This window comes from Bradyrhizobium sp. UFLA05-112, from assembly GCF_053572325.1.
This window is the reverse complement of the sequence record NZ_JBANBK010000059.1, coordinates 1-56,163: the sequence shown is the minus strand read 5'-3', so window position 1 is coordinate 56,163 and position 56,163 is coordinate 1. Positions and strand designations below refer to the sequence as shown.

At 61.5% G+C, this 56,163-nt stretch carries 49 protein-coding genes and 1 pseudogene; 29 read left to right on the top strand and 21 right to left on the bottom strand.

The window, feature by feature from the left end:
• The 3 genes and pseudogenes from SO180_RS29010 to SO180_RS29000 all read left to right on the top strand — a co-directional run.
• Positions 1-245 (top strand): annotated as a pseudogene (locus SO180_RS29010) (GTP 3',8-cyclase MoaA); the annotation flags it as partial.
• A gap of 301 nt (positions 246-546) precedes the next feature.
• Positions 547-1,086: a TRAP transporter small permease subunit gene (locus SO180_RS29005; protein ID WP_027523609.1), complete on the top strand. Its 540-nt coding sequence runs from the start codon at positions 547-549 to the stop codon at positions 1,084-1,086.
• Positions 1,083-2,687, top strand: a complete 1,605-nt coding sequence (locus SO180_RS29000) for a TRAP transporter large permease (protein WP_449382249.1) — start codon at positions 1,083-1,085, stop codon at positions 2,685-2,687. Before SO180_RS29005 ends, SO180_RS29000 begins: the two co-directional genes overlap by 4 nt.
• Positions 2,688-2,799: 112 nt before the next feature.
• On the opposite strand, the gene SO180_RS28995 is transcribed toward SO180_RS29000, so the two are convergent.
• The 3 genes from SO180_RS28995 to SO180_RS28985 all read right to left on the bottom strand — a co-directional run bounded on the left by SO180_RS28995 (position 2,800) and on the right by SO180_RS28985 (position 5,108).
• The gene (locus tag SO180_RS28995; RefSeq protein WP_449382248.1) at positions 2,800-4,185 is read right to left on the bottom strand and encodes a sensor histidine kinase; all 1,386 of its coding nucleotides are present in this window, start codon (positions 4,183-4,185) and stop codon (positions 2,800-2,802) included.
• 1 nt (position 4,186) lies between these two features.
• Positions 4,187-4,861: a response regulator transcription factor gene (locus tag SO180_RS28990; protein ID WP_449382247.1), complete on the bottom strand. Its 675-nt coding sequence runs from the start codon at positions 4,859-4,861 to the stop codon at positions 4,187-4,189.
• Between the two features lie 61 nt (positions 4,862-4,922).
• Positions 4,923-5,108, bottom strand: coding sequence for a hypothetical protein (locus SO180_RS28985; RefSeq protein ID WP_449382246.1), 186 nt, complete (start codon positions 5,106-5,108; stop codon positions 4,923-4,925).
• 5 nt (positions 5,109-5,113) lie between these two features.
• Here SO180_RS28985 and SO180_RS28980 point away from each other — a divergent pair, with 5 nt between their 5' ends.
• The 5 genes from SO180_RS28980 (at position 5,114) to SO180_RS28960 (ending at position 13,523) form a co-directional block, all read left to right on the top strand.
• Positions 5,114-6,316, top strand: coding sequence for an efflux RND transporter periplasmic adaptor subunit (locus SO180_RS28980; protein ID WP_449382245.1), 1,203 nt, complete (start codon positions 5,114-5,116; stop codon positions 6,314-6,316).
• Positions 6,317-6,361: 45 nt separating this feature from the next.
• Positions 6,362-9,613, top strand: a complete 3,252-nt coding sequence (locus SO180_RS28975; RefSeq protein ID WP_449382244.1) for an efflux RND transporter permease subunit — start codon at positions 6,362-6,364, stop codon at positions 9,611-9,613.
• A 10-nt stretch (positions 9,614-9,623) separates the two neighbouring features.
• Positions 9,624-11,186, top strand: coding sequence for an efflux transporter outer membrane subunit (locus tag SO180_RS28970; RefSeq protein WP_449382243.1), 1,563 nt, complete (start codon positions 9,624-9,626; stop codon positions 11,184-11,186).
• A 99-nt stretch (positions 11,187-11,285) separates the two neighbouring features.
• A complete protein-coding gene (locus tag SO180_RS28965) occupies positions 11,286-12,287 on the top strand; it encodes an alpha/beta hydrolase family protein (RefSeq protein ID WP_449382242.1) in 1,002 nt (333 codons plus the stop codon).
• Between the two features lie 258 nt (positions 12,288-12,545).
• A complete protein-coding gene (locus tag SO180_RS28960; protein ID WP_449382241.1) occupies positions 12,546-13,523 on the top strand; it encodes an ABC transporter substrate-binding protein in 978 nt (325 codons plus the stop codon).
• Positions 13,524-13,858: 335 nt separating this feature from the next.
• On the opposite strand, the gene SO180_RS28955 is transcribed toward SO180_RS28960, so the two are convergent.
• Positions 13,859-14,272, bottom strand: coding sequence for a hypothetical protein (locus SO180_RS28955; protein WP_449382240.1), 414 nt, complete (start codon positions 14,270-14,272; stop codon positions 13,859-13,861).
• Between the two features lie 347 nt (positions 14,273-14,619).
• On the opposite strand from SO180_RS28955, the gene SO180_RS28950 reads away from it, so the two are divergent.
• Complete coding sequence (locus tag SO180_RS28950) at positions 14,620-15,498, top strand: alpha/beta hydrolase family protein (RefSeq protein WP_449382239.1); 879 nt, start codon at positions 14,620-14,622, stop codon at positions 15,496-15,498.
• Between the two features lie 58 nt (positions 15,499-15,556).
• Here the strand turns inward: SO180_RS28950 and SO180_RS28945 are convergent, their stop codons facing one another.
• The 6 genes from SO180_RS28945 to SO180_RS28920 all read right to left on the bottom strand — a co-directional run bounded on the left by SO180_RS28945 (position 15,557) and on the right by SO180_RS28920 (position 21,682).
• Entirely contained in the window at positions 15,557-16,468 is a 912-nt protein-coding gene (locus SO180_RS28945) for a TorF family putative porin (RefSeq protein ID WP_449382238.1), read from the bottom strand.
• A 39-nt stretch (positions 16,469-16,507) separates the two neighbouring features.
• Positions 16,508-17,170: a VIT1/CCC1 transporter family protein gene (locus SO180_RS28940; protein ID WP_449382237.1), complete on the bottom strand. Its 663-nt coding sequence runs from the start codon at positions 17,168-17,170 to the stop codon at positions 16,508-16,510.
• A gap of 346 nt (positions 17,171-17,516) precedes the next feature.
• Positions 17,517-18,605, bottom strand: a complete 1,089-nt coding sequence (locus tag SO180_RS28935; RefSeq protein WP_449382236.1) for a TRAP transporter substrate-binding protein — start codon at positions 18,603-18,605, stop codon at positions 17,517-17,519.
• Between the two features lie 175 nt (positions 18,606-18,780).
• Entirely contained in the window at positions 18,781-19,869 is a 1,089-nt protein-coding gene (locus SO180_RS28930; RefSeq protein ID WP_449382235.1) for a TRAP transporter substrate-binding protein, read from the bottom strand.
• A gap of 193 nt (positions 19,870-20,062) precedes the next feature.
• Positions 20,063-21,190 (bottom strand): Mrp/NBP35 family ATP-binding protein, encoded by a 1,128-nt coding sequence (locus SO180_RS28925; protein ID WP_449382234.1) that lies wholly within the window; start codon positions 21,188-21,190, stop codon positions 20,063-20,065.
• A gap of 54 nt (positions 21,191-21,244) precedes the next feature.
• Entirely contained in the window at positions 21,245-21,682 is a 438-nt protein-coding gene (locus SO180_RS28920) for a VOC family protein (RefSeq protein ID WP_449382233.1), read from the bottom strand.
• Between the two features lie 208 nt (positions 21,683-21,890).
• Between SO180_RS28920 and SO180_RS28915 the strand changes: the two genes are divergently transcribed.
• From SO180_RS28915 to SO180_RS28890, 6 genes are all read left to right on the top strand, one after another.
• Entirely contained in the window at positions 21,891-22,760 is an 870-nt protein-coding gene (locus SO180_RS28915) for an NAD(P)-dependent oxidoreductase (protein WP_449382232.1), read from the top strand.
• Between the two features lie 24 nt (positions 22,761-22,784).
• Positions 22,785-24,062, top strand: a complete 1,278-nt coding sequence (gene nhaD / locus SO180_RS28910; protein ID WP_449382231.1) for a sodium:proton antiporter NhaD — start codon at positions 22,785-22,787, stop codon at positions 24,060-24,062.
• A gap of 148 nt (positions 24,063-24,210) precedes the next feature.
• A complete protein-coding gene (locus SO180_RS28905) occupies positions 24,211-25,806 on the top strand; it encodes a sensor histidine kinase (protein ID WP_449382230.1) in 1,596 nt (531 codons plus the stop codon).
• Positions 25,807-25,849: 43 nt separating this feature from the next.
• A complete protein-coding gene (locus SO180_RS28900; protein WP_449382229.1) occupies positions 25,850-26,053 on the top strand; it encodes a DUF1289 domain-containing protein in 204 nt (67 codons plus the stop codon).
• A 22-nt stretch (positions 26,054-26,075) separates the two neighbouring features.
• Positions 26,076-26,588: a TIGR02281 family clan AA aspartic protease gene (locus SO180_RS28895; RefSeq protein WP_449382228.1), complete on the top strand. Its 513-nt coding sequence runs from the start codon at positions 26,076-26,078 to the stop codon at positions 26,586-26,588.
• Between the two features lie 153 nt (positions 26,589-26,741).
• Positions 26,742-27,410: an outer membrane protein gene (locus tag SO180_RS28890; protein ID WP_449382227.1), complete on the top strand. Its 669-nt coding sequence runs from the start codon at positions 26,742-26,744 to the stop codon at positions 27,408-27,410.
• A 66-nt stretch (positions 27,411-27,476) separates the two neighbouring features.
• Here the strand turns inward: SO180_RS28890 and dusA are convergent, their stop codons facing one another.
• Positions 27,477-28,466, bottom strand: coding sequence for a tRNA dihydrouridine(20/20a) synthase DusA (gene dusA / locus SO180_RS28885; protein ID WP_449382226.1), 990 nt, complete (start codon positions 28,464-28,466; stop codon positions 27,477-27,479).
• A 219-nt stretch (positions 28,467-28,685) separates the two neighbouring features.
• Positions 28,686-28,928, bottom strand: coding sequence for a DEAD/DEAH box helicase family protein (locus SO180_RS28880; protein WP_449382225.1), 243 nt, complete (start codon positions 28,926-28,928; stop codon positions 28,686-28,688).
• A 1,025-nt stretch (positions 28,929-29,953) separates the two neighbouring features.
• Between SO180_RS28880 and SO180_RS28875 the strand changes: the two genes are divergently transcribed.
• From SO180_RS28875 to SO180_RS28865, 3 genes are all read left to right on the top strand, one after another.
• Entirely contained in the window at positions 29,954-30,121 is a 168-nt protein-coding gene (locus tag SO180_RS28875) for a hypothetical protein (protein WP_449382224.1), read from the top strand.
• A 1,427-nt stretch (positions 30,122-31,548) separates the two neighbouring features.
• Positions 31,549-32,286 carry a lysozyme family protein gene (locus tag SO180_RS28870; protein WP_449382223.1) on the top strand — a complete coding sequence of 246 codons (738 nt, stop codon included), beginning with the start codon at positions 31,549-31,551 and terminating at the stop codon, positions 32,284-32,286.
• 157 nt (positions 32,287-32,443) lie between these two features.
• Positions 32,444-32,983, top strand: a complete 540-nt coding sequence (locus tag SO180_RS28865; protein ID WP_449382222.1) for a hypothetical protein — start codon at positions 32,444-32,446, stop codon at positions 32,981-32,983.
• A gap of 118 nt (positions 32,984-33,101) precedes the next feature.
• Here the strand turns inward: SO180_RS28865 and SO180_RS28860 are convergent, their stop codons facing one another.
• On the bottom strand, positions 33,102-33,275 hold the full coding sequence (locus SO180_RS28860; RefSeq protein ID WP_449382221.1) for a hypothetical protein: 174 nt from the start codon (positions 33,273-33,275) through the stop codon (positions 33,102-33,104).
• Positions 33,276-33,583: 308 nt separating this feature from the next.
• Between SO180_RS28860 and SO180_RS28855 the strand changes: the two genes are divergently transcribed.
• Positions 33,584-34,048 carry a hypothetical protein gene (locus tag SO180_RS28855; RefSeq protein ID WP_449382220.1) on the top strand — a complete coding sequence of 155 codons (465 nt, stop codon included), beginning with the start codon at positions 33,584-33,586 and terminating at the stop codon, positions 34,046-34,048.
• A 281-nt stretch (positions 34,049-34,329) separates the two neighbouring features.
• A complete protein-coding gene (locus tag SO180_RS28850) occupies positions 34,330-35,022 on the top strand; it encodes a C13 family peptidase (protein ID WP_449382219.1) in 693 nt (230 codons plus the stop codon).
• Positions 35,023-35,074: 52 nt separating this feature from the next.
• Here the strand turns inward: SO180_RS28850 and SO180_RS28845 are convergent, their stop codons facing one another.
• From SO180_RS28845 to SO180_RS28835, 3 genes are all read right to left on the bottom strand, one after another.
• Positions 35,075-36,571 (bottom strand): FGGY-family carbohydrate kinase, encoded by a 1,497-nt coding sequence (locus SO180_RS28845; protein ID WP_449382218.1) that lies wholly within the window; start codon positions 36,569-36,571, stop codon positions 35,075-35,077.
• Entirely contained in the window at positions 36,556-37,689 is a 1,134-nt protein-coding gene (locus SO180_RS28840; RefSeq protein ID WP_449382217.1) for a M42 family metallopeptidase, read from the bottom strand. The genes SO180_RS28845 and SO180_RS28840 overlap by 16 nt, the downstream gene beginning before the upstream one ends.
• A gap of 91 nt (positions 37,690-37,780) precedes the next feature.
• Positions 37,781-38,602 (bottom strand): BtpA family protein, encoded by an 822-nt coding sequence (locus SO180_RS28835; protein ID WP_449382216.1) that lies wholly within the window; start codon positions 38,600-38,602, stop codon positions 37,781-37,783.
• Positions 38,603-38,790: 188 nt separating this feature from the next.
• On the opposite strand from SO180_RS28835, the gene nanR reads away from it, so the two are divergent.
• From nanR to SO180_RS28795, 8 genes are all read left to right on the top strand, one after another.
• Positions 38,791-39,501 carry a transcriptional regulator NanR gene (gene nanR, locus SO180_RS28830; protein ID WP_449382215.1) on the top strand — a complete coding sequence of 237 codons (711 nt, stop codon included), beginning with the start codon at positions 38,791-38,793 and terminating at the stop codon, positions 39,499-39,501.
• 108 nt (positions 39,502-39,609) lie between these two features.
• Complete coding sequence (locus tag SO180_RS28825) at positions 39,610-40,389, top strand: HpcH/HpaI aldolase family protein (RefSeq protein ID WP_449382214.1); 780 nt, start codon at positions 39,610-39,612, stop codon at positions 40,387-40,389.
• Positions 40,386-41,435: an NAD(P)-dependent oxidoreductase gene (locus tag SO180_RS28820; RefSeq protein WP_449382213.1), complete on the top strand. Its 1,050-nt coding sequence runs from the start codon at positions 40,386-40,388 to the stop codon at positions 41,433-41,435. The genes SO180_RS28825 and SO180_RS28820 overlap by 4 nt, the downstream gene beginning before the upstream one ends.
• A gap of 63 nt (positions 41,436-41,498) precedes the next feature.
• Complete coding sequence (locus SO180_RS28815; RefSeq protein WP_449382212.1) at positions 41,499-42,947, top strand: extracellular solute-binding protein; 1,449 nt, start codon at positions 41,499-41,501, stop codon at positions 42,945-42,947.
• A gap of 101 nt (positions 42,948-43,048) precedes the next feature.
• The gene (locus SO180_RS28810) at positions 43,049-43,927 is read left to right on the top strand and encodes a carbohydrate ABC transporter permease (RefSeq protein WP_449382211.1); all 879 of its coding nucleotides are present in this window, start codon (positions 43,049-43,051) and stop codon (positions 43,925-43,927) included.
• On the top strand, positions 43,924-44,763 hold the full coding sequence (locus tag SO180_RS28805) for a carbohydrate ABC transporter permease (RefSeq protein WP_449382210.1): 840 nt from the start codon (positions 43,924-43,926) through the stop codon (positions 44,761-44,763). The genes SO180_RS28810 and SO180_RS28805 overlap by 4 nt, the downstream gene beginning before the upstream one ends.
• A 3-nt stretch (positions 44,764-44,766) precedes the next feature.
• A complete protein-coding gene (locus tag SO180_RS28800; RefSeq protein ID WP_449382209.1) occupies positions 44,767-45,837 on the top strand; it encodes an ABC transporter ATP-binding protein in 1,071 nt (356 codons plus the stop codon).
• Positions 45,838-45,847: 10 nt separating this feature from the next.
• Positions 45,848-47,812 (top strand): D-apionate lactonase family protein, encoded by a 1,965-nt coding sequence (locus SO180_RS28795; RefSeq protein WP_449382208.1) that lies wholly within the window; start codon positions 45,848-45,850, stop codon positions 47,810-47,812.
• A 347-nt stretch (positions 47,813-48,159) separates the two neighbouring features.
• Here SO180_RS28795 and rbsK read toward each other — a convergent pair whose 3' ends face one another.
• The 3 genes from rbsK to deoC all read right to left on the bottom strand — a co-directional run bounded on the left by rbsK (position 48,160) and on the right by deoC (position 52,463).
• Positions 48,160-49,083 carry a ribokinase gene (gene rbsK, locus SO180_RS28790; RefSeq protein WP_449382207.1) on the bottom strand — a complete coding sequence of 308 codons (924 nt, stop codon included), beginning with the start codon at positions 49,081-49,083 and terminating at the stop codon, positions 48,160-48,162.
• 65 nt (positions 49,084-49,148) lie between these two features.
• Positions 49,149-51,536: an aldehyde dehydrogenase family protein gene (locus tag SO180_RS28785; RefSeq protein WP_449382206.1), complete on the bottom strand. Its 2,388-nt coding sequence runs from the start codon at positions 51,534-51,536 to the stop codon at positions 49,149-49,151.
• Positions 51,537-51,545: 9 nt separating this feature from the next.
• Positions 51,546-52,463, bottom strand: coding sequence for a deoxyribose-phosphate aldolase (gene deoC / locus SO180_RS28780; RefSeq protein WP_449382250.1), 918 nt, complete (start codon positions 52,461-52,463; stop codon positions 51,546-51,548).
• Positions 52,464-52,819: 356 nt separating this feature from the next.
• On the opposite strand from deoC, the gene SO180_RS28775 reads away from it, so the two are divergent.
• The gene (locus tag SO180_RS28775; protein WP_449382205.1) at positions 52,820-53,614 is read left to right on the top strand and encodes a DeoR/GlpR family DNA-binding transcription regulator; all 795 of its coding nucleotides are present in this window, start codon (positions 52,820-52,822) and stop codon (positions 53,612-53,614) included.
• Positions 53,615-53,691: 77 nt separating this feature from the next.
• Here the strand turns inward: SO180_RS28775 and SO180_RS28770 are convergent, their stop codons facing one another.
• Positions 53,692-54,843: a substrate-binding domain-containing protein gene (locus SO180_RS28770; protein ID WP_449382204.1), complete on the bottom strand. Its 1,152-nt coding sequence runs from the start codon at positions 54,841-54,843 to the stop codon at positions 53,692-53,694.
• 203 nt (positions 54,844-55,046) lie between these two features.
• A complete protein-coding gene (locus SO180_RS28765; RefSeq protein WP_449382203.1) occupies positions 55,047-56,039 on the bottom strand; it encodes an ABC transporter permease in 993 nt (330 codons plus the stop codon).
• Positions 56,040-56,163: the final 124 nt, after the last annotated feature.

Genomic DNA, 56,163 nt, shown 5'->3' with positions numbered 1-56,163 from the left:
CCCACAACTTCTGCGAATCCTGCAACCGGGTGCGCATCACCTGCACTGGTACCCTGCACACCTGCCTCGGTCACGAGGATGCCTCCGACTTGCGCAAGCCTCTGCGAGAGTCCACTGAGGATGCGCTGCTTGCGGCCGCGATCGACCGTGCGATTGGCCTCAAACCCAAAGGGCACGATTTCATCATCGACCGCCGGCACAACCGCCCGAGCGTCAGCCGGCACATGAGCGTTACTGGCGGCTAGGAGAATTACGGGGGCCGCCGATAACCTAACCCCCTGAGCAAGCGTCAATTTGCCCATTTTCCGATTGACGGCGCGCGAGCCCGCTGAAATGGTGCCTGCGCCTTGGCTGTCCGGCAGCATAAGCCGGCGCGCTGCCTAGAAGGCGAGCGCGATCAAGATGGCGAGGCACGAGGGAGGACTGTCGCTGCAATCGCTCCGGATGACGAGCCGTCAAGGTCGCGTGTATTTCGCGCGCCGGCCGAGCAATGCATGCACATGCACCCCCCAATGAATAATAAAGGCCGCGGCGGAGAAAAGTAAGATGCGTCCATTGTTGGCGGTGAGCAACGCCATCGACCTCCTCAATGAAAAGATCGGCAACATCTGTAACCTGCTGGTGCTGCTGGCGTGCCTCGTCAGCGCTGCCAATGCCATGATCCGCTACGCCTTCAGCTACTCGTCGAACGGCTGGCTGGAATTGCAATGGTACATGTTCGCCGTGCTCGTGATGTTCGGCGCGTCCTATACCTTCAAGCGCAACGAGCACGTCCGCGTCGAGATCTTCTATCTGATGCTGTCCGAGCGCGGCCAGCTCTGGCTCGATCTGATCGGCACGCTCTTCTTCCTGATCCCCTCCTGCCTCCTGCTCGCAAAACTCTCCTGGCCGTTCTTCATGCAGGCCTATGACGTCGGCGAGATGTCCGGCAATGCCGGCGGCCTGATCCGCTGGCCGATCAAGTTCGTGATCCCCGCAGGTTTCGTGATGCTGGCGCTGCAGGGTGTATCCGAAGTCATCAAGCGTATCGCGGCTCTCCAGGGCTATGTGACGATCGACGCCAAGTACGAGAGACCGACCCAATGACCATTACGCTGGAGATGATGCCGCCGATGATGTTCGGCGGCCTGGTGGTGGCGATGCTGATCGGCTACCCCGTCGCGTTCACGCTGGCGGCGCTCGGCCTCTCCTTCGGCTTCCTCGCGATCCATCTCGGCTTCTTCGACCTGAACTTCCTTCAGGCGATTCCGGGCCGCGTGTTCGGCAGCGTGCTCGCCAACGAGCTGTTGCTCGCGATCCCGTTCTTCACCTTCATGGGCGCGGTGCTGGAGCGGTGCGGGCTAGCCGAGGACATGCTGGATTCCATGGGCCAGCTCTTCGGCCCGATCCGCGGCGGCCTCGGCTACTCCGTGATCATCGTCGGCTTCATCCTGGGCGCCATCACCGGCACGGTGGCGGCGCAGGTCATCGCCATGGCGCTGATCTCGATGCCGGTGATGATTCGCTACGGCTACAACATCCGCTACATCACGGGCGTGCTGGCGGCCTCCGGCACCATCACGCAGCTCGTGCCGCCCTCCCTGGTGCTGATCGTGCTCGCCGACCAGCTCGGCAAGTCCGTCGGCGACATGTATCTCGGCGCCTGGGGTCCTTCGATCTTCCAGATCGTGCTGTTTGCCGGCTACACTTTCGTGCTCGGCATCATCAAGCCCCACCACGTGCCTGCAGTGCCGAAAGAGGCGCGCACGCTGGCCGGTTGGGCGCTGTGGAAGAAGTGCCTGCTCGGCATCATTCCGTCCGCGGTCCTGATCTTCGTCGTGCTCGGCACCATGATGCTGGGACTTGCGACCCCGACCGAAGCCGGCGCGATGGGCGCGGTCGGCGCCATCGTCCTCGCCGCCATCCACCACAAGGACTTTTCCTCCACGGGACGCAAGATCCTGATCATCGGCGTCATCACCGCCGGCATCGGCACGATCGTCGCGATGCTGTTCAGCGAGAACATCGTCTTCAAGATCGCCTATGCGATCACCTACCTCGCGGTTGCCTGGATCTGCATCGAGGCGGCCCGCATTCCGGACCTGCGCGATCTGATCAAGCAGGGCTACGAGACGACCATGCGCATCACCTGCATGGTCACCTTCATCCTGATCGGCTCGACGTGCTTCTCGATCGTGTTCCTGGGCTGCAACGGCGGCGTCTGGCTCGAGCACCTGCTCACGTCCCTGCCCGGCGGCGTCTGGGGCTTCCTGATCTTCATCAACCTCTTCATCTTCTTCGTCGCGTTCTTCCTCGACTTCTTCGAGATCGCATTCATCATCCTGCCGATGATCGCGCCGATCGCGCAGAAGATGCTGGCGCCGGTGGTCGGCCCCGACGCCGCGCTGATCTGGTTCGGCGTCATGCTCTGCGTGAACATGCAGACCTCGTTCCTGCATCCGCCGTTCGGCTTCGCGCTGTTCTACCTGCGTGGCGTCGCGCCGCGCTCGGTGAAGAGCTCGGACATCTATTGGGGCGCGGTGCCCTGGATCGGATTGCAGATGATCATGGTGCTGCTCGTGATCGTCTTCCCGTCCGTGGTGACGGGCCTGCTCGACAAGCCGGTCACTGTCGATCTCGACAAGGTGAAGATCGAGGTGCCACAGATCGACTTGCCCCCGCTCGACCTCGGCCCGCCGCAGAAGTAGGCCGCGCGCGCTTTTTCCTTCTTCCCTTGCGGAAGAAGGTGGCGCGCGAAAGCGCCGGATGACGGGTTCTCTCCGCGCTCCATACAGGAGTTGATCTCGCGGAGAGAACCCCTCATCCGGCTCGCATCTGACGATGCGATCCACCCGCTCCCGCAAGGGGAGAGGCTGCAGCAGACATCTTTTCCGCCAGCTTGAAGCACAGCGTGAACTGCGCGCCGCCGCCGGGGAGATTTTCGACGGCGATGCTGGCCGCGTGATCCTCCGCGACGCCGCGCACGATCGACAGCCCGAGGCCCGCACCGTCGCTGCGCTGGCGGTCGGCGCGCCAGAAGCGCTGAAAGATCAGCTCGCGCTCGGCTTCCGCGATGCCCGGACCGCAGTCGCGCACCCGCACCACGCCATCGCCGCTGACCTCGACGTCAACGGCGGTCTCCTTCGCGGTGAACTTGATGGCGTTTTCCGCGAGATTGAAGATCGCCCGCTGCAGCATCTCGGAATTGCCGTGGATCAGGACCGGCGCATCGGTGCCCCTTAGCGCGATATCCTTGTGCTGGGCGAGCGCGAGCGGCGCGATCGAGCCGATCACCTCGGCGCAGACGGCACGCAGGTCTGCGGTCTCGCCGGGATCGAGCACCAGCGTATCGAGCTCGGCGATCTCCAGCAGCTGCGCAACGATCCGGCTCATGCCCTCGATGTCGGCGTGCAGCGACTCCTTGGCCGCGCCATCGCCCAATGTCTCGATCCGCGTGCGCAGGATCGCGAGCGGGGTGCGCAGCTGATGCGCGGCGTCCGCGGTGAACTGCCGCTGCACGCGAAAGCCATCCTCGAGCCGGTCGAGCGCCTGGTTGACGGCGGTAACCAGCGGCATGATCTCGCGTGGGATCTGCTCCGTCGGCAGACGGATATCGGTGCGCGCCGGACTGATATTGGTCGCCTCCTCCGAGGCCTTCAGCAGCGGCGAGATGGCGCGGCGGAAGATGATGATGTCGGTGGCAAGCAGAACCAGGAGGATCGGAATCGTGATCCAGCCGACGCGCCGGAAGAAGTTGGCGACGATGTCGTCGATGATGACGTCGCGATGGGCGAGATCCTCGGCGACCTGGATGCGCACGGTCTTGTCGTCGACGGTGCGCGTGACGCCCGCGCCGGAAATGGTCTCCGAGGCTGCCGCTCCGGTCTTCTTGTGCGAGGAGAACAGCACCCTGCCGTCGGCATCGCTGATGTCGTATTGATAGCGGCCATAGGCCTCCGAATAGAGGCCGCGGAGGCTGTCAGGCAGGTTGAACGTGATCCTGCCGTCCGGCTGCACGGCAATACGTTCGGCCAGCACCTCGGCCTGCGCGCGCATGGCCGCGCGATGCAGCTCGCCGATCTCCGAGTTCAACAGCCAGAACAAGACCAGCGGCAGGAAGATCGCCACCACGGCGACCGCGACGATGTGCAGGAAGACGACGCGCCAGATCAGCGATTTGAATGTCGGCGACCTCAGGCGCAGCACGCTACTTCTCCTCGGCCATCAGGTAGCCGACACCCCGGATGGTATGGATCACGACCTTGGCGCCGTGCTCGGCGAGCTGCTTGCGCAGCCGCGAGACGTAGACTTCCACGGCGTTGGAGGCGACCTCGCCCTCGAGCCCGAAAATGTGGTCCTCGACGTTCTTCTTCGGCACCACCCGCCCCTGCCGCCGCAGCAGGATCTCCAGCACCGATGTCTCGCGCGAGGAGATGATCCGCGGCTGGTCGTCGACGAATATCTGCCGGCTCTCGGTGTCGTAGACGAGATTGGCTAGCCGCAGCGAACGGCCGAGCAACTGGCCGGGGCGGCGCAGGATCGCCTCCAGCCGCGCCACCAGCTCCTCCAGCGCGAACGGCTTTGCGAGATAATCGTCGGCGCCGCTGCGCAGGCCGCTGACACGATCCTGCAAGCCGCCGCGCGCGGTCAGCACCAGCACCGGCAGCGGGTCCATGTGGCGGCGCAGCTCTCGCAGCACCGCAAGACCATCGCCATCGGGCAGACCGAGATCGAGGATCATCGCGGCATAGCTGACATTGCGTACCGCCTCGCGCGCCTCGGCCGCGCTGCTGACGATGTCGCTCTGATAGCCCGCCGCGATCAGGCCGTTCGCGACCAGTCGCGACAGCTCGACATTGTCCTCGACGATCAGAAGACGCATTCGTCCAATCCGCAATTGCAACAGGCCCGAATAGCCTGCGCTCCATGACCGATGTCTCCCATCATTCGTTGGCTTCGGCCAGCAAAAAAGCTGGCGCTTCCGGCATGCTGCGGCGCGTAAGGTGGGCGTCAGGCAAGCCTGATACCAGAGTTCCGCCTTTTGCCACGACGTTTGCGTCGCCGCGCCTCCGCTGCACGGCGATGGTCCGGTTGTGAGCAAACGCGTCCGAAACAACCAAGGTGAGCATGGGCTATGGCATTTCGCATCAAGCATGCGGGCTTTGCAGCGAGCATTGCTGCGGCGGCCGTGCTCGCTGTCGGCGCCTGGTTGTTGACGCGAACCAACGAGGTGCGCCCGGCCAAGGCAGACCAGCCGGCCACCGACAGCGACGTCGATATCGCTCAACAAGCCGTGAACGTCACTGGCAAGCAAGTTGAGGGCTTCAAAGTTCTGCCCGCCGAGCCGCGCGCCTTCCGCGTCATGAAGAACGCTGTCGGATCGATTGACTTCAACCAGAACATGCTGGTGCAGGTGTTCACGCCCAACGCAGGCAAGATCGTCGACACATTTTTCAACGTCGGCGAGACCGTCGCCAAGGGACGGACGCTGTTCACCATCGACAGCCCCGACCTGCTTCAGGCCGAGTCCACCCTGCTCGCGGCCGCCGGCGTGCTGGAGCTCCAGACCCGCACACTGACGCGCGTCAAGCAGCTTCTGAAGACCGGCGGCGGCGCACAGAAGGACGTCGACCAGGCGACCTCCGATCAGCAGACCGCGGAAGGCAACTACAAGGCCGCGCGCGATGCCGTGCGCATCTTCGGCAAGACCGATGAGGAGATCGATCGCATCGTCGCCGACCGCAAGGTCGATTCCATCCTGATCGTGCCGAGCCCGATCTCGGGCCAGGTCGTCGCCCGCAATGCGGCACCGGGACTTTACGTTCAACCCGGCAACGCGCCGGCGCCCTTCACCTTGGCCGACCTCTCGACGATGTGGATGGTCGCCAACGTCATCGAGATCGACGCGCCGGCCTACCAGATCGGCCAGGCGGTCACCGTCAGCGTCCCCGCTTATCCGGACGAGGTGTTTCGGGGCCACGTCACCACGCTGGGGCTCAACATCGATCCGAACACGCACAGGCAGCTCGTCCGCTCGGTGATCGACGATCCCACCCACAAGCTGCGCGCCGGCATGTTGGCGAGCTTCACCATCGAGATCGACGGCCCGAAACTCTCGGTTGGCGTGCCCTTGGACGCCGTGGTTCGCGAAGGTGACGGCACCATGACGGTCTGGGTCACCACCGACCGGCACCGCTTCGAGCGGCGTAACGTGAAGGTCGGCATTGCCCAGGATGGGTGGTGGCAGGTCCTCGACGGCCTGAAGCCGGGCGAGCTCGTCGCCTCGACCGGCGCCATCTTCCTCTCCAACAAGCTCGCCACCGCCACCACGGGCTGAAACCCCTGTCCGCCAACCGCGCCCTGCGGCGCCAAGTCCAAGATCTTGGTCAAGAGCATCATCAATTTCGGCCTGACCCGCAGCGCGATCGTCGTGCTCGGCCTCGTCGTGTTCTGCGCCGCCGGGCTTGCGGCCTTCGGCAAGCTCAACATCGAGGCCTATCCCAATCCGGCGCCCGTGATCCTGGAGATCACCGCGCAGGCGCCGGGGCTGTCGGCCGAGGAGATGGAGAAGTACTACACCATCCCGATGGAGGTCGGGCTGTACCCTACGCCAGGCGTCGTCAGCATCCGTTCGACCTCGTTCTACGGCTTGTCCTTCGTTCGTGTCACCTTCCGCTACGGCGTTGACTATTACTTCGCGCTGACGCAGGCCGCCAACAGCATCCAGCAGAACATCACCCTGCCCGGCAATCTGGTGCCGACGATCCAGCAGTCGAGCCTGGTCGGCGAGATCTATCGTTACCAGCTCGTCGGCCCGCCGAACTTCGGGCTGACCAATCTGCGCACGCTGCAGGACTATGTCGTCACCCGTCGCCTGATGACCATTCCGGGCGTGGTGCAGATCAATTCCTGGGGCGGCACGACCAAGCAGTTCAACGTCGACGCCGACCTCGCCAAGCTCGAGGCCTACAACATCACCGTGCCGCAGCTCGTCACCGCGCTCGGCAATGCCAACGTCAATGTTGGCGGGCGCGAGATCGCGATCGGCCAGCAGTCGATCAACATCCGCGGCATCGGCCTGATCGACTCCGGTGGCGCCGACGACATCACCAAGGGCTACAAGGTCGGCGACATCGAGAATATCGTTCTCAGCCAGTCGGGTGGTCTGCCGCTCCAGATCAAGGACGTCGCAAAAGTCTCGGTCGGATACGTGCCGCGGCTCGGCATCGCCGGCAAGGACAAGGACGATGACGTCGCCGCCGCCATCGTCGTCATGGGCCGCACCCAGCACACCAACGACATCCTTCCGAAGGTCGAGGAAGAGGTCGCCAAGATCAACAGCGACGGCACCTTGCCGGCAGGCGTGAAGGTCGTGTCCTATTACGACCGCAGCTCGCTCGTCGGCGTCACGACTCACACGGTGCTGCACAACCTCGTATTCGGCTGCCTCCTGGTGTTCGTGATCCAATGGGTGTTTCTGGGCGATCTGCGCAGCGCGCTGATCGTCTCGGCCAACATTCCGTTCGCGCTGTTCTTCGCCATCATCATTCTGGTGCTGCAAGGCGAGGACGCCAATTTGCTGTCGCTCGGCGCGGTCGATTTCGGCATCATCGTCGATTCCGCTGTCATCATGATGGAGAATATTTTTCGCAATTTCCAATCGAGCCCTGAGAGCCGCGCGCGCGTGCTGCGAAATCTCGCGGAAGGCTTTTGGGGCACTGATCCGACCGCGCCCACCCATGGCCAGCCTTCCAGCGCCCGCTGGACCGAGCGGCTACGGATGATTTTCGTCAGCGCGCTCCAGGTCGACAAGGCGGTGTTCTTCACCGCCGCGATCACCGTGACCGCCTTCGTGCCGCTGTTCACCATGCAGGGCGTCGAGGGCCAGATCTTCGGTCCGATGGCTCGTACCTATGGTTACGCGCTCGCGGGCGCCCTGCTCGCCACCTTCACGGTGACACCGGTGCTCGCCGCGCTGCTGCTGCCCGAGCATATCGAGGAAACCGAGACGGTCATCGTGCGGTGCTTGCGCAAGGTCTACACGCCGGTGTTGCGCTGGGCGCTGTCGCAGGTGAAGCTGGCGGTGACGGTGGGCGTCATCTTCCTCGCCATCTCGACGCTCGCGGCAAGCCGGCTCGGCAGCGAATTCCTGCCGGCGCTCGAAGAGGGCAATTTCTGGATCCGCGCCGCGATGCCGCCGACGATCTCGCTCGAAGCCGGCACCGAGGCGACGCGCAAGATGCGCGACATCCTGCTCCGGCACCCCGAGATCATCACGGTCGTCTCCCAGCACGGCCGCCCTGACAACGGCAGCGACGCCTCGCCCTTCTCCAACGTCGAGCTGTTCGCACCGATCAAGCCGTTCGACGAATGGCCGAAGGGCCTGACCAAGGAGAAGCTTACCGAGGAGCTCCAGAAGGAGTTCGACGAGGAGCTTCCCGGCGTCACCTTCAACTTCTCCCAATACATCCAGGACAACGTCGAGGAAGCGCTGTCCGGCGTGAAGGGCGCCAACTCGGTCAAGATCATCGGCCCGAATCTGGACGTGCTGGAGCAGACCGCCACCAAGGTCATGGACGTCATGCGGGACGTCCGCGGCGTCGCCGATCTCGGCGTCTTCCACCTCGTCGGCCAGCCCAACCTCAACATCAGGGTCGTCAGAGAGAAAGCCGCGCGCTACGGACTCAACACCGGCGACATCACTGCCGTGGTGCAGGCCGCGCTCGGCGGCACCATCGCGACGAACGTGCTGGAAGGCGATCGTTCCTTCGCGGTGGCGGTCCGGCTCGATCACAAATTCCGGGAGAGCATCGACGCGGTGCGCGACCTCAAGGTCGCCTATTCGACGCCGTCGGGCATCAATGCCTACATCCCCCTGAGCGAGCTTGCCGACATCACCCTCGATACCGGCGCGCTGTTCATCTATCGCGAGCGCAGCCAGCGCTACATCCCGATCAAATTCAGCGTGCGCGGCCGTGATCTCGGCGGCACGGTCGCCGAGGCGCAGCAGCGCGTCGCGGAAGATGTCCAGCTTCCGCCCGGCTATCGCATCATCTGGTCCGGCGAGTTCGACAACCTCGAGGCGGCGAAGGCGCGCCTCATGGTCGTTGTGCCGGTGACCCTGCTCCTGATCTTCGTCTTGCTCTATAGCCTCTTCAATTCGGTACGCGACAGCCTGCTCGCGCTCGCCGGCATTCCTTTCGCCGTCGGCGGCGGGCTGATTGCGTTGTACCTCGCCAATCTCGATTTCAGCATCTCGGCCGCGATCGGGTTCATCTCGCTGTTCGGCGTCGCCGTGATGGACGGCATCCTGAACATCACTTATTTCCGCGAGCTGCGCGCCTCCGGCATGAGCATCGCGGAGGCCGTGTTCTCCGGCGCGGAGCAGCGCATGCGGCCGATGTTGATGACCGCGCTCTCGGCCGGCGTCGGACTGTTTCCGGCGGCGCTGTCGCACGGCATCGGCAGCCAGGTGCAGCGGCCGCTTGCGACCGTCGTGGTCGGCGGCATGTTCATCGGCCCGCTCCTTCTGCTCGTGGTCGCGCCGGCGCTACGCAAGATCTTCCTGTCGCGGGAACGAGCCGTTCCGCACGAGAACCGCGCGACGACCGCGCCTCCCGAAGCGGTTCGTTAGGACGGTTGCGATGCGCCGCGTGATGATCAAGAGCACAATACGCAACGCACTGCTCGCCAGCGCAGCAAGCCTGTCCCTCGCAAGCTGCGCCGTCGGCCCCAACTTCGAGCCGCCGCCGGCGCCCGACGTCTCCCGCTATACCCCGGAGCCGCTCGCCTCGCCCCGCGCCGATACCGATGGTCCGCGCGTGCCACGGCAGCAATTCGTCGAGGGCGCCGACATCCCGACGCGCTGGTGGGCGGCGTTTCGCTCGAAACCGCTGAACCAGTTGATCCGCCTTTCGGTCGAGCACAATCCCTCGCTGCAATCGGCCGAAGCTGCGATTAAGGTTGCCAATTTCAACGCGCTCGCACAACGCGGCCTGTTCTTCCCGCAGGTCGGCGTCAACACCACGCCGTCCGACCAGCAATTCTCCAACGCGACGCAGTCCAGTCCGATGGACGCGCCGCAGTCGCGCTATACGCTGCACACGGTGCAGCTCAATATCAGCTTCGTGCCCGACATTTGGGGCCAGAACTTCCGCGCCGTCGAAAGCTTGGATGCCCAGACCGAGCAGGCCCAGTTCCAGCTCGAGGCAGCCTATCTGGCGCTGACCGCCAATGTCGTCACGGCGGCCATTCAAGAGGCCTCGCTGCGCGGCCAGATCGCCGCGACCGAGCGCATCGTCAAGATCGAACGCGACATCCTCGGCATTCTCAAGACCCAGTTCGAGGCGGGTCAGGCCGCGCAGGTCGACGTGCTCACGCAAGAGACCGCCCTCGCCCAGGCCGAGCAGACTCTGCCGCCGCTGCAAAAGCAGCTCGCGGTGCAACGCGATCTCCTCACCGCACTCGCGGGACAGTTCTCCGCCGACGAGGTGCTGCAAAAATTCGACCTCCAGCACCTCGCTTTGCCCGCCAACCTGCCGGTAAGCCTGCCGAGCACGCTGGTCGCCCAGCGCCCCGACGTGCGCGCAGCCGAAGCGAACATGCATTCAGCGAGCGCTCAAATCGGCGTCGCGATCGCCGCGCGGTTGCCGAACCTCATGCTGACGGGCAATCCAAGCACCAGCGCCTTCAAGCCGGCCGAATTGTTCACGCAGGGCACGCTGTTCTATACGGTGGCCGCGAGCGCGACGCAGCCGCTGTTTGATGGCCTCACCCTCTATCACAAGCAGAAGGCCGCCGAGGCCGCGCTCGACCAGGCCGAGGCGCTCTACCGCCAGGCCGTCATCACGGCGATGCAGAACGTCGCCGACGCGCTGCGTTCCCTGCAAGCGGACGCGCGCGCCGTGCAGGCCGCGATCAAGGCCGAGACCGCGGCGAAAGCGAGCCTCGATATCGTGCAGAAGCAGCTCGTGCTCGGCCAGATCACCCAGGTCACGGTGCTGAACGCGCAGCAGGCCTATTTCAACGCCGCGATCACCCGCGTGCAGGCCGAGGCGACGCGGCTCTCGGACACCGCGGCGCTGTTCATGGCGCTCGGCGGCGGCTGGCCGGCGCAATGCACAACAGCCGTCTGGCGCGAATGTGTGTTTGCAGACCAGCCTGCCCCTGCCATGAAGGTCAGCGAGGCCAAATTATCGTCTCACTGATACAGTGGCAAAGACCCGGTGCTGGATACGCGGGTGGCGCAGTGATCGGTTCCACGAAGTAGGCTTTGGCAAGACCGAGATTTCGTGATGGGAGCATGCATGCACGTCTTCAGGTTCACGCTCGCATCCGCCTTCTGCTTGGTGGCGACGCTCGTCCACGCGGCCGGCTTTCGTCTGATCACGGTGCCGGCCGAGACCGGCTTGCCAATGCTCCGAGCTGCCGTGTGGTCTCCTTGCCCGGAACAGCCAGGCGAGATGAAAATTCGCACGACTGTTCTGCTCGCGACAGAGAACTGCGTCGTGTCCGGTGAAAAATTGCCATTGATCGTGATCTCGCATGGCTACGGAGGATCGTTCGTCGGTCACCATGACACGGCCGAGGTCCTCGCGGATGGCGGGTTCGTCGTTGTCGCGCTCAATCATCCGGTCGACGCAGGGGGCGGCGATATGAGCCGTGCGGACACGCTCGCCGCGTACGCTGAACGTCCGGCCGACATCAAGAGATTGATCGATTACATGCTCGCGACATGGTCTGATCATTCGAAACTCGATCCCCAAAATATAGGTTTCTTTGGTTTTTCGAGGGGCGGCTACACAGGCCTGATTGTCGCGGGCGGCAATCCCGATCTCCGAAGGGCTGTCGCGTTCTGCCCGGACGGTTCTGCGAAACCCAGCTGCACAGACCTGCGACGAAATGAGATCCCGACACAAGCATTCGTGCATGACCAGCGCCTCAAGGCCCTTGTCATTGCCGATCCGGCTTTCGGTCCATTGTTCGACCCGGACGGCTTGAAGAACGTGAAAATCCCGACCCAACTTTGGGCGTCGGAGCTGAGTGGAGAAGACAAAACCGGCGGCGAAGTCACGCCGGACTATGTTTCAGCGATTGATCGCGACCTGCCGATCAAACCCGATTACCACCTGGTGCCGGGCGCCGGTCATTTTGCATTCCTTCCGCCCTGCACGCCGGATCTGGCGAAGAGACTGCCCAGCATATGTACCGACAGACCCGCGTTCGACCGGGTCGCCTTTCATGCGGAGTTCAACGCCGCCATACTGGCCTTCTTCCGAAAGCATCTGGCAAGGACTGATCAGCCTTGAGGGGGCGGGTCTCGGCCAGCAACGAACCCCATCCGCCTCTTCGACATCTGTAAGCTTCATGTAAGCATTGCAAGTGAACGGCCGTCGCGATCTGGCCTGCCCGACCTCACGGCTTGATCGCCTCGCGGCAGCTGACACTGACACGAATATGCGGCATCCTGAGTTCATGTGTCAGCGGCTGGCATCAATGCCTCATCGTCTCGAGTTGCGGTGACGCAGTCGAACTTCGGCGGACGAGTGCTCTTGATGGGGTGACTCATGAGACGGCGCGACTTCGTTTTTGGAACCGTCGGTGCGCTGGTATCTCCAGCCTTCGTCGCTGCGGAGGCGCGAAGCCCCGTTCGCAAAGTTGGCTTTCTGTTTCCTGGTCCCGAGGATCTGTTGAAGTCGCGCCGTGTCTGGCTGTTGGAGGGATTGGGCAGCGAGGGCTTTCATGAGCCGGACCAGATCGTTCTTGTCACGCGGGCCAGCGGCGCAGATGAAGCGAGCATCGTGCCGCTGCTCAAGGAGTTGATTTCTGAGGGGATCGACGTTCTGATTACCACTGGCCCCTCAAACATGAGAGCGGCTCATGCCCTGACCCGCACGATTCCCATCGTGACATTCGCTTTGGACGGCGATCCTGTCGAAGCCGATTGGCTCGGCAGCTATGCCCATCCCGGCGGTAATATCACCGGCGTTTTCGCCGACTTCCCCGAGTTCAGCAGCAAATGGCTTGAACTCCTCAAGGAAGCTATTCCCGGCTGCGCAACCGTTGTTGATCTCTGGGACCCGGCTACATCTATCGTGCAACCAACGGCAGTTGCCAATGCCGCCCAGTCTGCTGGCGTCAGGACCGAGACGATTGAAATCAAATCGTTTGCCGATCTCGAGGGAGCTTTCGCGGCCGCCAGCGCACGCCGCCCGGATGGACTTCTGATTTTGTCGTCCCCGATTGTGTCTATCAATTCCAAACAGATGGCCGAACTGTCTCTCAAATATCGGCTGCCGGCGGTTTCGCCGTTTGCAAATTTTGCCCGTGCCGGCGGGCTGATGTCCTACGGGCCGAATTTGGAGGGCATTTATCGCCAGACCGCGTCGATGGCCGGAAAGATCTTGCAAGGAGCAAAGCCTGCCGACCTACCGGCGGAGCGCCCGACCCGATTTGATCTGGTCGTGAATTTGAAGACGGCAAAGGCTCTGAATCTGACCATGCCGACATCCATGCTCCTCCGGACCGACGAGGTTATCGAGTAACCGGCATGCCGAATTGAACAATGACGTCGGCTGAAGAAGAGCAGCCGACGCAATTCGAGCTTGTGATCAACCTGCGAACCGCAAAAGAAGCGATTCTTCCGCCTGACCGGCGCGAAGCTGACGGAGCTGGCTAAAACATAAGCTCGTGGCACGTAGGATGGGTAGAGCGAAAGCGAAACCCATAGCTGGCAGGTCGGCCGGTGACCCAACTCGGCCCCAAGTGGTGTCCACTGTCGCACGGTCGTCGGCGCCGGGGCTCGCCAATTTCAGATTATGCGATGATGGTCAGTCGCCACCAGATCAAACGGCAAGGCAAACTGCGGCAGCGCCCAGAACTACCTTTCAAGGCTGCGGACTGACATCGATCCGGGATCGGTGCGGATCATACTTGCCTTCTTGCCGTCGGCGGTGACAAAAACGTCCCAATGAGTTTGCAGATTGGGTAGAGCCAGCGAGTCTATCGTGATTCTTCCGGCGCAATCTCCGTTCAAAGTGTAGGTACCCTTCAGCCTCTGTTCTCTGGCAATCTTTCCCCCGCGGCTGGAGGTCTCGGCACCGGAAAGCTTGGCAACACCATCGAACACAAGCAGTCCGGAATGGACTCGCTGCACATTAGGCGCAAGCGGCTCGATAAAGCCTCTCGCTGAAAATATGTACTGGCCCTGCAATGTCTGAGGCGAGCATTCGGCGCTGGCTGCCGTCGAAACAACCAGCAGGAAAAGCGCGCCGATGATCGTAGGCTTAGTCATTGAAGGGATCCCCAATATTCGCCAACTGGCACTCTTCAACAAAATCTTCGCCGATACAACCTCCGGTGCAAGCTCGTCGCTCCGATTTTGCGGGCCGCGATTACGCCTCTTTCGAAGTGCAGAGCAGACGTGATTTGCTAACCGCCTACCGCGACGCATCAGCCATCTCCCGATCTTGCTGGACCACCTGATCAGGACTCGTTATTCGCCGTGCGCAAACGACTCGTCGACCACTGGAGTGAATATTGAGAACAGCCAGAACTGTAACTCTCATTTCCTCGTTGGTCATCGCAATCTTGCTGATGGCTCCGGGTACGATCTTGGCTCAGTCTCTACCGGACGACGGAATGTTCGATGCGGTCACGGTCATCAACGGGATGCAGATTACTCGGCCAGCCTGCGAAGAAATGGAGCACCGCCAGACCGCGGTTTGGGTTCGCGTTGAGAATCGGAGTTACTGCCTCAGGTACTATGCCGCCGGCCTCGCACTCAATGGGCAGAATTCGCTTGTTGCTGCCTGGATGCCCGGGGATGTGATGGGAGGCCCGCGAGGTGTCGCCCATCAGCAAGGATTGGGGGTCGCATCGATGGTTGAACAGTCCATGACCTTATCCAACCGATACGCCATACCTTATATTTTCCTCGCGCGACCTGGCACCTATGGCAGCGCCGGCAAACACTATGACGTCAGGCACACGCCTCTAGAAGCGAGACTGATGGAAGCTCAGATTGATGCGTTGAAGGCTCGTTACCACATCGATCGATGGGTGCTCGGTGGACACAGTGGTGGCGGAACGCTCGCCGCTGAATTCCTCGCCCGGCGCAACGATATTCAATGTGCGATCCTGTCCTCTCCTGCGGCCGCCTATCGCGCAAGACTGGAGAAAAGAGGCTTTGTGCGTCGTCTGAAGACAGAAGTGTTCTTTGATCCCTACGACTCGATACGTCAAATACCAAACCACCCCGGGCCACGGATATTCCTGCTTGCCGACCCGCGCGACACCAATATTCCGTTCTCTACGCAGGAGCTCTATTTCGATGAGTTGAAGCGGCGGGGCCTCGATGCCTGGATGGTACCGCTACAGAAAGCTCCCAAGCCAAAGTATCATAGCCTCGTTGACTTCGGAGAAACCGCGACTGGAATGTGCGCGAACGGAGCGACAACCGTTTCGATCCTCGAAAAATTGCGCGACATGCCACAGCAGTCAGATCGCATCTCGAACTGATCGGTCCGCCCAGATCCGCTCTGGATGGGTTTCGCTTCGCCCTACCCATCCTACAGCCTTAAAAAGCGAACCAGGCTTTGGCGACGATCGTCGCACCACACCAATTCGAGACCAGGCCAGCGGGGTTGGTAATGGGATCAACGCGGCCACCCGGCCGCGCATTTGGATCTCCAGTAAAGACGAAGCAGTTCTCTTTCGACAGATTGGTGTCGTAGTAGCGCAGATCGAGGTTGACGGCCTTGTAGGTAAAAGTCACGCCCGCATGCCAATTGAGATAGGCAGGTAACGGGAAGCTGCCGAGTTGCGGAGCCTGATTGCCGAACCAGGAATAGCCGACGGCCGTCGTGAACGACACGCCCAGGTTCTTCGGAAGCTGGGGGGGTGGCACATCATAACCCAACCCTGCCGCCACATATTGACTCCAGGCACCGGTGTTCGAGACGTTCGGAGAATAGGCGTAACCAGCGGCGATGCGAAAGGACTCGCCGATGCTTTTGTCGCCGCGAATGGCCGTCTCCCAATAGTTGATGCCGTTCGTCACGCCGGGGAACTTTTCTCCGGGATAGGCGAAATAGGTCACGCCGAGATCGAAATCGATATTTGCGATCTTCGGGCGGATACCGCCTGCCATGGTAAACTCAGCGACTGGTTCGGTGGGCAGCCTGACAGTGGCCATCGTAGCGCCGGCGTACAAAGAGCCGAACCTTGCCTCAAATGCGGCGCCCGCCGCGGGGTCACGACCGGACAGCGTCGTCCCGCGATAGACGTAGTCAGATGCAAACCCGGCGCGGGCGCTGAATTCAAGCTCACTGGCCGACGTGGCGTGGCTTGTTTCGGCTGCGGACCAGCCGCGATTGCCAAGTCCGATCGCGCCGCTAGCACTGGTCTCGGCAGTCTCGGCACGCGTTGCACTGCCTGCCATCGGCGCCAGCCACAAACCAACGAACGCAGCAATCGAGACGCCGCCCAACTGCCAATCCGCTGCTGCGCCTCTTCGCCGCACCCTTGCCTATCCTCCGAGAGCTACCGCCACACTGACCAGCACACCACCCATGACCACCATCGAAAGGCCCGCCGCCCAAGGTCGAAGTCCGCTACGATATCCGAACGCGTAACCACAACAAAACAGCATCACGATGGCGACGGCGTAGGAAACCCGCAGCGCCAATTTGGCGTCGCTCAGGAATATGAAGGGGATTACGATCGGAAAGGTCGAAGCGAAGCTCAGCAGGCAAAGAGCAAGAGCTCCGATCCAGTCGTGTTTCGTCAGCCTCGGGCGTTCGGACGGTTCGGGCAGCTGCAGCAACTGTTGCCGTGTCAGTTCCAGCTGCTCCAGAGGCAGAACCGACGCCAATTCCGGTGGCAGCGCGTCGGTGATGACGCGCCGCGCCGTTTCAGGATCCGGCGACCGCCGTATTGCGCGCATCGTCAGGATCTTGAGTCCGCGGTCATTGATGCAGCCCAACAGATAAAGACCACCGTCAACGATGCCCCAGGCCAGGTTGCATCCGAGTGCGCCGACCAGCATCGTTTGGCTCCTGATATCGTCCGCGGTCGCGACACCGAAACTGCAGATGAAGGTGAGCACCATGATGAGGCCGAACAGGGTCTCGGAGATCCGTTCCATCGGATCCAGCACGCGGCCGAGACGAATATCTGAAACCGCTGACATCAGGGTCGACCTTGCTGACTACAGGGAGCAGACCTTCTCGATATAAGCGCGAAGCGAAGTATCGCGTGTCGTAGCACGATCGAAGTTCGGAGCCGGCGCCACCGCTCGCCAATTTCGGATTATTCGATAGTAGAGTTTTGCCACTGATTTGCCCGACGTGTCAAACGGTTTCGCAGAAGGCGGGCGGGCACCAAGCCCGCAACCGTCTACTTTGCATGGGGTTGTTCTCGAGATTTTTGATCGGCATTCGCAACGGACTCTCCCAAACGCAAAAAGCCCAGCCTCGCCTTGCGAGACCGAGCTTTCGCTGCTTGACCGATGATCGCGCCGCAACGCGATGCTACGATCAGCTCTGCGAGCGACGCGCCATGAAGATGTCGTAGCCGACCTCGGCGACCTGGAACCAGGCGTAGCCGTCGTTCGAGAACTTGGTCAGGGACTCGTAGACCTTCTTGAAGTTGGGGTTGGTCGCGCTGACCTCGGCATGCAACTCCTTCGCCGCCTTGTAGCAGGCGTCCATGATCGGCGGCGAGAAGGCGTGCAGCTTGGTGTTGTTCGCAAGCAGCTTGCGCAGCGCCATCGGATTGGCCTGGTCGTAGCGCGCCATCATGTAGTTGTTGGCGTAGTGGCCGGCCTGCTCCAGAACGCTCTGGTAGTACTTTGGCAGCGCGTTCCATTTGTCGAGGTTGACGAAGGCGAGCAGCATCGGGCCACCTTCCCACCAGCCGGGATAGTAGTAGTGCGGCGCGATCTTGTAGAAGCCGAGCTTCTCGTCGTCGTAGGGCCCGACCCATTCGGCCGCGTCGATGGTGCCCTTCTCCAGCGCCGGATAGATGTCGCCGCCGGCAAGCTGCTGCGGCACCACACCGAGCTTCTGGAGCACGCGACCGGCAAAGCCGCCGATGCGGAATTTCATGCCCTCGAGATCGCCGGGCGTGTTGACCTCTTTCCTGAACCAGCCGCCCATCTGGCAGCCGGTGTTGCCTGCAAGCAGCGAGATCACGTTGTAGCTCTTGTAGAACTCGTTGAGCACTTCACGGCCACCACCCAGCATGTACCAGGCCTGATTGATGCGCATGTTGGGACCGAACGGCACCGACGAGCCGAAGGTGAAGGTCGGGTCCTTGCCGAAGTAATAGTAGGACGCGGTGTGGCCGATCTCGCAGGTCGCGTTCTGCACGGCATCGAGCACCTGCAGGCCCGGCACGATCTCGCCGGCAGCGAAGATCTGGATCTGAAATTTGTTGTCGGTCGCCTCCGCGACCATCTTGCACATCATCTCGGCGCCGCCATAAAGCGTATCGAGCGATTTGGGCCAGCTCGTCGGCATGCGCCATTTGATCTCCGGCATCGATTGCGCGATGGCGGGAGCGGCGAGCGTGGCGGCGCCGGCGGCGCCAAGTCCGGTGACTTTGATGAAGTCTCTTCTTTTCATGTTTCCTACCCTGATGGTTGTGATTGTGTGAGCCTTCTTGCGAGGCTTGGCGGGTAGCATGGAACAACCCGTTACCGATTTCCATACACAAAAGCCCGGCCTCGCGAACGAGGCCGGGCTTCCCGACTAAGACTTAAGACCTAGGATTGCGGCCCCCCGGGGGGCCCTGCCCTGATCAGCCGCGGGTGCGCGAGCGGATCATGAAGCTGTCATAGGTGTATTCGGCGACCTGCCACCACAGATATTCATCCGAGCGGTAGGCCTGCATCGCGTCAATCGACTTCTTGAAGTCGGGGTTCTTGGCCGAGATCTCGGCCCACAGCTCGTTGGTCGCCTTGAGGCACGCCTCGAGCACTTCGTTGGTGAAGGGACGAAGCTGGGTGCCGCCGGCCACCAGCCGCTTCAGCGCGGCTGGGTTCTGCAGGTCGTATCGCGCCGCCATCCAGGTGTTGGCGTTCGCCGCCGCGTTGGTCAGGATCGCCTGGTAGTTCTTCGGCAGCGCATTCCATTTGTCCAGGTTGGCGAAGGCGTGGACCATCGGACCGCCCTCCCAGAAGCCCGGATAGTAGTAGTACTTGGCGACCTTGGCGAAGCCGAGCTTCTCGTCGTCATAGGGACCGACCCACTCGGCCGCGTCGATGGTGCCCTTTTCCAGCGCCGGATAGATGTCGCCGCCGGCGAGCTGCTGCGGCACCACGCCGACCTTCTGGAGCACCTGGCCGGCGATGCCGCCGATGCGGAATTTCAGGCCAGAGAGATCGGCGACCGTCTTGATCTCCTTGCGGAACCAGCCGCCCATCTGCGTGCCGGTGTTGCCGCAGGGGAAGCCGATCACGTTCGTCTTCTTGAAGAACTCGTTCCCAAGCTCGGCGCCGCCGCCCTGGTACCACCAGGAGTTCTGCTGGCGCGCGTTGAGGCCGAACGGCACCGAGGCGTAGATCGCGAACGTCGGATCCTTGCCGACGTAATAGTAGGACACGGTGTGGCTCATCTCGACCGTGCCGTTGGAGGTCGCATCCAGCGCCTGCAAACCCGGTACGACCTCGCCGGCGGCGAACACCTGGATCTGGAACTTGTTGTCGGTCATCTCGGCGACGTACTTCGCCAACTGCTCGGCGCCGCCATAGATGGTATCGAGCGATTTCGGAAAGCTCGATGTCAGGCGCCACTTCACCTCGGGCGAGGACTGCGCAATCGCCGGCGAGGCCACCGCGGTCGCCGCCGCGCCTGCTGCCGACACTTTCAAGAAATCACGACGCTTCATCTTCAGGTCTCTCCTTGCTGGGGGCGTTTTCCCCGACGTCTCTTTTGCCGCCGCTAGGTCTCGGCGATGCGCGATGGCCGCGTCGAACCGAAGGCGCTTGACTGCCGCGGCCTTTAGCACGGAAGGCCAGCTTTCGGAACGCGACAATGGCATGACAGGACTGTACGAAAGTCGCATGCCTCGGCGGAGGGCCTTAGCCTGCGGAAATTACGGACTTGAGCTGGTCCCGGATCTGGCCCGCGATGGCGCGATAGATCGCCGCATGGGGCCCGCCCGGCTCGCTGTCGACCACCGGTTTTCCGGCATCCGAGGTCTCGCGAATCACCATGTGCAGCGGGATTTCGCCCAGGAACGGGACGGCGAGCTTCTCGGCCTCGTGTCGCGCTCCGCCATGGCCGAAAATGTCCGATTTCGTGCCGCAATGCGGGCACTGGAAATAGCTCATGTTCTCGACGATGCCGAGCACGGGGACGTTCACCTTCTTGAACATGGCAAGGCCCCGCCGCGCGTCGATCAGCGACAAATCCTGCGGAGTCGAGACGATGACGGCGCCCTTCAGCGGCACGTTCTGCGCGAGCGTGAGCTGCGCATCGCCTGTGCCCGGCGGCATGTCGACAACCAGGATGTCGAGCTTGCCCCACTCGACGTCGCGCAGCATCTGCGTCACCGCCGACATCACCATCGGCCCGCGCCAGATCATCGCGGTCTCTTCCTCGACCAGGAATCCGATCGACATGATCGACAGACCAAAACGCTTCAGCGGAATCATCTTCCGCTCCTCGTTCAGCTCGGGCTTGTCGTGCAGGCCCGTCAGCCGCGGCACCGAGGGACCGTAGATGTCGGCATCTAACAGCCCGACCTTGAGGCCGAGATCGCGCAGGCCGAGCGCGAGGTTGAGCGCGGTGGTCGACTTGCCGACCCCGCCCTTGCCGGAAGCGACCGCAATGACGGCGGAGACGCCGGGAATCTCGGACTGCCGCGACATCGGCGATGTGCCGCCCTGCGGCGGCCGGTGAGCATGTGCCGGCTGTACCCCGGGCGCGCCGCGGCTCGGCGGAGGTGGCGCGCTGCCCGGCTTGCGCTCGGCGGTCAGCGCCACCATGGCCGTGGTGACGCCGGGAATGGCACGAACGGCGGCCTCAGCCTCGGCCCGGACATGCTCCCAGGCCCGCGCCTCCGCGGCATCGACATTGATGGAGAAGAACACCTTGCCGTCACTGGCACTGATCGCGCTCAGCACATTGGCGTTGGTGAGCGCGACCCCGCGCGGCGACTTGATCCGGCTGAGGATTTCGAGAACCTGTTGCTGCGTCACGCTCAAAGCGCATCTCCTAAAGTCACGATGCGACCCATTAGAGCGGAAACGCCCAAAAGGCTACTGCCTGCCGATATCGTTGGCCGTCTCGACAGGGGCCCCCGCCCCCTGCTCCTTGGCCGCCTCGTAATTCAGCTCGATCATGACCCCGTTGGGGTCGTGCACGAAGATCTGCCAGAGGTCGCCGCCGGGCACCTGCCGGGAGTCGAATGTCATGCCCTTGCCGCTCAGGCGCTGCCTCATGCCGTCGAAACCCCGGCTGATGAAGGCAACGTGATGGACAACGCCTGAATCGGGCTTTTGAGCCTCGTCCGTCACGGAAATGTCGACGAGATGCACCACCGGCTTGCCCTCGCTGTACATCCACGCCCCCGGGAAAGCAAAATTGGGTCGCGGGCCCTTCTCGAGGCCCAGCACGTCCTCATAGAAGCGAACGGTCTCGGCCAGTTTCCGGGTCCGGATGTTGAAATGATCGAGCACCCCAACGCTCACCGACATGCCTTGCACTCCTTTTTTTGTCCTTGTTCGCTCATCCTAGCACAGGAGACCTTCAAACGAACCCGTTGCCCTCCGGCCTCAAGGGTTTATGGTGCGCCTCCGATCCGCCCTCTTCGGGCGGAACCGCCAAAAACCCTCGAAGTGGCCGGGCCGCCTCAAAGGCCGGTCACAACCGCAAGAACACCCAAGCACAAGCAAGGTCACCCATATGGCTAAAGTCGCTTTCCTCGGTCTCGGCGTCATGGGCTTCCCCATGGCCGGCCACCTCGTCAAGAAGGGTGGCCATGAGGTCACTGTCTACAACCGCAGCGCGGCCAAGGCGAAGGAATGGGCGGACAAGTTCGGTGGCAGGACCGCACCGACTCCGAAGGCGGCTGCCGAGGGCCAGGATTTCGTGATGTGCTGCGTCGGCAACGACAACGACCTGCGCGCGGTGACGATCGGTCCCGACGGCGCATTTGCCGGCATGAAGAAGGGCGCAACCTTCGTCGACCACACCACCGCCTCCGCCGAAGTCGCGCGCGAGCTTGACGCGGCCGCCACCAAGGGCGGCTTCAGATTCATCGACGCCCCCGTCTCCGGCGGACAGGCCGGCGCCGAGAACGGTGTCCTGACCGTGATGTGCGGCGGCGCAGCGGACGCTTATGCCGGTGCCGAGCCGGTCATCGCGGCCTATGCGCGGATGTGCAAGCTGCTCGGGCCCGCGGGCTCCGGACAGCTCACCAAGATGGTCAACCAGATCTGCATCGCGGGACTCGTCCAGGGCCTCTCTGAAGGCATTCACTTCGCCAAGAAGTCGGGCCTCGACGTTGCGGCCGTGATCGACACCATCTCCAAGGGCGCGGCGCAATCCTGGCAGATGGAGAACCGCTACAAGACCATGAACGACGACAAGTACGATTTCGGCTTCGCCGTCGAATGGATGCGTAAAGACCTTTCGATCTGCATCGCGGAAGCCCGCCGCAACGGTGCAAACCTGCCGGTCACCGCGCTGGTCGATCAGTTCTATGCCGAAGTCGAGAAGATGGGCGGCAAGCGCTGGGATACGTCGAGCCTGCTCGCGCGGCTGCAACGTTGATGGCCGCTTGAGGCCGGACCTGTCTTGCTGATCGCGATCGCCGCCATCTTCGTCGTTGCCTACGCGGCGATCGCGTTCGAACATCCGCTCGGCATCAACAAGAGCGCGGCGGCGCTGATCGGCGCGGTTCTGCTCTGGACGGTGTACGCGGTCACGATCGGCGACCACACCCTGGTCGGACATCAGCTCGACGAATCCGTCGCCGCGACGGCGCAGATCGTGTTCTTCCTGATCGGCGCCATGACGATCGTCGAGGTAATCGACGCTCACGACGGCTTCGAGGTCATCACCTCGCGAATCCACACCACGAGCCAGGTTCAGCTCATGTGGCTGGTTGGATTCGTGGCATTCTTCCTGAGCGCGATCCTGGACAATCTGACGACCACCATCGTCATGGTCTCGCTGGTCCAGAGACTGATCGCCAGGCGCGATGACCGCCTGCTGTTCGCCTCCCTCATCGTCATCGCCGCGAATGCGGGCGGCGCCTGGACGGTGATCGGCGACGTGACCACGACCATGCTCTGGATCGGCGGACAAGTCTCGCCTGTGAACATCATGGGCGCGGTGTTTCCGGCTTCGATCGCCAACCTGCTCGTGCCGCTCGCGTTCATCAGCTTTTCTCTGAGGGGCAAGACGATTGCGCCGCCGCCGAAGGAAGACCGGCTGCAAGAGATCGAGCTGTTCGAGCGCAACTTGATGTTCTTCCTTGGGCTTGGCGTGCTGATCGCCGTGCCCGCCTTCAAGACGCTCACGCATCTGCCGCCCTTCATGGGAGTTCTGCTCGGTCTCGGCGTCGTCTGGCTGGTCGGCGAAATCATTCATCGCGAAAAGGACGAGCACGTGCGAAAGCCTCTCACGCTGGCGCATGCGCTGACCCGGATCGACATGAGCTCGATCGTGTTCTTCGTCGGCATCCTGCTCGCGGTCGCCTGCCTCGAGCATGCCGGCCTCCTGACGATGCTGGCGAGATGGCTGGAAACCACGATCGGCCGCCAGGACATCATCGTCGTCCTGCTCGGCCTGCTCAGCGCCATCATCGACAACGTGCCCCTCGTCGCCGCGACGATGGGCATGTACGACCTCGCGCACTATCCGCCCGACAGCTTCATCTGGGAGTTCATCGCTTATTGCGCCGGCACGGGCGGCTCGATCCTGATCATCGGCTCGGCCGCTGGGGTTGCCGCCATGGGCCTCGAGAAGATCGAGTTCTTCTGGTACGCCCGCCGCATCGCTGGACCGGCACTTGCCGGATATCTGGCCGGGGCCGTGGTCTATATCGCGCAGCACGCCGCGATGCATTGAGCCAGCCGTTCGCCGCAGTTCGACACGTCGAATTAACTCCCCGTTAACGCAATTCTTTAGCTCCTTAAGTCAGCTCTTAAGGATTTATTGCCAGAGATAGAGAATGCAGAAGGCCCGCGTCGGCGTGGGCAGGAATTCGTGTTGCTTGATGAGTAACCCCGCTGAAAAGCCCGAGGTCGTGCAGCTTCCGGCCGAGCCGGCGAGCGTGCCATCGGCGAGCAATCGCCGGGCTGCGGCGCAGCGGGTGCGCGAGGCCCGCGACAAGTTAACGTCGACCAGCGGAACACGGCCCGCCTTCGACAGCGAAATGCTGCGCCAATATGCACAGACGCGACTGTCGGCATCTTACGTCGTGATGTTGCTGGTGGTCGCGACCGGCCTGCTGTTCGGGCTGTGGATGCAGCCGGTTCCAGCGGCGCTCTGGACCGTCGGCATGCTCTGCATCCACGCGGCCATGACCAAGAGCTGCCGCCGCTATCTCGCCGAGCCGGCATTGCCCGCCGTCACGCGCAAATGGCGCACGCGTTTCGTCGTGCTCGACCTGCTCTACGGCCTGTGCTGGATGGCGATCCTGATCCATCCCGTGTTCGACGTCGTCACGGAAACGCTGATGATGTTCCTGATGTTGCTGGTGATCGCAGTATCGAGCATGCTGGCCGCCAATCTGCCAATTGCGGCGCTTGCGGCCACCGCGCCCGTGGCGGTGGCGATGGCGCTGAGCTTTGCGATGAGCGGCTCGCTGGACAATTACATCCTGGCGGCGCTGTCGCTCGCCGCCGAAGGCTATTTCGTGCTTTTGGCGCACCGGCTGCACTCCTCGACCTTCGCGACGCTGGAAGCGCGCGCGGAGAAGGACGCGCTGATCGGCGAACTGGAACAGGCCAAGGCGATCTCGGACGAGGCGCGGCACCGCGCCGAATCCGCCAATGTCGCCAAGTCGCGCTTCCTCGCGCAGATGAGCCACGAGCTGCGCACGCCGCTGAACGCGATCCTCGGTTTCTCCGAGGTGATGAAGAGCGAGATTTTTGGCCCGCATCAGGTCGCCGTCTACAAGGAATATTCCGCCGACATCCATAATTCCGGCGTACATCTGCTCAATCTCATCAACGAGATCCTCGACCTGTCCCGGATCGAGGCCGGCCGTTACGAGCTGAACGAGGAAGCGGTGTCGCTGGTGGGCATCGTCGCCGACTGCCATCATTTGATGAAACTGCGCGCATCGAGCCGCGGCATCACCATCCACGAGGTCTATGAGCAGGCGATGCCGCGGCTGTGGGCCGACGAGCGCGCGATCCGCCAGGTCGTGCTCAATCTGTTGTCCAACTCGATCAAGTTCACCCCGCAGGGCGGCGAGATCTGGCTGAAAGTCGGCTGGACCGCTTCGGGCGGGCAATATCTCTCGGTGAGGGATACCGGCTCGGGCATTCCCGAAGACGAAATCCCGGTCGTGCTCGCCTCCTTCGGCCAAGGCTCGAACTCGATCAAGTCGGCCGAACAGGGCGCAGGCCTCGGCCTTCCCATCGCCAAGAACCTCATCGACATGCACGGTGGCACGTTCACGCTGAAATCGAAACTGCGCATCGGCACCGAGGTGATCGTCACCTTCCCCCCGGAGCGCGTGATGAGCGCGCTTGCGCCGATGACGGAAGAAGCTCCGCCGCTGCAGCCCGACGGCTCCGGTGTCACGGACGAGAGACGGCGGCCGCGCCACAAGCCGATCATGAGTGCAGGCACGGGCTCCTGAGAGATGCTTGCAGAACTGCCCAGCGATCCTTCACTATGCGGGAATGAGCAAAGACACACCGTGCGTCGCCGTCTGCATGATCGACCCCAAGACAAAGCTCTGCTTCGGCTGCGGCCGCACGCTGCCGGAAATCGTGCGCTGGCACGCCATGGAGCGTGCCGAACGGCTCGCGCTCATGGCGCAGCTTCCGGCGCGTATGGCGGATGCGGGACTTTCAGCGATCGGTTCAGCGCCGAAATCCGCCTGACGCCGAGAAACGGAGGCGCGCGATGAGCCGCCTCTTCCTGGTGCTGTTGCTGTTGACCGCGACCGCGGGCGCCGTGGTCGCCTACAGGGATCCCGAGCAGGTCGCTCGGGCCAGCGACACCGTCTCCGATCTCATGCGCCACCGCACCAGCCTGAAGACGCGCGCCGTCGAGGTCCAGCGCAGCCGCGGCGGCGAATTCGCGCTGCAGGCGCGGATCAACGGCGTGCCCGCACCAATGGTGGTCGACACCGGCGCGACCTCCGTCGTGCTCACCTACGAGACCGCAAAGGCAGCGGGCCTCCCGCTGGAACTGCTCGACTATGACGTTGACGTCGAAACTGCCGGTGGCCGCACCAAGGCGGCGCGCCTGACGCTGGACCGGCTCGCGATCGGCAAGCTCGTCGAGCGCTCGGTGCCTGCACTGGTGGTGCCGCACGGCACGATGAAGACCAACCTGCTCGGCATGACCTTCCTCGACCGACTCGAGCGCTGGGAAGTCCGCGCCGACCGCCTGATGCTGCACGGATATCCCTAGACCCAAGCGACGCGGCCCGACGCCCGAAAGATCGTGGGTGTGGCATTTCCGGCTATTTACAAACCGTCTGGTCGGTTTATAACGAAACCCATCCCGGATCGGGGTTTGGATAATGCTGCGTTCGTGACGCGGCCCAGTGGGAGATTGAGAGTTATGACTGCCAGAGCCGCACCACGTCGCACGATTTGCGCCCTGCCCTTTGCCGTCGTGCTGACCGCAGGCGGCGCGAGCGCCGCCGACCTTTCGGCGCGCTATGCCGCGCCCGCCTCCGCCTACACGGCGCCGACGCCGGCCTATTCGTGGACCGGCCTCTATGCCGGCTTCAACGCCGGCTATGCCACGAGCGGCGACGATGCCTACAACAACCTCGTGGGCACGAGCGGCGGCAAGGTCAAGGGCGCCACCAGCGGCGTGCAGATCGGCTATAACTACCAGCTCTCGCCGATGTTCGTGGTCGGCATCGAGAACGACTTCGAGGGCGGCGATATCAAGAATCACGACGCGCTCAACAGCGCCGCCGTCAGCGTGCCCTGGTATATGACGGGTCGAGCCCGCGCCGGCATCGCGACGATGGACTCGCGGCTGCTGTTCTTTGGGACCGCGGGTCTTGCGACTGGCGAGTTGAAGGACGGCCCGATCAACAAGATGAAGATGGGCTGGACCGCGGGCGGCGGCGTCGAATGGGCATTTCTGCCCAAATGGTCGGCCAAGGCCGAATATCTCTACACCGACTTCAAGCACGACGATCTGCAGGACTGGAATGCCGCGAAATTCCACAGCGCCCGCGTCGGCGTGAACTACCATTTCGACCTGTTCCGCTGATCCGCCGAACGACGAAGAGCCGGATCGCCGATCCGGCTCTTCGCTTTCAACATTCAGAGGGTGTCGCTATTCCGCGGCTTCCGCCACCGCGCGATCGCCAACACGCGCGATCGCATCACGAAGGACGTCGAGTCCGGCCCCTGGCCTCACGCCATGCTCGGCAAGATGGCGGCGGAAGGCACGCGCGCCAGGCACGGCATGAAACGCACCGACGAAATGCCTGGTGATGGCGTGCAGCCGCATCCCGCGCGCAAGCTGCTCGGCGATGTAGGGCATCATGGCTTCGAATGCGGCCTGCATCGTCGCGTGCGGTGCGGCCTCACCGAAGAACTCCGGATCGACCGCAAGCAGCCGCCACGGATCGTGATAGGCGGCGCGCCCCAGCATCACGCCATCAACGTGGGCGAGATGGGCTCTCGCCTCATCGATGCCCGCGATTCCCCCGTTGATGATGATGGGCACGTTGGGCATTGCCCGCTTGAGACGATAGACACGATCGTAATCGAGCGGCGGGATGTCGCGGTTCTCTTTTGGCGACAGGCCGTTGAGCCAGGCCTTTCGGGCATGCACGATCAGCGCATCAGAACCCGCCGCGACCACTGCGCGCGCCAGGGCATCAAGAGCGACTTCCGGATCCTGATCATCGATGCCGATGCGGCACTTCACCGTCACGGGCACGCGCACGACGCGCTTCATCGCATCCACGCACGAAGCCACCAGTTCGGGCTCGGCCATCAGGCACGCGCCGAAGCGGCCATCCTTTACCCGGTCGGACGGGCAGCCGACGTTGAGGTTGATCTCGTCATAGCCGAAGTCGGCGCCGATCTGCGCCGCGAGAGCAAGTTCGCGCGGATCCGACCCGCCAAGCTGGAGAGCCACCGGATGCTCGCGCGCATCGAACGCCAAGAGCCGCGCCCGGTCGCCATGGATGACCGCGCCGGTCGTCAGCATCTCCGTATAAAGCAGCGCCCGCCGCGTCAGATGACGGTGGAACACCCGGCAATGCCGGTCAGTCCAATCCATCATGGGCGCAACGGAAAATCCACGATCTAACATATTGTTTTCATTAATGTTTATAACCTCTACCGGTCCAATCGACTTTTGATCCGAGGGAAAATCTGAAGCGCTAGAGCTAAAGCATTTTCCTTTCTTTTCAACGGCTTGATCTGATCACCCGATTATTTTCGCCTATTTCGACCCTGCCCGGTACTGCACGGCAGTACCATAATGCCCGTGCAGCACCGCTCCTCGACACAGTGTTTTGGCCACGCCCAACTAGCTCTGAATCAAGGCGACGTCGACCAGACCTTTCGGTTTGTGGTGGCCGCCGCCAATCATGCCGATCGCCTCACGCGGCATATTTGAGAACGCGGCAAGCCTCTCGATCCATTGATCCATGAGCTGACGGCGATGGACGAGCACCAAAGTATTCCGCCCGCGTTCGGCCAGCATCCGGATGGCTAAGATCGTCTTTCCGAACGCCGTCGTTGCCGCGAGCACGCCGGTATCATGCAGCAACAGGATGCGGGATTCACGGCCAGAGCCGCATTCCCTTGGGAAAAAATGGCAAAAGGCATTTGAAAGCCCAAAATGCCGTCTAATCTCTGCATGATGAGTCGGGGGTTAGCTGTGGGCGTTTATTTGTTATCCCTCACCGCCTGCCTGGTCGCGGCGCTCCTCTTTTTGGCGTTCTGCCGATAAGGCCGACAGCGGACACATTTGTTGCCGACAATCCTCAACCGAACGCGGAAATTGCGGTTCCTTGAGGATGGTTTTTGACTGTGCAGGAATGAGCGCATTCACTCCCGCGAGGAGGTGGATGTTTTGCTCGCCTGGATGTTCGCTTTTGTCGTTGCCTTAAGCGTGGCGGTCCTCATTGCTCACGTGATCGACGCGATGCGTACCTGATTGCGCGGTTGCTGAGAGTGCGGGTGTTCGAGTGCGCTTCATGGCCGCTATCGTTCGTGAGCCGGCTAATGGGTCGTCCGCGATTTTGGCGCGGTCAGGTTCGGAGCACCGCCCTTAGCCTTCGGCACGCATTGGGCGGCCTTGCACGCCTCGGTCGCTTGTGCACTCGGCCCGAGATGGTCGGCCAGTACTGACAACAAGCCAGCGACGAAGGCCGCGACCAAGACGCATACCGTGAGGCTAATTGCTCCGCGCAACAGCAGCTGTCTCAATTCGATGACCACCCCGTGTCCCCCGAAAACAAGTCTTGCCCGCCTGGCTGGTATCTCTGAAAATCCTTAAGTCGGTCTTGAGGCCCCCGGAGCTAAGGGTTCTTTAATGCGGACTCGACGCCGATGTCGGGCGCCTAGCTTTCCCGTTTCTGTTGACTTCGCGTTTTACGCTGTCGCGTCGGCGCCACACTTCTTTTGTTCCACGCGGGAACATGCATTCAGGAGTCAACCTCAGAACAAAATTGTGGAATCGTCATCATAACCGGGGCTGGAAGTAGCGATTTATCGACAGTCAATTTTCCCGGATGGCCGCAGGAAGGGGTGGGCCTGCGGCCTTTTCAACTGCATTCATGAAAGCGGGGAATGGTGACGACAGTCATAAAGAATTTGCTTTCGCGGAAGCAAGCGCTTGTTGACCAGCTTAGAAAGACTAGCGCCGCTGACGAGCGAGACAAAATCGAAGGTCAGCTTGAGCAGATCAATACTGCACTTCACTTTCTCAACAAGCCCGAACCGAAGAGCGGAGAATGACTGCGCGGATTTGGGACGACGGCTCTTACGCAGTCATGAACGTCCGTCGCTCGGGCCGTCAATTGGCCTCCATCTTGTCGATCTCTGCCTGATTGAGCGATCCGCAAGGCCTCGCCCAAGTAGGAGGTGATGCTCCTTTCCCTTCCTGGCACAAATTGCATAGTGACCATTTTTAAGAAAGCAACGGCACTATCCATTGTTGTTTGACTTTAATTCTGAGGCGATTTCCATGGTCAAAACAAATTGCTTAGTCGTACGAGCTTATGGCAGGCAGCTGGATCTACTGCGCGCAGAGGCTTCCCGTATTGCACGGGGAAGCAAGCTTGATTGGTGGATCGAGCGAGCCGATATCGGAACGCGCTTTTACTTCGAGGATGCTGAGGCGAAACGGGCCTTTGCTTCAATCTGCGAAAGCTTCGCCGTTTCGTGCAGCGATTCCTAAACCACCGCCATCACAACCGATCGCATCCGCCGCCGGCACTGATGAAAAGCCGGCGCGGCATCCTGCTGTGGCGATTGCCGCCCCTCGTCCTTGGTGAGCCTCGCAAAGGAGATGGCTTTCCGAAATCCCTCTTGGACAGGCTTTGTCCGATATCGTCCTCAGGCTTCGGCTATATGTCGATCTTGAGGAATAACGGTCATACCGCAAGTTGTCTGATCGCCCGGTCACCGCCTATGGCGACCACCCCATGACCAGGCGCGAGCAACCCGGTCCCACGGGCGCCATCACGTTCATTCTGATGTAATCGCGAACGCGATCTCCGGATGACGAAACGCCTCCGTGCTTCGTTCGCCAATCCGCGTTAACCCTGACTCTGATCTTGTCCCGTATCCATCCCGGCGAGTTCATTTCTGCCGCTAAGCCGCCTCATTGGATCTCTGCAATCGTCTCCAATTTTTCGCGAGCTCATTTCCGGCGGGCTTTGAGCGAGGCTTCCTCCTCGGACAGCGTGAAATCAGATGAGAGTGGCTCTCATCCTTTTTGGCCTGGGTACACTCGCGGTGATGGAGCTCAAGACACCACCGCGCACGACAAAGCCTGTGAACGATCCGCCTGCTCGGGCGGCCGTTGGCCCATACGATACGCTGACGACGGCGGACCGTCTCGAAATCCCGCACATGCTTGAAGCGCCACCGCAGCCGATCCCGTCGGGCGAAGTGATGCCCCCACCGGATCCAACCTCAATCGTTGCACGAGAGCCCGCGAAGATCGTCGGGCAACGGAGCGCACACGGAGGAAAATCCGTGGTCGTGCTGCCCAGAGCTCGGCCTGAGCAGCGAACTTCCAAGGCAACTGTGAAACTCGACCGCGCCGAACCGGTCGCGGAGCTCAAATCCTGCCCACCAGGTGTCTTCGACGGCCTGCTACGGGCATTGAACCTACCAACGCGATGTCAGACCTAGCGCAAGGATTCCCGTGCAATGAGGTGGCCGACGGCAACGCTGGGTGCCTCGGGCATGGGTCAGAGCAAACACGCCGCCTCGACGAAATCCGTCCCCCTCGCCCGGACGAGCGCGCGTACGTTGTCGCCGCGCGGGACTGGCTGTCGGCGGAATCCATCACGATTGCTCTTGGAGTGGCCATCGGCCTCGCTTTCGTCGCAAGTTTCATCCTGTTTCGCGACGCGCATTTGAACGGGAGATTGGTCGACAAGACGGCCGCAAAGGCATTGGTCGAGCGCATTATCGTCGCCGAGTCCAATGGTGACTCGAATGCCAGCAACAAGCGGTCGAGTGCCACCGGTGCTGCCCAGTTTCTCGATGATACGTGGCTCGAAGCAGTTCGAAAGCACCGACGCGATCTGATCCAGGGGCGCAGCGACAAGGAGGTGTTGGACCTGCGGCGAGATCCCAAGCTTGCGCGAGACATCGCCACGCGACTGGTCGAGGAATATGCCGCGATCCTCAACAAGCGCGGTCTGCCGATCACGGCCGGTTCTCTCTACCTCGCTCATTTCGCGGGACCGGCGGGCGCCGTCGCGCTATTGTCCGGCGCGGAAAGTGCCGATGCGGCTTCCCTTATGGCAGCCGCTGACGCGACAGGTCGGACCACACGCGACAAGCTGGTCAACGCCAATCCCTTCCTCAAGGCACTGACGGTCGCCGACATCAAGGGGTGGGCGGATCGCAAGATGGCGGCAGGCAGTTCGCCAGGACGCTTGTGAGAGCTAAAGAGGTCCCACAACAGCGGAGAGCAAAAACTCCTCCGCCGCGACTTGAGCCGTACCGAGCCCCAATAATAGTAAACCAACCCTTAACCTATCGTTGGCATCTTCCGCTGGTCTGGGTGGCGACCGTCCGATCAAACGGGAGCAAACACCCATGCCCGTCGATATGCTGACTTACGCCGAGCTGGGCGAAAGGCTGAAAATTTCCTCGGAAGCAGCAAGAGCGCTCGTCAAGCGACATCGATTGCCGCGCTCCCGTTCGAACGATGGTAAGACCTTGGTACAGGTCGACCTCAGCGAGATCAATCATTCTCCCATCACGCGCGTACCCCAGCCCCCGGCCGGTGACCAGGTGGTCGGCGCCCTAAAGGAACACATCGCGACTTTGCAGGCGGATCTCATGGAGATGAAGGTAATCGCCGGCGGTCACCGGGCGGACTTCGAAAAAGAGTGCGATCGCACGAGCAAGCTTCTGGCGGAGTTGCTGAAAGCAAACAGTGAAGCTACTGCAGCCCGAGAGAAAGCCGCCCTCCTGGAGGGAACACTGTCGCCTGTAGGGCCGGCCTGGTGGCGGCGACTGACAAAGACTTTGACGCAGATCCCGCTGGGTGCTGTTCGGCGAAATCGGTCGTTACCGAGTCACGCAGTTGTCGCCCGCGGAGAGAAAAAGCAAGACGTCGCTAGCGCGGTTTGAGGGCCCATAGCCCAGCAACACCAGAACGGACAAATCCATCCGGCGGCCGGTTCCATGCGCGAATGGGAGCGATCGGACCAAAGCCTTATCGACGGCCAACGCCGCGGGCCCAGCGCTTCTAGTCTGTCTTGGCCTCATGCGCACGGATCAGCGCGAGATTTTTCAGAATGCGCTCGGCCAATGACTCCTGTTCACCGTCGCTCTCGCGATGCGAACGTTCGCTTGCCTCATGGTTTGCGAGGTCCTTGCGGTCGTTATCTACCGCCCAACGCAGCCGTCCGATGGATTTCATCGAATTTGCCCGCCACAATTTGCCCATATCGGCGGCCCGGCACACTGCCCCCGCCGAAACGTGTGCCGGGCCTAGCCAGTCTCCGCTGGTCGAATCCTGACCGGCCAGTGTCTATATTGGGGCAACAATGTGATTTTGGGAATTGCTTGGCTGCAACACTCGATAGATTTCAGCAGGCCGCCACCAGCAAGTTCGGCACGGCCACGACGCCCGCAATGTGGGGCGCTCCATTGCGAGGAGCGTTTAGTCTTATTCTAGGCTGATTCCGACGCAACGCTTAAGTCGTGCGACGCTCGGGACAAACCGGCATGATCAGGATTATTGCCGTTTGCATCATATGCGTGGTTGGCGTGGTTTCCCCGCTCGGCCCCAGCCGTGCGCCCGCACCCGCTACCAAAGTTGGCATGGCGTCGGATTTTCCGGTGGTCAGCGGTAATAAAAGCGATCGGCTTCCGGTCCACACCGAAGCAATCGGTCAGAATGTCACTGTCGAGGCGGATGAGCCGGCGGTACCGACACCCCAAATCGCTGCTGCTCCGCCGCTGGCCGCCGAACCCAAGGTGGATCGAAAGCTGCCTGAGTTTATTCCTCGTCACTGGCACGATCCGACGGCTTCTAGAAACAAGATCCAAAACCGCGGTACCGCTGAGGCCAAGAGGCCACAGACACGTCCGATCGAAAAGCCAAAGCAGGTGACCGAAGTGAAAAACTGCAGTTCAGATGGGCTCGCCCCCCTTCTGCGGCAGCTCAATCTGCAGCCGCCCTGCGACTGACGGGTTTCAACGCAGAGCACATCGCAAATCCAACGTGCCGCTCATTTTTTGTGAGTGCGATGCACAGCATCGAACCGACTATACCTTGTCGGTTGCAACCAAAAACTCCAACGAAAGGCAACTCCGGAATGTGTTTCTTGCTGCGGTGCGCCTAAGCATCGCGCTACATCATCGTTCGCGACTTGACCGTCACTCTAGACCGCAGATTTTGGTGGTACATGCGAAAACCCACGTCGTTTCAGCGCCGTTGGCCGCTTGGCGCGCTGCTCGTTGCTTTTGCCTTGGTCGTCACGCTGTCGGTTTCGACCGCGCACGCCATCGAGGGTGCCCACAAGGTCGGCGTGGTGTCCTTTGGCCTTTTCGGCGATCAAGACGTGTTTCGAAGCGAGGCGACCGGTGCAGCCCAGGTCGTCGCCGATCGTTTCGAAGTTGGCCCGATCGAGGTGCAGTACAATTCGAAGAAAGGTGGCAGCGCTACTGTCGAAACGCTGGCCAGGTCGTTGCAGGTCGCGGCCGGCCGCCTGGACGCCCAGAAAGACGTGTTGTTCTTGATTCTCACTTCGCATGGCTCGCCCGACGGCCTTGCAATCAAGGCTGGGCGGCTTGGGCAAACGCTTACGCCATCCCGTCTCGCCGAGATGCTTGGAAAGACCGGCGTGCGCCACAAGGTGGTAATTATCTCAGCCTGCTACTCTGGAGTCTTCATCCCTCGTCTCGCGAATCCCGATGTCTTGGTCATTACAGCGGCCGACGCCGATCATCCGTCGTTCGGCTGTGAGGACAAGGCGAAGTGGACTTATTTCGGTGACGCCTTCTTCAACGTCGCGCTCCGTCGAGCCGAAAGTCTGAAAGATGCATTTGCCAGTGCGCGCGCGCTCGTCAGGAGGCGAGAGCTGCGTGAGCATTTCGAGCCGTCGAATCCCCTGATGGCAGGTGGCGAAAACGTGCAGCCATTGCTGGTTGCGCGTCCTTGAAACGATCGGCCACGCTCGTGATAGCCACGCCAGCTGCCTCCGGTCCCATCGACTAGCTTGCCGTGGACCGTCGCATCATGCCTCTGTTGTTGACGTAAAGCGCTTTGAAAGCGGCATGATCGACCTCGTAGCGGTTGCGGTTGGCCTCATTCGGTGCGATTTGCGACACAATCGGGTTAATGCGATCGATATCCTCCGGCACGAAGATCCCGCTGCCTATTCCTGCGAGAAAGGCAGATCCGAGCGCCGCACCCACCGTGTGCCGGCGCACGTTCTGACGTATGCCTGCAATGTCGCTGACGCATTGTGTCCACAGAGGATTCTGTACGCCGCCTCCGGTCGCATAAATACTTCGAGCCGGCTGCATTTCGGCAAAGCTGTCGAGATTATGCCGGGTTGCGTGGCCAATTCCCTCGATCAGCGCACGATAGACATCGCCGCGGTGGTGCGCGAGCGTCAGGCCGAAGATCAGTCCCTTGGCTTGCGGATCGTTGATTGGTGTTCGCTCACCACTGAAATACGGAAGCATCAAAATGCCGTTGGCGCCCGGCGGGCTTTTGAGCGCCTCTTCCATCAGCGTCTGGAAGGATGCATCCTCGTCGGAGAGTCCAGTCATTTCCTTGCGAAACCACTGGGTTAGACCGCCACCAGTCGCAAGACCGCCCATGACACTCCAGGTGTTCTCGAACAGAAACGGCGCAGCCCAGAAACGGGGGTCGACGACGAGTTCGGCATTGACCTGGATGAAGAAGGCCGTAGTGCCGTACATGATCATCAAGTCACCCGGCTTTTGCACGCCGACGCTGATCGCTTCGCTTGCCGCATCGATGGTGCCAGCGATCACAGCCGTGCCAGCGGCGAGCCCAGTTTCCGCTGCGGCTTCAGTGCTCACATGGCCGACAATCTCCGTTGTCCAGGCGATTTGAGGTAGCCAGTCGACCGGGCAAATCCGTTCGATCGTCTCGTCATGCCAACCTTTGGCGGCAAGGTCATAGAACGGCGTGTAGCAGGACGCGCCGTAGTGATCGACGACCCACCGTCCTGTCAATCGGTGAACGATAAAGGTAGGACAGCCGACGATCCGCCCAGTTTTGCGGAAAGTGTCAGGCTCATGCTTTGCAAGCCATCGGACCTTCGGACCGACAGACTGTGTCGTCAGCGGATTGCCGGTTCGGGCCAGCACGGCCGGTGCGCCGAGTTCAGCATTGAGCTCTTCGATTTCGGCTTCGGCGCGTGTATCTACGCCATACAGGATCGCTGGGCGTAGGGGCTTACCGGCTTCAGTCACAGGCAGCGCACAGGGGCCAATCCCGCTGCACCCGACCGCGGCAACCGCAGCCGGATTGATCCCACTGTCCAGGATCAGGCGCTGGCTCAGCGCGCGAAAGCCATCCCACCAATCCTGCAGGGCGTCATGTTCAGCGAGTCCTGGCCCCGGCACTCGCATGTCGTGCTTGCGCTGCGCTGTTGCCCGAATAGTACCGGACTCATCAAGCAGGACGCCTTTGCTGGAATAACTGCCAATATCGATGCCTAGGAGGTGCCGCATGAATATCTCCTCCGTTTGAAGGAGAAGCCTGCTTTCATATCGCGCAGAGCCAGTGCAAGCAGTGCCGCTATCTGTTCAAGATCGGCAAGGTCGCAGGTTTCGATCGGCGCATGCGTGTAGCGTGTCGGATAGCCAATATCGATGGAGGGAATTCCTTCGCCCACGAGCTGAACGTAGGAGGAATCCGTGAGGCAGCCGGTATGAGCGCTGCGCTGGATGGGCATGCCGACGCGGCTAGCTGTCTCCACAAGATGATTGAGGAGCGCAGGATGGGCAAGCGTACCATTGAGCGTGCCGCGCCCGTGGAAGCTGTAGAGGCCAAGCGCCGGACCGCCGCCAAGCTGCAGTTCGCCGCGCTCCGCGAGATCAGGCGTATCGGAGGCGACCATGATGTCGATCGAAATGGCCGCATCTGGCCTGAGACGCCCGGCCGCAAGCATGGCGCCGCGCAGGTTGAACTCCTCTTGCACCGAAAAAACCGCATGCAGCGTAGCTGGAACCGGTTCATCCAAAAGCCTTTGCACAAGGTCCATCAGCGCGGCACAACCGGCACGGTCGTCGATTGCCGTTCCGGACACGCGTGTGCCGGCCAATCGTTCGAAAGCGGGCCAGTAGGTGACTGGCGCACCGATGTCGACGCCGAGGGCGCGCACCTCTTCTGCCGATCTGGCGCCGAGATCGAGGAAGAGCTTGTCATAGCCGAGCACCTGGCCCTTTTCGTCTTGCGGCGTGGCATGGTGCGCCTTGATGCCGACGACGCAGGGGATCTGCCTGCCATGCTTGCTCATGATCACCAATCGCAAGCCCGGCAGCACCCGTTCGGGCACGCCCCCGAGCCGTTCCACCCGAACGAAACCGTTCGCTTCAATCCGTCGTACCAAGAGGCCAAGCTGATCGGTGTGGGCGAAGACCATCACCGATGGAGCTGCGGAGTCTGTCCCCTTCACCGTGAGGGTCAAATTCCCGAACGCATCGCCGTGGCTCTCGACGCGGGGGTCGATAAAGGCGGCCCGGATGTAGTCGCTTACCGGATCTTCGTAGCCGGAAAGACCAGGTATCAGGCAGAGCTCTTTGGTCCATGCCTCGATGCGAGTGAGGCTGCGTTGGTCAATCGTCACTTTGGTCCAATCTGGTCCGGTACCGGACCTTTGCTGTTCATCAGATCTGGATCGAGCCGGCGCCGTGGGCTGCCGGACCCGGCGACATTTCTTATGCGACCGCGGGCAAGGCAGAGCGGATCGCTTTGACCTTGTCCATGAAGGCCTGAACACGCGCTGGATCGACCGGATTTTCGAAGATGCCGTCGACTTTGAATGTCGATCCCACGACTGCCCCGTCCGAAACGGCGAGCTGGCGTTCGATATTGTCGATCCGGCAACCCGTGTTGCAAAGCACGGCTGTGCCCGGCACGGCCGCTTTGACCGTGGAAAGGACCTGGGTGTCTGTTTCGGCGCCAGCGGTGAGGCCGGACACGCAGATGGCGTCGGGCCGGTTGTTGAAGGCGGTCGAGCGGGCGATATCCGCAATCGAGCGATTGCCCAGATAGGCAGCGGCTTCGGGCACGATGTTGAACAGAAGCCTGAGCTTCGGGGCCAGCCTTGCCTTGTGGCGCGCTATTTCACCGACATTGGTATTCCACAGCCCGAAATCGCTGGCGTAGACCCCGCTCATGATCTCACGGATGAAGCTTGCTCCGGTGGCGGCCGCAAGATCGATCGAGGCAATGGGATCCCACAAGACGTTGACGCCAAACGGTACCTTGATGAAGCGCATGAGCTCACCGATGACGCGTGCCATCGCCACGGTGGTTTCGGGACGCACCTTGGTCAGATAAGGCAGGCTGAACTCGTTGGAAAACATTACAGCGTCGGCACCGCCGTTCTGAAGGTGGTCGAGATCGGCAAGGGCCATTTCGACCACTCTGCTCATGCCGCCGGCCGCATCGTATCCGGGATCGCCGGGCAATGCCTGCAAGTGGCACATGGCGATGATCGGTTTGTCGACATGAAAGGTTTCCTTGAGCCACTGCATGAGCGTGTCCTCTCGATTTTTATGCCGCTTAAGACGCGTCGTTTCCGGAGAGCAGGGCAAAGAGGCCCTAAGTTATAATCTTCCGTAGGTGGACGTCAGCCAAGACCACCTTACGTCCCGTCCATCATGGCGCTTATTGACAGTGGCATCAGCAGGACCTAGCGTACCCTGGTATACTAGGTATACCAATGTCCCCTCAGCTCAAACGATCGCGTCTCTTTGAGCAGGTCGTCGATATCCTCGAGCAGAGGATACGCGATCGGGAATTGGTGGCCGGCGCCGAGCTGCCATCAGAACGTCAGCTCATGGCGGAGTTTGGCGTTGGCCGGACAGCCATCCGCGAGGCACTGTTTCATCTGCAGCGCACGGGGCTCGTTGATCTTCGGGCGGGGTCGCGGGCACGGGTCACAGCGCCGAGTGCTGAAGTCGTTATGACGTCGCTGTCGAGCAGTGCAAAATATCTGCTCTCCGATGACAACGGCATCCGTCATTTCCAGGATGCGCGCGCCCTCTTTGAGACCGGCCTGGCACGTGATGCTGCACGCAACGCCACAGCAAAAGATATCCGCTACCTGAGCGATGCGCTTGACGCGAACTACAAGTCCATTGGCGACGTCCAACGCTTTGAGGACTCGGATATCACATTTCACTACGCGATCGCTACGATCCCCAAGAATCCCATCTATGTGGTCATGCACCGAGCCATCATCGATTGGCTCGTCGACCAGAGACGTGTGACGCTCAGCTATCCCAGCCAGAACCGGGTCGCCTTCGACGCGCATGTCGCGATCTTCGAAGCGATCAAGGCACACGATCCGGAACTTGCCGACGCCCGCATGCGCTCGCACCTCGATCAGGTTGGCAAGCTCTACTGGAAGGTCCGGAGGGCGGGCAAATGAATGGTTTGTCGACAGGACTAGCGCCGACCTGATCATGAACAAGAACGTCGACTGGGTTTGATCTCCACTTCAAGGGATCGAACAACAGACCAAACGGGAGGATGAACAATGGCTCGTGCCGGACTCAAGCAAATGACCCGCACGCCAGAGGCCAAGCTTGGTCATTTCATCGTCGAGTTTGCCACTCCGGGAATCGGCCATATCCTCAAACAAGCGGGCTGCGATTTCGCGCTTTTCGACCTGGAGCATTCGGGCTTCGGCTTCGAAACCGTCAAGAGTTCTGCGCGCTACTTTGAAGCCGCAGGGTTGCCGGCCATCGTCCGCGTGCCATCAAAGGAATATCACCATATCGCGCGCGCCTGCGACGCGGGCGCGGAAGGAATCATGATCCCGATGGTCAGTACTGCCGCAGAAGCGGAGGCCGTCGTCAATTGCATGAAATACTATCCGGATGGGCGACGTGGCGTTGCCTTGAGTATTGCGCATGATGCCTATGGGCAAGGCCCGGTGCCCGAGAAGCTTGCGGCTGCCAACGAGCGGACAACGCTGTTCTGCCAGATCGAGACCGCTGAAGGCGCCGAAAATGCCGACGGGATTGCTGCTGTCGATGGCGTCGACTGCCTGTGGATCGGCCATTTCGACTTGTCAGTATCGCTTGGCATCCCCGGCCAGTTCGACCATCCGAAATTTCTGAAGGCGGTCGAGCAGACGATTGCGGCCGCCAAGAAGCACAAGAAGGCACTGGGCCGCCTGGTACCGACGACCGAGGTCGGCATAGCGCTCTACAAGCAGGGCTTCGATTTTTGCTGCTATTCTGGCGACGTTTGGGTGCTCCGGGATGCGCTGACGGCCGCAATCACCACCTTGCGGAAGGGATGCATGCCATGAACGCGCCATTCCGTGTTGCCCTTTCAGGCGATTTCAGGAAGGCCGACGGCTCCGCCGTCTACCCCGATTTCGATCTGAAGCCTCTGCTGGAGGCCCGCGGTGTGGAAATGACGTATTTGGATGACGCCAACCCTCTGCGCAGCAGCGATCTTGAAGACTTCGACGCACTCATCCTGCTGGCTCACCGCTTTGCGCCCGGGAGCGCCCCCAAAAACGGCAGGCTCAGCATCATAGCCCGCTTCGGCGTCGGCTATGACACCGTGGATGTGCCAACCTGTACCGCCGCGGACATTGCGTTGGCGATCACGCCGGACGGCGTACGCCGCCCTGTCGCTGTGTCGATCATGACCTTCATTCTGGCACTCACCGGAAAGCTGATGGTCAAGGACAGGCTTGCCCGACAAGGGCCACCGGGTTTTGCCGCGCGTGGCGGACATATGGGCTTTGGCCTGGTCGGCAAGGTGCTGGGTTCGATCGGCATCGGCAATATTGGGGCCGAGTTGTTCCGGCTCGCCAAGCCGTTCGACATGAGGTTCATCGCGCACGACCCACTTGCGGATACCAAGCTGGCCGCCGCGCTGGGAGTCGAGCTCGTCGGTCTCGACGATTTGTTCGCCCGTGCCGACATCGTTACGGTGAACTGTCCACTGACGGCCGAGACGCGCCACCTCGTGAACGCCGACCGTCTCGCCCTGATGAAGAATACCGCCTTCTTCATCAATACCGCACGCGGACCAATCGTCGATCAAAAAGCGCTCACAGACGTCCTCAATAGCAGGCGGATTGCCGGTGCGGCCCTCGATGTATTCGAGCAGGAACCGACCGATCCGTCCGATCCACTGTTCGCGCTCGACAACATCATCGTGACACCTCATGCACTTTGCTGGACCGATCAGTGTTTCGCCGGAAATGGTGCAGCCGATATCAGGGCTGTGCTCGACATTCAGCAAGGGCGAATCCCGCGCGGTATCGTCAATCGCGCGGTACTCGAGAAACCGAATTTCCAGCGCAAACTAGAGGAGTACCGCCGCCAATTTGAGAATTGAGAATTCCTCGCCGCAAACGAGCGAGGGACATTTGAAATGTCAATCAAGGAACGGGAGGACACGATGATCAATAGACGTGATTTCGGAAAGATCAGTCTGGGCGCCGGCCTCGTCGCGACAATGGGACGACCGGCATGGGCCGCCTCGGCTGCCGACACCGCCGTCAAGGCCGCCCAGCAATACAAGGGACGTACGATCACGATCGTCTGGGAGGCAGGACTTCAGTCGCTCGATCCCACTCACTTCTCAGGTCCGAAGTGGAAAGAGCTGACCGGAATCGATGTGAAGGTGATCGAGGTCGCAACTGCCGAGATGTTCACCAAGATCATGCAGGACTACAAGTCGGGAGCCGGCGCCTATGACGCGCTCAACGTCATACCTGCCTGGATGCCCGATCTTGCCCAAGCCGGGGCGCTTGAGGTGCTTGACCCCTATGTCGAGAAATACGGTTACGCCTCCGAGCTGCAGACGATTGCGCCGACCTACCGCGACAACCAGATGAAAGTGAGCGGCAAGATCTACGGCTTCCCCGACGATGGCGACGTGTTCCTGATGTACTATCGGCGCGACCTCTTCGAGGATCCAGCCGTACAGAAGGCTTTCAAGGAGAAGACAGGCAAGGACCTCGCGGTGCCGAAGACATGGGCGGATTTCGATGTCGTCGGAGCTGGTCTTACGGACATCCTAAAGGACAAAGGTATCTACGGCGCCTCCTTCTTCCGACAGCCTCCTTACGCCATGTACATGTTCGAGGAACGCTTCCGCAATGAGGGCGGCAAGTTCTTCGATGCCGACACCATGAAGGCCACGATCAACTCTGATGTTGGCGTCAAAGTCTTCACTGCCATGCGCAACGAGAACAAATTCATGCCGCCCGGCGTGGAGCAGTTCGGCTTCGTTGAGAATCTCGCGACTTTCCTGCAAGGCCAGTCGGCCATGACGATTTCCTGGCCACCCTACGGGCGCTGGGCCGAGGGATATGGTACGGACCAAGAGGCACTCAACTGGGTCCCAAAAACCACCATAGCTGGCAAAGTAGGCTATGCCTTGCCACCGGGAGGACACCCCGAGCTCGCCGCCGGCTTTGCCTTGTCGATTTCGTCCACCTCGAAGAACAAGGATGCAGCCTATCTGTTCATCCAATGGCTCAACAGCGAAGATGTGAGCCGTCAGCGCGTTCAGCTTCCCTATACGCTACGCGATCCGTTCCGCGACTCGCACTATGCGGATCCTGGCTATCTCGCTCTGTGGCCAAACGCCAAGGACTATCTGGCAGCCTTGAAACAGGCATCGCAGACGGGCCTTCTCGATCTGTCGCTGCTACAAACCGATAAATATGAGGAGGTCATGCGCCAGGCGATCTCAAAGCTCTGGGCGGGCGACGATCCGAAGACGATCCTCAATGCAGCGGCAACCCAGTGGGACGAGATCACCCAGAAAATCGGCGTCGACAAGCAGAAGATGGTCTATGCGGCCTGGGCCGCCGAGTCCGGCGCCTATCCGAAAATGTAGGCATGCCGCTCTCCTCTCCTCTCCCGCCTTCCAGCGGGAGAGGCTCCGCCCGCTGTCGACGACGGCACGAGACCAAAGCGGAACGTATCCCGACTTCAGCCATGGCCGCCATCGCCCATCCCGACCGCAACTTCAGATACTGGCTGATTTCGCCGGCCATCTTTCTGCTGTTGTTGATCGGCCTGTTTCCACTGATCTTCTCGCTGGTGGTCAGCTTCATGCGCGTCACCATGCTGGAGACTGACACATCCTTTGCCGGACTGGTGAACTACGTTCAGCTCTTTCATGACGCGAGACTATGGCAGTCACTCCTCCACACCGTGCTTGTCATGGTCATAGCCCTTCCTATCGAACTGCTCCTCGGCCTCGCCATGGCCTATCTGTTCCTCGACCACATGCCCGGACGGCAGCTTTTCGTTTCGCTACTGGTGCTACCGGCAATCATCTCGCCGATCGTCGCCGGCGCCACATGGCGGCTCCTGTTCGACAACCGTTATGGCCCGATCAACCAGATCATCGGCTGGTTCGCTGGTCACCCCGTGCCGGCTCTTTGGACGGTCAATCCTAGCCTCGTCTATCCCGCCATCATCTTCTGTGAGATCTGGCAGTGGACGCCGTTCATGTTCCTGATCTTGCTTGCCGCCCTTTCGAATGTCGATCGCTCGTTGACCGAGGCCGCGGAGATTGACGGAGCGCGGTTCTGGCGCAGCTTCCGCTATGTGGTCCTTCCCGCAATCTTTCCGGTCATGTCGATCGCCATTCTGATTCGTGGCCTCGACCTCTTTCGCATCTTCGACATCATTTGGGCGCTCACGGCGGGCGGTCCCGGCACAATGACCGAGACGATCTCGGTCTATACCTACGTTCAGGGCTTCAGGCAGTTCGAGTCGAGCTACACGGCGGCGATCGCGTTTCTGGTCATCGCGCTTCTCACCGTCATCGTGACCTGGGCCATTCGACGCATGGGATTGGCAAAATGAAAGGCTTGCCGTTTCATCGTCGCAAGGAAACGAAGCTGGTCTGGCGCTATCTCATCGCGACGTTCCTCGTCGTTATCTTTGTCTTTCCGATATACTGGCTGTTTGCGATTTCGTTCAAGACGCCAGGCGAGATCTTCGCTTTCCCACCAGTGTGGTACCCCAAGAGCATCCAGTTCAACAATTATGCGGTGCTGTTCAAGGATGGCGATGCCAAAACGGTCGGCAACAGTCTGGTACTTGCTTCGGTATCGACCTTCTTTGCCATGATCTTCGGCACTATCGCCGCCTACTCACTGGCACGTTTCAAGACAGGCGGCGAGAACCTCGCCGTGTGGATCATCTCGCAACGCATGATGCCCCCCGTGGCCATCGCATTTCCGGTCTTCCTATTCTATGTCTGGCTCGGCTGGGTCGATACCTATATCGGGCTCATCATCCTCTATACCGCGTTTGGCCTGCCCTATGTGATCTGGATGATGCGGGGCTATATCGAGGACATTCCACTAGAGCTCGAAGAGAGCGCTCTCATCGACGGCTGCAGCCGCTGGGAGGTCCTGTGGAAGGTGGTATTTCCGATGGCGCGCTCCGGGCTGTTCGCCACCGCCGTCTTCACCTTCGTCTTTTCCTGGAACGACTTTCTGTTTTCACTGGTTCTCACGCGCACCGAGGTCACGACCTACACGGTCCAGGTCACGCATTACTTTGGAGGCCAGTCGAACTTCTGGTCCAAGATCGCCGCGATGTCGGTGCTCGGGACCATTCCCGTATTCATCACCGTCGCAACGCTGCAGCGCTATCTCGTCCGCGGCATATCCATGGGCGCAGTCAAGGGTTAACTCGTGTCGGACCTGAAGATTACCGGACTCCACAAGCACTACGGCACATACCACGCCGTCAAGGGAATCGATCTTGAGGTGCCCTCGGGCGAATTCACAGTCCTGGTAGGCCCGTCGGGATGCGGCAAATCAACCTTGCTTCGCACTATCGCAGGCCTCGAGGAGGCGAGCGCCGGCAAAGTTGAAATCGGCGGAAAGGATGTGACGTGGGCACGCCCACGCGATCGCGACATCGCGATGGTGTTTCAGAATTACGCGCTCTATCCCTATCTCAACGTCTATGAAAACATTGCATTTGGCTTGCGAGCGAGGAAAGTTGCATCCCCCCAGATCGACAAACGTGTGAAGCGTGCCGCCGACTTGCTCGGCATTGCACAACTTCTCCAGCGATTTCCACGTGAGCTTTCTGGCGGCCAACGCCAGCGCGTCGCGATCGGCCGCGCGATCGTGCGCGACGCGCTGCTCTTTCTATTCGATGAACCGCTGAGCAATCTCGATGCCCAGCTTCGCGACGACATGCGGGTCGAAATCAAGCGGCTCCATCAGGAGCTCGGCCGTACCATCATCTACGTGACCCACGACCAGATCGAGGCGATGACGCTTGCTGACCGCATCGCGCTGCTGCGCGACGGCAAGATTGAACAGCTCGGCACGCCGCTCGATTTGTTTGAGCGGCCGGCAACGCGCTTCGTGGCCGGCTTCCTCGGCAGCCCGAAGATGAACTTCCTTCCGGCCACGATCGAGACCGGAGAGGTGACCCTTCGCGACGGAACCAAGCTGACCCTGCCTACCGGACGAAAGGCGCCAAACGGCCAAGCCATTTTGGGACTCAGGCCCCAGCACATCGCCAAGGCTAGCGCGAATGCTGCGCCAGGTCACGTGCAGTTGCCATCGACTATAGAGCTCGTCCAACCGACGGGCTCGCGGGTGCAGGTTAGCATGCCGCTCGGGGGCATCAGCATCACCGCCGAATTTGCGGCTCACGAGGTCACGGCGCCGGGCGAACAGGTCAGTATCGACATCGATATGAACCGCGCCGTTCTGATCGATCCACAAACTGACAAGGTCATTTGAGGGAGCCGTCATGGCCCAGAGGAAGCCGAGCCGCGCAATCAAGCTCTTCGGAACCGAAGCTCCCGAAGGCAAACGTCGCGAATTGACCGCAGGTCCCATCTCGGCTGTGTTCGACAGCGGCGCCTTACGCTACATCCGCTATTACGGTGACGAGATCTTGCGAGGAATTTCCTATATCGCGCGGGACAAGGACTGGGGCACGTATGCTCCGGCGATCGAAGACCTGAAAGTCCACCAAAACAAGGATGGGTTTGCCATCACCTATCAGGCCGTTTGCAAGGACCAAAATCAGGCGATCCGATATTCCGCCAAGATCGACGCAAACAGCAATGGGACACTGAAGTTCTCGGCCGAAGGAACGCCCCTTTCCGACTTCCTCACTAATCGCACAGGGTTTGTGGTGCTGCATCCGCTCGCGGGAACGGTGGGGCGCCCGGTCGAAGTCGTGCACACGGATGGGAAGAAAGAGAGGCGCAAATTCCCGAAGTTCATCAGCCCCGGTCAGCCCATCTTTGAAATCCGCTCGCTTAAGCACGAGCCGCTGTCCGGCGTTGCAATGACCGTTCTTATGGAGGGAAACAAGTTCGAGATGGAGGACCATCGAAACTGGATGGATGCTTCCTACAAGACCTATGTGTGCTCCCTGCTCGATCCCTGGCCGTACACGCTGGAGAAAGGCAAGAGCTTCAGCCAGTCAATCACGCTCACCATCTCAGGCAAACCGCCGAAATCGAGACCGAGGACCTCCGCTGCCGATACGACGATAACTCTTGCGGGCGCGAAGGGCCGTATTCCGCAAATCGGCCTCGGCGTGCCGATGGAGGAAGCCGCGGCCGCGCTCGAGGCCGTGGACCTGATCGCTGCGGCAAAGCCTCAATCACTCGTATGTCAGATCGACGGACGCCGGCGAGGACAGGAAGAAGCCGCCGCCTGTTACCGCGATCTTTCAAGGCAAACGGGATCTCCCGTCACACTTGAGATCATTCTGCCAGCCAGAGAGCCGGCCGATAAGGAAGTGGCTGCGATCGCGAGCGCAGTGAATGCCGCGGGGCTCACACCTGCGTCCGTAGTTGTCACCCAGATGCACGATCTCAAATCGTTTCAGCCCAACACACCGAGGCCCTGGGGCCCCACCTACGAGGAAATGGCGACGGCAGCGCGAACCTCCTTCCCCGATGCCATGCTTGGTGGTGGAATGCTTTCCTATTTCACCGAATTGAACCGCAAGCCCGCCCCTCAGGGCGTGTTTGACTTCATCACACATACCGGATGTCCCATTGTCCATGCGCCTGACGACATCTCCGTCATGGAGACGCTTGAGACTCTTCCGTGGATCTTCGCTTCAGCACGCGCCATGATCGGCAAACTGCCCTATCACATTGGCCCGACCAGTATTCCATGTCGTGACAACCCCTATGGCGCAGCGGTTGCGCCAAACCCCGACAATAGGCGGGTCTGCCTCTCCGATATTGATCCGCGCCAGCGCGGGCTCTTCGCCGCCGCATGGAGTCTTGGCTATCTGTCGGCGGCCGCGAGAGCCGGTGTCGACGCAGTGGCCCTCGGCTCTGCCACCGGCCCGCAAGGGATGATCTATCGCAAATTGGCCCATGCCCAACCGTGGTTCGATGGCGGCGCCGGCCGACTGCTCCCTGTCTACCATGTGATTGCAGGTCTTGCCCCTGCGAGCAGCGCAAGGCGCATCGATACGGATTCGTCTGCGCCTTCAAAGCTTTCCGCTCTTGCCCATCGCAACAAGGCCGGGCAAGTGCTTTGGCTTGCCAACCTGTCGAGCGAGACTCAGCGCCTGAAGGTCAAGGGCTTCGATGGCCCTGCCAGTCTGGATGTCCTCGACCAAGGAAGCTTTGAAGCGGCCGTGCGCGATCCCGTCTGGCTCGACAGCGGCCGCACCTACATCCGCAAGGTGGGAGGCTTTGAACTTCAGCCCTATGGGATTGCTCGAATCAGGAGTGGCTGACCGCTTGAAAGGGTTGCGTGTTGCTCTAATTTGGCGATGCTTGTGCGTATTGGCATCATGAGCTCAACCGAAATTATTAGGCCAGCAATGACCGGCCAGCGTTCAAACCTTGCAGACTTGTAACGACATGAACACCAAGGCGCCGCTCCCGCGGCCAAATGCTGGCGAAATGTGAAGGCTTATGAGCGGCTCACCCTTGGCCCCACAGAAACCACTCCGATGTTATTTCAAGCCGCAATTGTTTGCCTGATGGTACTCAGCTTGAGCATTCTCATCGCCCACGCGGTCGACGCTCTTAGGACATAGCGAGCCCGCCGCCATGAAACCGGCGGGCATCATGGAGGAGATCACCCCGCCAACAATGCTTCGATCTCCGCACGTCGCGGCATGGCAGGCGCAGTCCCGGCCCGCGTCACCGAAATCCCCGCCGTCGCCGAGCCGAATCGTGCGGCCTGGAGCGGATCCGCACCGTCCGCGAGCGCCGCCGCGAAACCGCCGACGAATGCATCGCCCGCGCCCGTGGTCTCGACCACGTTGCCCGCGGTAAAGGGCGGCACGTGCAGCGAGCGGTCCGGCGCGTGAAATAGCGCCCCGCGTTCGCCGAGCGTGATCAGCGCTGTTCCGGCTCCCTTGGCCAGCAGCACATCTCCAGCACGGCGAGCGCCCGCAAGGTCGCTCACGGCAATTCCGGTCAACGCCTCAGCCTCGGTTTCGTTGGGGACGACGTAGTCGCACAGAGCAAACAGGCTGCTGTCAAACTTGATCGCAGGCGCTGGGTTGAACACTGTGATGCTTCCCGCGCCGCGCGCGATCTCGAGCCCTCGCCGCGCCGCATCCACCGGCTGTTCAAGCTGCGTAACGAACACGCGGCTGGCGCGGATAGCGTCAGCCGCTTTGTCGACATCGACCGGGCTGATGCCGCCGGCCGCTCCAGGCACCACGATGATCGCGTTGTCACCGCGCGTCTCGTGGACATAAATGAACGCGGCGCCGGTTGGCGCCTCCGTGGTCCTGGCCACGCACGGCTTGATTCCCTCGGCCTCCCACGTCTTGATCGCAAGCTCGCCGAAGGCGTCGCTACCAATCCGGGAGATGAAGCTCACGCTGGCGCCGGCGCGCGCCGCCGCCACGGCCTGGTTCGATCCTTTGCCGCCGGGTCCCATCGCAAATCCCGATCCGGCAATCGTCTCGCCGATCGCAGGCATATTGCCGGCGCGGAACGCCAGATCGACGACAAAAACGCCAAGGACTGCGACACCATTCTTGCTCATGTCATCACTCCGCGTCCGACCCGATAACGCCCTTGCTGAACAGGAAGCAGCCGTAGAAGCGGCGCTTAGTCTCCATAGGGGATCCATATGTTCTTCACCTGCACGGCATGGCGCAGCAGGATCGGGCCTTCGCAGGCAGCCTTGTCGTACCAATCGAGCGCGAGGCCATGATCGACGAGCGTGCGCTTGAGATTGCCGATCGAGAGCCGTTCGGCTGCTGTCGAGGCGTCCTGCGATCCAAAAACCCAGACCGCGTCGACATCGTCGTGCTCGGCAAGAACCTTCACAAGTCCGTCGCGGTCGCCCGTGACAATATTGACGACGCCCGCCGGCACGTCCGACGTCTCCAGCACCTGATAGAAATCGGTCGCGGCGAGCGGATGCCGCTCGCTCGGCACAACGACGACCCGGTTACCCATTGCTACCAACGGCGCGACCAGACTGACGAAGGCAAGCAGCGGCGCCTCATCGGGACAGGCAACACCAACCACGCCGATCGGCTCGTGCATCGCGAGCGCCACACCACGCAGCGGCGGTGCATGGACAGTCCCCTCGAATTTGTCGGCCCAGGCGCCATAGCTGAACAGCCGCTCGATGCTCGCATCGACTTCCGCGCGCGCCTTTGTACTTGATATCCCCGTCATGTCGGAGATGCGTCGGGCAAACTCGTCGTCGCGTGCCGACAGGTTCTCGGCAAGATAGTACAGAATTTGAGCCCGATTGTGCGCTGTTGCCCTTGTCCACGACTCGGCTGAGCGCGCCGCGGCCACGGCATTGCGGATATCCTTGCGGTTGCCTTCGCCCGCCTCGCCCAGATGCCGGCCGTTTAGCGACAGCACAGCACGCGAATAGTTTCCGTCGGGACGCACCTGCTTGCCACCGACGAAAAGTTTGGCCGTTCGATCGATCGGCGGCACGCCAAATCCGGCGCCGGCGTCGGAAGCAGCGGGCAGCGGCGATGCCTTGGTCCTCGCCTTGCGCCCGCTCCATACCTTCGGCTTGAGGTACTCATACATGCCTTCACGGCCACCCTCGCGGCCGAAGCCGGACTCGCGATAGCCACCGAATCCGACGCTTGCGTCGAACAGGTTGGTCGCGTTGACCCAGACAACGCCGGCCAGCAGTTTCGGCGCGATGTCCAGCGCCAACCCGATCGTTTCGCTCCACACGCTGGCGGCAAGGCCGTAGCGTGTATTGTTGGCGAGCATCACAGCTTCGTCCGGCGTGCGGAACGTCATCGCCACGAGAACCGGGCCAAAGATCTCCTCCATCGCAACCGTCGACGATGGATGTACGTTCCAGAGCAGGGTCGGCGGATAGAAACATCCCTCCGTGGGCATCGCGGCGGACGCCTGATATTTCTCTGCGCCCTCCCTCACCCCGGTCTCGACCAGTAGTTTGATCCGCTCGAGCTGGACTGGCGCCACCACCGCGCCCATGTCGATCGCCTTGTCGAGCGGCATGCCGACGCGAAGCGTCTCCATGCGACGGACAAGTCGCTTGCGGAAGGTCTCCGCGATCCCCTCCTGCAAGAGCAGGCGCGAGCCGGCACAGCAGACCTGCCCCTGATTGAACCAGATGGCATCGACCACGCCTTCCACGGCACCGTCGATGTCAGCATCGTCGAAGACGATGAATGGCGATTTGCCACCGAGCTCGAGTGTCAGGGATTTGCCGGAGCCTGCGGTCGATTGGCGGATCAGCCGCCCGACCTCGGTCGAACCCGTGAAGGCAATCTTGTCGACGCCGGGGCTCTCGACGAGCAAAGCGCCAGTCGTACCGTCGCCGGTCACCACGTTCAACACGCCCGGCGGCAGACCGGCCTCGGCCGCAAGCTCGGCGAACAGCAAGGCCGTAAGCGAGGTAAACTCTGCCGGCTTCAGCACCACCGTGTTGCCCGCAGCCAGTGCGGGCGCGATCTTCCAGGCCAGCATCAGTAGCGGAAAATTCCACGGAATGATCTGGCCGATCACACCGATCGGAACCTGGTCGGCGAATTCGCGCTCCTGCAACTGGGCCCAGCCAGCATGATGCAGGAAATGGCGCGCGGCGAGCGGCACATCGAGATCCCGGGTTTCCCGGATCGGCTTGCCATTGTCGATCGCCTCGAGCACGGCAAACAACCGGGCATGACGTTGCAACATGCGCGCCAACGCATAGAGATGGCGCGCCCGGCCGTGACCGCCGAGCTTTGCCCATGGCAACTGCGCAGTGCGCGCGGCGTTGACCGCCGCCTCCACATCGGCAGAAGAGCCTTGCGCAATCCGGGCCAGCGCCTTGCCGACGGCAGGCTCGATCGTCGTGAGATGCTGGCCCGAAAGTGGCGCGACGAATTTGCCGTTGATGAAATGCCCGAACGAGGCTTCATGCCGCGTCAGCCAGGCGCGCGCCTCGCCGTCTGCCTCGGGCGCGGGACCGTACTCCATCGTCTCGAAATAGTCTGCGACGCTCATCGCTGGGTCTCATCCCACGGGGTGGCGGTTGAAGGCCGAGTAGCGACCGGTGACGTGATGCTCGAGCTGCCGCTCGATGTCGGCGAGCAGGCTCGAAGCACCGATGCGGAACAGATCCGGCTCGAGCCAGTCGCGCCCCAACTCCTCCTTCATCAGGAACTGATAGTTGAGCACGTCCTTTGCCGTCGAAATTCCTCCGGCCGGCTTGAAGCCGATCCTGTGCCCCGTGCGCTCCTGATACACACGGATCATCCGCAGCATCGCGAGCGTCACCGGCAGCGTGGCATTCACGCCTTCCTTGCCGGTGGATGTCTTGATGAAGTCCGCTCCGGCCATCATGCAAACCATCGACGCCTTTGCGACATTGCGCAGCGTCTTGAGATCGCCCGTTGCAAGGATCGTCTTCAGATGCGCGTCGCCGCAAGCGGCGCGAAAATCGCGAACCTCCGCGTAGACGGCCCGCCAATCGCCGGTCAGCACATGCTCACGGGTGATGACGATGTCGATCTCCCGCGCGCCGTCCCGGACGGATGCCTCGATCTCCTTGAGCTTCAGGTCGTGGGGCACGAGACCTGCAGGAAATCCGGTGGAGACCGCAGCGACCGGGATATCGGATCCGTCGAGCGCTTCGACGGCAGCCGCAACGAAGCGATGATAGACGCAGATCGCGCCAGTGTGCAGTTCGCGCGCGGCGAAGCCGAGCGCCGCGAGGAGGTCGCCGCGCACGGGGGCCTTGGCCTTGGCGCAGAGGCGCTTCACCCGCTCGGTCGTATCGTCGCCGTTGAGCGTCGTCAGGTCGATGCACGTGATCGCCTTCAGAAGCCACGCGGCCTGCGCGTCCTTCTTGACCGTTCGCCGGCCCGGCAAGCTCGCGACACGCCGTTCGGCAGCCGATAGGTTGATCCTGATCTCGTCGACCCAATCCATCTCGAGCGCGTGGCCGCTGTTGCGCGAGACGGAGTGCGCATGCCCCTCGCCTCGGGCATGGGGCTGCACGGGTACAGCGGACGCATCCTGTATCAAGACGCTCTGCTTCATCGACGCGCCCGTGCAGTCCTAGCGAATCGACGAGATCGCCAGATAGATTGAATGAGCTGATCGAAGCATGTGATCCTCCCTGGTCCTGGCTGCCCGGGGTTTGCCGCATGGGCGACGGACGGCATCGCTGGGATGTTCCGCTAACCTCGAACAGGCCGCGTGTTATAATTCTAACATTTCCACGTTGGCAAACTCACAACATTGTAAGATCATTGTCAACCGGATAAGCAAGCTCGGTGACCAAAATGGCTGAAACAGCGAACGCACGATCAAGCGAGACGCGCGTCCAGCGTTTGCAGAGACTGCGCCGCGCCGTCGAGACGAGCGGCGCGCTGCATCTGAAGGACGCGGCCGGGCTCCTCAAGGTTTCCGAGATGACGGTTCGACGCGACCTCGCCGGGCCGGAGGCTGCGCTCGCTTTGCTTGGCGGCTACGTCGTCAACGCGGCCTCGCCGACCGGAATCAAGTATGCGTTCGAGCAGGAGATCGACCAGCATACCCAGGACAAGCGCCTCGCCTGCCGGTCCGCTGCCGCCGCAATCAATGAAGGCGACACGATCTTCATCGACTGCGGCACCACGATGCAATCGCTGGCGGACTGCCTGCCCGAAGATCTGCCACTCTCGATTATCTGCTATTCGCTGAATGTGGCCACGATCGTCACGCGGCGGCCGGCCACGCAGGTGATGCTGATGGGCGGGCTCTACCACCCATCATCGCAGTCATTTGCGTCGGACGACGGCCTGTCCTACCTGCGACGGCTCGGAATCAACAAGGCGTTCATATCCGCCGGTGGCGTACACTGGACCCGCGGCACCAGCTGCTCCAACTTTCATGAAGTCGCGATCAAGCAGACTGTGATCGCGACCGCTATGGAGAGCATCCTGGTCGTCGATGCCAGCAAGCTCGGCAGCCTCAAGCCGGCCTTCTTTTCCGATATCAGCGCGTTTTCACGGATCATTGTCGGCGGCTCAGCGTCGTCAGACATGCGCAAGCATTTCCGCAGCCTTCCCGTGGAATACGTCACCAGCGCAGCCTGATCCGGACGGGGGCTGGTTCGCCCGGACCAAGTCTGCCTGGCGATGCGCGGCCTCCTGTGACCACGCATCCCGATCGCTCAATTGCAGGCGGGCTTCGCCTTGTTGCAGGCGTCGGTCAGTTCCTGCGGCGGCTCCTTCTTGAAAACCGTCCGATAGGATTCGAGCACGTTCGACTGCGTCACCGGCAGCGACTGCACACCGATCCAACCCGGCGTTTCCTTGCCGAGCAGCGCGTTCATCATTGCCATCGCTTCCGCCACGCCCTGATCATAGGGGCGCTGCGAGCCGGTGGCCTTCAACGGACCACCCTTGGCGATCTCGATCGCTGATTGCAGGCCGAGATCGACCGTGGTGACGGGAATGTCGATGCTCTGCGCCCGCATCGAACTCAGCGTATCCAGCGCCGGCTGATCCCAGACAGCGAACAGTCCCTTTACATCGGGATTGCCGGTGAGGAAGTCGCCCGCGATCTGCGAGACTTTCGGCGGATCCGTGAAATCGACCTGCTTCATTTTTATGTCTGGACGGTTCGCCTTCATCCATTCCCGAACCCCCTTGGTGCGCTCGTTGGTGCTGAAATAGTCGACGCCGAAATTGACGAGACCGATGGTGCCGCCCTGCGTAACACAGGATGCAAGGATCTGTGCCGCGATCTGGCCGTTGCCCTGGCTGTCCGCAGAGACCATCGAGGCATACTCTTCTGGGTGCTTCAGGCCGGTCGGAATGCTGTCCATCAAGACCAGCTTGATGCCGGCCTTGGCGATCTTCTTATAGGTCGGTGCGGTCGCCGTGAAATCGACCGGGATCGAGATAATGCCGTCCGGATGCTGCTGGATGGTGTTCTCGATGTCGGCGATCTGCTTGTCCACCTGATATTCGGCGGACGCAACCCCCGTCACCGTTACTCCGTACTTCTTCAACGTATCGGTGATGCCCTGGATCTGGAGCTGCGACCAGTCAAGGTTGACCGTCTGCATGGAAATGCCGACCTTGAAGTGCTTCTCCTTGACCTTCGCAGCGTCAGCCTCCGAGAGCGCGAGCACCTCGGGCGAAGCCGCCTTCTCGCCGTGGGGTCCCTGGCCGACGATCGATTTCGGTCCAAGCGTCGCGAGATCGACGCCCTTGACGCAGGTCGCAGGCACTTCGGCGCGGGCCGAGGGGGCGAACGAGACGGCTGTCGCTGCGATCAGCGCGGTCAGCGGCAAGGTTCGTCGTAAGATTGGCATCATTGCTTCCTCCATTTTGGCCACCGATTCACTGGAGGGCCGGCAGCCTTGCCCCCACCCAAGCAGCGCAATGATCCTGTGCTCATGCGCTGCGCCTTAATCTGACTAAAGCGCGATGAGATTAGGATGAATCGTCATCGCACTTTAGGTTGTCGTTTGAGCATGATCTTTTCGGAAAACCGCTGCACACTTTTCCGGATCATGCTCTAGCGTTTCGTGAAAGCGACCGCGGCAACGATGATCGCGCCCTTGATCACGAGCTGCATCGGCGAGCTCACACCGAGCAGCACAAGGCCATTGTTGAGCGTGCCGATCATCAGGCTGCCGAACAGCGTTCCCAGGATGTAGCCACGCCCCCCGAACAGGCTGCAGCCACCGAGGATCACCGCGGCGATGACGTCGAGCTCCATTCCCTGGACGACATCTGGCCGCGCAGCATGTGAACGCGCCGACAGCACCAACGCCGCGAGGCCGGCCAGCGTGCCAGTCAGGACAAAGGCTGCGGTCGTCACCCATTTGGTGTTGATGCCGGAGTAGAGCGCTGCCGTCGGGTTGCCGCCGACCGCGTAGATACGACGGCCGAACACGTTGTAGTGCAGCAGCAGGATGCCGAGGATCGTCGCGACCAGCGTCCAGGCGATCGGCACCGGTATGCCGAGGAACGTGCCTTCGCCGAAGATTGCAAAATAGGTCTCGTTGGTGATGATCACGGGCTTGGTGTTGGTGACCATCATCGCCAGTCCCCGGGCCATGCTCAACGAGCCGAGCGTCACCAGGAAGGACGGGATCGAAAGCTGCGTGGTCAGGATGCCATTGAGCAGCCCGATAAGCGCGCCGGTGCCAAGCCCGGCGACCGCCCCTACAACCCAGCTGTTGTTGATTTGGCTCATCGCGAGCGCGGCCGCCATGCCTGATAGCGCCAATGTCGATGCGACTGAAAGATCGATCTGACGCGCGACGATGACGAAGGTCATGCCCACCGCAATGATCGATACCAGCGTCGTCTGGCGTCCAATGTTCAGAAAATTGTCGACCGACAGGAACCAGGGTGAGGACAGGCTGAATACGACGAGCAGGATCACGAAGGCGATGTAGAGCATGTAGGGCCGCTCGCCCCGCAGCAGATTCTGCAGAAGCTTGCGGCGACGATCGGATCGGGTCGACGCGGCGACGACATTGGGCGCGATCAGTTCGGTCATGCGGGCAGCCCTTGCGATACGCCAGCCTGGTACATTTGAAGAAGATGGTGGAGCTCTTCGGCATCGTCGATCTCCCCGCGCATGAGCGTTCGAGCCACATGGCCATTGACGATCACTGAGATGC

Excerpts from the sequence above, each read along its gene's own strand:
- SO180_RS29005 (WP_027523609.1), top strand. The coding sequence starts at position 547 with ATGCGTCCATTGTTGGCGGTGAGCAACGCCATCGACCTCCTCAATGAA.
- SO180_RS29000 (WP_449382249.1), top strand. The coding sequence starts at position 1,083 with ATGACCATTACGCTGGAGATGATGCCGCCGATGATGTTCGGCGGCCTG.
- SO180_RS28990 (WP_449382247.1), bottom strand. The coding sequence starts at position 4,861 with ATGCGTCTTCTGATCGTCGAGGACAATGTCGAGCTGTCGCGACTGGTC.
- SO180_RS28985 (WP_449382246.1), bottom strand. The coding sequence starts at position 5,108 with ATGCTCACCTTGGTTGTTTCGGACGCGTTTGCTCACAACCGGACCATC.
- SO180_RS28980 (WP_449382245.1), top strand. The coding sequence starts at position 5,114 with ATGGCATTTCGCATCAAGCATGCGGGCTTTGCAGCGAGCATTGCTGCG.
- SO180_RS28970 (WP_449382243.1), top strand. The coding sequence starts at position 9,624 with ATGCGCCGCGTGATGATCAAGAGCACAATACGCAACGCACTGCTCGCC.
- SO180_RS28965 (WP_449382242.1), top strand. The coding sequence starts at position 11,286 with ATGCACGTCTTCAGGTTCACGCTCGCATCCGCCTTCTGCTTGGTGGCG.
- SO180_RS28960 (WP_449382241.1), top strand. The coding sequence starts at position 12,546 with ATGAGACGGCGCGACTTCGTTTTTGGAACCGTCGGTGCGCTGGTATCT.
- SO180_RS28955 (WP_449382240.1), bottom strand. The coding sequence starts at position 14,272 with ATGACTAAGCCTACGATCATCGGCGCGCTTTTCCTGCTGGTTGTTTCG.
- SO180_RS28950 (WP_449382239.1), top strand. The coding sequence starts at position 14,620 with ATGTTCGATGCGGTCACGGTCATCAACGGGATGCAGATTACTCGGCCA.
- SO180_RS28940 (WP_449382237.1), bottom strand. The coding sequence starts at position 17,170 with ATGTCAGCGGTTTCAGATATTCGTCTCGGCCGCGTGCTGGATCCGATG.
- SO180_RS28935 (WP_449382236.1), bottom strand. The coding sequence starts at position 18,605 with ATGAAAAGAAGAGACTTCATCAAAGTCACCGGACTTGGCGCCGCCGGC.
- SO180_RS28930 (WP_449382235.1), bottom strand. The coding sequence starts at position 19,869 with ATGAAGCGTCGTGATTTCTTGAAAGTGTCGGCAGCAGGCGCGGCGGCG.
- SO180_RS28920 (WP_449382233.1), bottom strand. The coding sequence starts at position 21,682 with ATGTCGGTGAGCGTTGGGGTGCTCGATCATTTCAACATCCGGACCCGG.
- SO180_RS28915 (WP_449382232.1), top strand. The coding sequence starts at position 21,891 with ATGGCTAAAGTCGCTTTCCTCGGTCTCGGCGTCATGGGCTTCCCCATG.
- SO180_RS28905 (WP_449382230.1), top strand. The coding sequence starts at position 24,211 with ATGAGTAACCCCGCTGAAAAGCCCGAGGTCGTGCAGCTTCCGGCCGAG.
- SO180_RS28900 (WP_449382229.1), top strand. The coding sequence starts at position 25,850 with ATGAGCAAAGACACACCGTGCGTCGCCGTCTGCATGATCGACCCCAAG.
- SO180_RS28895 (WP_449382228.1), top strand. The coding sequence starts at position 26,076 with ATGAGCCGCCTCTTCCTGGTGCTGTTGCTGTTGACCGCGACCGCGGGC.
- SO180_RS28890 (WP_449382227.1), top strand. The coding sequence starts at position 26,742 with ATGACTGCCAGAGCCGCACCACGTCGCACGATTTGCGCCCTGCCCTTT.
- dusA (WP_449382226.1), bottom strand. The coding sequence starts at position 28,466 with ATGTTAGATCGTGGATTTTCCGTTGCGCCCATGATGGATTGGACTGAC.
- SO180_RS28875 (WP_449382224.1), top strand. The coding sequence starts at position 29,954 with ATGGTGACGACAGTCATAAAGAATTTGCTTTCGCGGAAGCAAGCGCTT.
- SO180_RS28865 (WP_449382222.1), top strand. The coding sequence starts at position 32,444 with ATGCCCGTCGATATGCTGACTTACGCCGAGCTGGGCGAAAGGCTGAAA.
- SO180_RS28860 (WP_449382221.1), bottom strand. The coding sequence starts at position 33,275 with ATGAAATCCATCGGACGGCTGCGTTGGGCGGTAGATAACGACCGCAAG.
- SO180_RS28855 (WP_449382220.1), top strand. The coding sequence starts at position 33,584 with ATGATCAGGATTATTGCCGTTTGCATCATATGCGTGGTTGGCGTGGTT.
- SO180_RS28845 (WP_449382218.1), bottom strand. The coding sequence starts at position 36,571 with ATGCGGCACCTCCTAGGCATCGATATTGGCAGTTATTCCAGCAAAGGC.
- SO180_RS28835 (WP_449382216.1), bottom strand. The coding sequence starts at position 38,602 with ATGCAGTGGCTCAAGGAAACCTTTCATGTCGACAAACCGATCATCGCC.
- nanR (WP_449382215.1), top strand. The coding sequence starts at position 38,791 with ATGTCCCCTCAGCTCAAACGATCGCGTCTCTTTGAGCAGGTCGTCGAT.
- SO180_RS28825 (WP_449382214.1), top strand. The coding sequence starts at position 39,610 with ATGGCTCGTGCCGGACTCAAGCAAATGACCCGCACGCCAGAGGCCAAG.
- SO180_RS28820 (WP_449382213.1), top strand. The coding sequence starts at position 40,386 with ATGAACGCGCCATTCCGTGTTGCCCTTTCAGGCGATTTCAGGAAGGCC.
- SO180_RS28815 (WP_449382212.1), top strand. The coding sequence starts at position 41,499 with ATGATCAATAGACGTGATTTCGGAAAGATCAGTCTGGGCGCCGGCCTC.
- SO180_RS28810 (WP_449382211.1), top strand. The coding sequence starts at position 43,049 with ATGGCCGCCATCGCCCATCCCGACCGCAACTTCAGATACTGGCTGATT.
- SO180_RS28805 (WP_449382210.1), top strand. The coding sequence starts at position 43,924 with ATGAAAGGCTTGCCGTTTCATCGTCGCAAGGAAACGAAGCTGGTCTGG.
- SO180_RS28795 (WP_449382208.1), top strand. The coding sequence starts at position 45,848 with ATGGCCCAGAGGAAGCCGAGCCGCGCAATCAAGCTCTTCGGAACCGAA.
- rbsK (WP_449382207.1), bottom strand. The coding sequence starts at position 49,083 with ATGAGCAAGAATGGTGTCGCAGTCCTTGGCGTTTTTGTCGTCGATCTG.
- SO180_RS28785 (WP_449382206.1), bottom strand. The coding sequence starts at position 51,536 with ATGAGCGTCGCAGACTATTTCGAGACGATGGAGTACGGTCCCGCGCCC.
- deoC (WP_449382250.1), bottom strand. The coding sequence starts at position 52,463 with ATGGATTGGGTCGACGAGATCAGGATCAACCTATCGGCTGCCGAACGG.
- SO180_RS28775 (WP_449382205.1), top strand. The coding sequence starts at position 52,820 with ATGGCTGAAACAGCGAACGCACGATCAAGCGAGACGCGCGTCCAGCGT.
- SO180_RS28770 (WP_449382204.1), bottom strand. The coding sequence starts at position 54,843 with ATGATGCCAATCTTACGACGAACCTTGCCGCTGACCGCGCTGATCGCA.
- SO180_RS28765 (WP_449382203.1), bottom strand. The coding sequence starts at position 56,039 with ATGACCGAACTGATCGCGCCCAATGTCGTCGCCGCGTCGACCCGATCC.